This window comes from Streptomyces sp. NPDC104226, from assembly GCF_055584085.1.
Window position 1 is genome coordinate 1 of record NZ_JBVJMS010000015.1, and the last position, 57348, is coordinate 57348.

At 73.6% G+C, this 57348-nt stretch carries 48 protein-coding genes and 1 tRNA gene (1 of these 49 only partly in view); 22 read left to right on the top strand and 27 right to left on the bottom strand.

What is annotated here, in order from left to right; translation table 11 throughout:
• Nucleotides 1-127 precede the first annotated feature (127 nt).
• The 4 genes from ACZ60J_RS35610 to ACZ60J_RS35625 all read right to left on the bottom strand — a co-directional run bounded on the left by ACZ60J_RS35610 (nucleotide 128) and on the right by ACZ60J_RS35625 (nucleotide 4164).
• Entirely contained in the window at nucleotides 128-1420 is a 1293-nt protein-coding gene (locus ACZ60J_RS35610; RefSeq protein WP_469688329.1) for a hypothetical protein, read from the bottom strand.
• Nucleotides 1421-1691: 271 nt separating this feature from the next.
• Entirely contained in the window at nucleotides 1692-3050 is a 1359-nt protein-coding gene (locus tag ACZ60J_RS35615) for a S8 family peptidase (RefSeq protein ID WP_469688330.1), read from the bottom strand.
• A 381-nt stretch (nucleotides 3051-3431) separates the two neighbouring features.
• The gene (locus ACZ60J_RS35620) at nucleotides 3432-3665 is read right to left on the bottom strand and encodes a hypothetical protein (protein WP_469688331.1); all 234 of its coding nucleotides are present in this window, start codon (nucleotides 3663-3665) and stop codon (nucleotides 3432-3434) included.
• A gap of 85 nt (nucleotides 3666-3750) precedes the next feature.
• A complete protein-coding gene (locus ACZ60J_RS35625; RefSeq protein ID WP_469688332.1) occupies nucleotides 3751-4164 on the bottom strand; it encodes a GNAT family N-acetyltransferase in 414 nt (137 codons plus the stop codon).
• Nucleotides 4165-4323: 159 nt separating this feature from the next.
• On the opposite strand from ACZ60J_RS35625, the gene ACZ60J_RS35630 reads away from it, so the two are divergent.
• On the top strand, nucleotides 4324-4980 hold the full coding sequence (locus ACZ60J_RS35630; RefSeq protein WP_469688333.1) for a nucleoside deaminase: 657 nt from the start codon (nucleotides 4324-4326) through the stop codon (nucleotides 4978-4980).
• Between the two features lie 20 nt (nucleotides 4981-5000).
• Here ACZ60J_RS35630 and ACZ60J_RS35635 read toward each other — a convergent pair whose 3' ends face one another.
• Entirely contained in the window at nucleotides 5001-5552 is a 552-nt protein-coding gene (locus ACZ60J_RS35635; protein ID WP_469688334.1) for a hypothetical protein, read from the bottom strand.
• Between the two features lie 313 nt (nucleotides 5553-5865).
• Between ACZ60J_RS35635 and ACZ60J_RS35640 the strand changes: the two genes are divergently transcribed.
• Complete coding sequence (locus ACZ60J_RS35640; protein WP_469688484.1) at nucleotides 5866-6324, top strand: phospholipase; 459 nt, start codon at nucleotides 5866-5868, stop codon at nucleotides 6322-6324.
• Nucleotides 6325-6445: 121 nt separating this feature from the next.
• Here ACZ60J_RS35640 and ACZ60J_RS35645 read toward each other — a convergent pair.
• A tRNA-Arg gene (locus tag ACZ60J_RS35645) sits at nucleotides 6446-6518 on the bottom strand.
• Nucleotides 6519-6850: 332 nt separating this feature from the next.
• Between ACZ60J_RS35645 and ACZ60J_RS35650 the strand changes: the two genes are divergently transcribed.
• The 5 genes from ACZ60J_RS35650 to ACZ60J_RS35670 all read left to right on the top strand — a co-directional run bounded on the left by ACZ60J_RS35650 (nucleotide 6851) and on the right by ACZ60J_RS35670 (nucleotide 13801).
• A complete protein-coding gene (locus ACZ60J_RS35650) occupies nucleotides 6851-8479 on the top strand; it encodes a dynamin family protein (RefSeq protein WP_469688335.1) in 1629 nt (542 codons plus the stop codon).
• 4 nt (nucleotides 8480-8483) lie between these two features.
• On the top strand, nucleotides 8484-10310 hold the full coding sequence (locus ACZ60J_RS35655; protein ID WP_469688336.1) for a GTPase: 1827 nt from the start codon (nucleotides 8484-8486) through the stop codon (nucleotides 10308-10310).
• A gap of 136 nt (nucleotides 10311-10446) precedes the next feature.
• Complete coding sequence (locus ACZ60J_RS35660) at nucleotides 10447-10854, top strand: single-stranded DNA-binding protein (RefSeq protein ID WP_407839135.1); 408 nt, start codon at nucleotides 10447-10449, stop codon at nucleotides 10852-10854.
• A gap of 218 nt (nucleotides 10855-11072) precedes the next feature.
• Nucleotides 11073-12257 (top strand): thioester domain-containing protein, encoded by a 1185-nt coding sequence (locus ACZ60J_RS35665; protein ID WP_469688337.1) that lies wholly within the window; start codon nucleotides 11073-11075, stop codon nucleotides 12255-12257.
• Between the two features lie 50 nt (nucleotides 12258-12307).
• Nucleotides 12308-13801 carry a phosphatase PAP2 family protein gene (locus ACZ60J_RS35670; RefSeq protein ID WP_469688338.1) on the top strand — a complete coding sequence of 498 codons (1494 nt, stop codon included), beginning with the start codon at nucleotides 12308-12310 and terminating at the stop codon, nucleotides 13799-13801.
• Nucleotides 13802-13819: 18 nt separating this feature from the next.
• Here ACZ60J_RS35670 and ACZ60J_RS35675 read toward each other — a convergent pair whose 3' ends face one another.
• Entirely contained in the window at nucleotides 13820-14434 is a 615-nt protein-coding gene (locus ACZ60J_RS35675) for a hypothetical protein (RefSeq protein WP_469688339.1), read from the bottom strand.
• A 194-nt stretch (nucleotides 14435-14628) separates the two neighbouring features.
• On the opposite strand from ACZ60J_RS35675, the gene ettA reads away from it, so the two are divergent.
• The 3 genes from ettA to ACZ60J_RS35690 are packed head-to-tail and all read left to right on the top strand — an operon-like array spanning nucleotide 14629 to nucleotide 17501.
• The gene (gene ettA, locus ACZ60J_RS35680; protein WP_469688340.1) at nucleotides 14629-16293 is read left to right on the top strand and encodes an energy-dependent translational throttle protein EttA; all 1665 of its coding nucleotides are present in this window, start codon (nucleotides 14629-14631) and stop codon (nucleotides 16291-16293) included.
• Nucleotides 16294-16311: 18 nt separating this feature from the next.
• Entirely contained in the window at nucleotides 16312-16791 is a 480-nt protein-coding gene (locus ACZ60J_RS35685) for an acyl-CoA thioesterase (protein WP_469688341.1), read from the top strand.
• Nucleotides 16788-17501 (top strand): DUF8010 domain-containing protein, encoded by a 714-nt coding sequence (locus tag ACZ60J_RS35690; RefSeq protein ID WP_469688342.1) that lies wholly within the window; start codon nucleotides 16788-16790, stop codon nucleotides 17499-17501. The genes ACZ60J_RS35685 and ACZ60J_RS35690 overlap by 4 nt, the downstream gene beginning before the upstream one ends.
• A 22-nt stretch (nucleotides 17502-17523) precedes the next feature.
• Here ACZ60J_RS35690 and ACZ60J_RS35695 read toward each other — a convergent pair whose 3' ends face one another.
• Nucleotides 17524-17928, bottom strand: coding sequence for a globin (locus ACZ60J_RS35695; protein WP_382975836.1), 405 nt, complete (start codon nucleotides 17926-17928; stop codon nucleotides 17524-17526).
• Nucleotides 17929-18067: 139 nt separating this feature from the next.
• Between ACZ60J_RS35695 and ACZ60J_RS35700 the strand changes: the two genes are divergently transcribed.
• From ACZ60J_RS35700 to ACZ60J_RS35710, 3 genes are read left to right on the top strand one after another with little or no spacing between them, the layout of a single operon-like run.
• Complete coding sequence (locus ACZ60J_RS35700) at nucleotides 18068-19054, top strand: methyltransferase domain-containing protein (RefSeq protein WP_469688343.1); 987 nt, start codon at nucleotides 18068-18070, stop codon at nucleotides 19052-19054.
• 58 nt (nucleotides 19055-19112) lie between these two features.
• Nucleotides 19113-19490 carry a PadR family transcriptional regulator gene (locus tag ACZ60J_RS35705; protein WP_469688344.1) on the top strand — a complete coding sequence of 126 codons (378 nt, stop codon included), beginning with the start codon at nucleotides 19113-19115 and terminating at the stop codon, nucleotides 19488-19490.
• A complete protein-coding gene (locus ACZ60J_RS35710; protein ID WP_469688345.1) occupies nucleotides 19487-20353 on the top strand; it encodes a hypothetical protein in 867 nt (288 codons plus the stop codon). Before ACZ60J_RS35705 ends, ACZ60J_RS35710 begins: the two co-directional genes overlap by 4 nt.
• A gap of 70 nt (nucleotides 20354-20423) precedes the next feature.
• Here the strand turns inward: ACZ60J_RS35710 and ACZ60J_RS35715 are convergent, their stop codons facing one another.
• The 14 genes from ACZ60J_RS35715 to ACZ60J_RS35780 all read right to left on the bottom strand — a co-directional run bounded on the left by ACZ60J_RS35715 (nucleotide 20424) and on the right by ACZ60J_RS35780 (nucleotide 40001).
• Entirely contained in the window at nucleotides 20424-21557 is a 1134-nt protein-coding gene (locus tag ACZ60J_RS35715; protein WP_469688346.1) for an FHA domain-containing protein, read from the bottom strand.
• Nucleotides 21558-21681: 124 nt separating this feature from the next.
• On the bottom strand, nucleotides 21682-23010 hold the full coding sequence (locus tag ACZ60J_RS35720) for a vWA domain-containing protein (RefSeq protein WP_469688347.1): 1329 nt from the start codon (nucleotides 23008-23010) through the stop codon (nucleotides 21682-21684).
• A gap of 26 nt (nucleotides 23011-23036) precedes the next feature.
• Nucleotides 23037-24452, bottom strand: a complete 1416-nt coding sequence (locus ACZ60J_RS35725) for a PP2C family protein-serine/threonine phosphatase (RefSeq protein WP_469688485.1) — start codon at nucleotides 24450-24452, stop codon at nucleotides 23037-23039.
• A gap of 525 nt (nucleotides 24453-24977) precedes the next feature.
• The gene (locus ACZ60J_RS35730) at nucleotides 24978-27689 is read right to left on the bottom strand and encodes a serine/threonine-protein kinase (protein ID WP_469688486.1); all 2712 of its coding nucleotides are present in this window, start codon (nucleotides 27687-27689) and stop codon (nucleotides 24978-24980) included.
• 5 nt (nucleotides 27690-27694) lie between these two features.
• Nucleotides 27695-29011 (bottom strand): hypothetical protein, encoded by a 1317-nt coding sequence (locus tag ACZ60J_RS35735; RefSeq protein WP_469688348.1) that lies wholly within the window; start codon nucleotides 29009-29011, stop codon nucleotides 27695-27697.
• Nucleotides 29012-29112: 101 nt separating this feature from the next.
• Nucleotides 29113-30048, bottom strand: coding sequence for a glutamate ABC transporter substrate-binding protein (locus tag ACZ60J_RS35740; RefSeq protein ID WP_469688487.1), 936 nt, complete (start codon nucleotides 30046-30048; stop codon nucleotides 29113-29115).
• A 161-nt stretch (nucleotides 30049-30209) separates the two neighbouring features.
• Complete coding sequence (locus ACZ60J_RS35745; protein WP_469688349.1) at nucleotides 30210-31613, bottom strand: hypothetical protein; 1404 nt, start codon at nucleotides 31611-31613, stop codon at nucleotides 30210-30212.
• 196 nt (nucleotides 31614-31809) lie between these two features.
• The gene (locus ACZ60J_RS35750) at nucleotides 31810-32832 is read right to left on the bottom strand and encodes an N-acetylglucosamine kinase (protein WP_469688350.1); all 1023 of its coding nucleotides are present in this window, start codon (nucleotides 32830-32832) and stop codon (nucleotides 31810-31812) included.
• Complete coding sequence (locus tag ACZ60J_RS35755) at nucleotides 32823-34097, bottom strand: 6-phospho-beta-glucosidase (protein WP_469688351.1); 1275 nt, start codon at nucleotides 34095-34097, stop codon at nucleotides 32823-32825. The genes ACZ60J_RS35750 and ACZ60J_RS35755 overlap by 10 nt, the downstream gene beginning before the upstream one ends.
• Before the next feature lie 5 nt (nucleotides 34098-34102).
• Entirely contained in the window at nucleotides 34103-35020 is a 918-nt protein-coding gene (locus ACZ60J_RS35760) for a carbohydrate ABC transporter permease (RefSeq protein WP_469688352.1), read from the bottom strand.
• A 5-nt stretch (nucleotides 35021-35025) separates the two neighbouring features.
• Nucleotides 35026-35907, bottom strand: coding sequence for a carbohydrate ABC transporter permease (locus ACZ60J_RS35765; protein WP_469688488.1), 882 nt, complete (start codon nucleotides 35905-35907; stop codon nucleotides 35026-35028).
• Nucleotides 35908-35980: 73 nt separating this feature from the next.
• A complete protein-coding gene (locus ACZ60J_RS35770; protein WP_469688353.1) occupies nucleotides 35981-37315 on the bottom strand; it encodes an ABC transporter substrate-binding protein in 1335 nt (444 codons plus the stop codon).
• Nucleotides 37316-37462: 147 nt separating this feature from the next.
• Complete coding sequence (locus ACZ60J_RS35775; RefSeq protein WP_469688354.1) at nucleotides 37463-38710, bottom strand: ROK family transcriptional regulator; 1248 nt, start codon at nucleotides 38708-38710, stop codon at nucleotides 37463-37465.
• Nucleotides 38711-38882: 172 nt separating this feature from the next.
• The gene (locus ACZ60J_RS35780; protein ID WP_469688355.1) at nucleotides 38883-40001 is read right to left on the bottom strand and encodes a mechanosensitive ion channel family protein; all 1119 of its coding nucleotides are present in this window, start codon (nucleotides 39999-40001) and stop codon (nucleotides 38883-38885) included.
• Between the two features lie 261 nt (nucleotides 40002-40262).
• Between ACZ60J_RS35780 and ACZ60J_RS35785 the strand changes: the two genes are divergently transcribed.
• A complete protein-coding gene (locus ACZ60J_RS35785) occupies nucleotides 40263-40817 on the top strand; it encodes an HNH endonuclease (RefSeq protein ID WP_469688356.1) in 555 nt (184 codons plus the stop codon).
• 264 nt (nucleotides 40818-41081) lie between these two features.
• On the opposite strand, the gene ACZ60J_RS35790 is transcribed toward ACZ60J_RS35785, so the two are convergent.
• Entirely contained in the window at nucleotides 41082-44111 is a 3030-nt protein-coding gene (locus tag ACZ60J_RS35790; protein WP_469688357.1) for a beta-N-acetylglucosaminidase domain-containing protein, read from the bottom strand.
• A 474-nt stretch (nucleotides 44112-44585) separates the two neighbouring features.
• Between ACZ60J_RS35790 and ACZ60J_RS35795 the strand changes: the two genes are divergently transcribed.
• Genes ACZ60J_RS35795 through ACZ60J_RS35805 form a run of 3 tightly spaced genes read left to right on the top strand, consistent with a single transcriptional unit; the run spans nucleotide 44586 to nucleotide 47104 of the window.
• Complete coding sequence (locus ACZ60J_RS35795) at nucleotides 44586-44765, top strand: hypothetical protein (RefSeq protein ID WP_469688489.1); 180 nt, start codon at nucleotides 44586-44588, stop codon at nucleotides 44763-44765.
• Between the two features lie 15 nt (nucleotides 44766-44780).
• Nucleotides 44781-46844, top strand: a complete 2064-nt coding sequence (locus tag ACZ60J_RS35800; protein ID WP_469688358.1) for a 4-alpha-glucanotransferase — start codon at nucleotides 44781-44783, stop codon at nucleotides 46842-46844.
• A 20-nt stretch (nucleotides 46845-46864) separates the two neighbouring features.
• Nucleotides 46865-47104 (top strand): hypothetical protein, encoded by a 240-nt coding sequence (locus ACZ60J_RS35805; protein WP_469688359.1) that lies wholly within the window; start codon nucleotides 46865-46867, stop codon nucleotides 47102-47104.
• Between the two features lie 125 nt (nucleotides 47105-47229).
• Here ACZ60J_RS35805 and ACZ60J_RS35810 read toward each other — a convergent pair whose 3' ends face one another.
• A complete protein-coding gene (locus ACZ60J_RS35810; RefSeq protein WP_469688360.1) occupies nucleotides 47230-47730 on the bottom strand; it encodes a MarR family winged helix-turn-helix transcriptional regulator in 501 nt (166 codons plus the stop codon).
• Between the two features lie 115 nt (nucleotides 47731-47845).
• On the opposite strand from ACZ60J_RS35810, the gene ACZ60J_RS35815 reads away from it, so the two are divergent.
• The 3 genes from ACZ60J_RS35815 to ACZ60J_RS35825 are packed head-to-tail and all read left to right on the top strand — an operon-like array spanning nucleotide 47846 to nucleotide 50744.
• Nucleotides 47846-48859: an EamA family transporter gene (locus tag ACZ60J_RS35815; RefSeq protein WP_469688361.1), complete on the top strand. Its 1014-nt coding sequence runs from the start codon at nucleotides 47846-47848 to the stop codon at nucleotides 48857-48859.
• A 54-nt stretch (nucleotides 48860-48913) separates the two neighbouring features.
• Nucleotides 48914-49831 (top strand): DMT family transporter, encoded by a 918-nt coding sequence (locus tag ACZ60J_RS35820; RefSeq protein WP_469688362.1) that lies wholly within the window; start codon nucleotides 48914-48916, stop codon nucleotides 49829-49831.
• Between the two features lie 10 nt (nucleotides 49832-49841).
• Complete coding sequence (locus ACZ60J_RS35825; RefSeq protein ID WP_469688363.1) at nucleotides 49842-50744, top strand: LysR family transcriptional regulator; 903 nt, start codon at nucleotides 49842-49844, stop codon at nucleotides 50742-50744.
• A 309-nt stretch (nucleotides 50745-51053) separates the two neighbouring features.
• Here the strand turns inward: ACZ60J_RS35825 and pepN are convergent, their stop codons facing one another.
• Nucleotides 51054-53636 (bottom strand): aminopeptidase N, encoded by a 2583-nt coding sequence (gene pepN, locus ACZ60J_RS35830; protein WP_469688364.1) that lies wholly within the window; start codon nucleotides 53634-53636, stop codon nucleotides 51054-51056.
• 140 nt (nucleotides 53637-53776) lie between these two features.
• Between pepN and ACZ60J_RS35835 the strand changes: the two genes are divergently transcribed.
• Nucleotides 53777-54277 (top strand): DUF1203 domain-containing protein, encoded by a 501-nt coding sequence (locus ACZ60J_RS35835; protein ID WP_469688365.1) that lies wholly within the window; start codon nucleotides 53777-53779, stop codon nucleotides 54275-54277.
• A gap of 64 nt (nucleotides 54278-54341) precedes the next feature.
• Here ACZ60J_RS35835 and ACZ60J_RS35840 read toward each other — a convergent pair whose 3' ends face one another.
• Complete coding sequence (locus ACZ60J_RS35840; protein ID WP_469688366.1) at nucleotides 54342-55370, bottom strand: aspartate-semialdehyde dehydrogenase; 1029 nt, start codon at nucleotides 55368-55370, stop codon at nucleotides 54342-54344.
• Nucleotides 55371-55621: 251 nt separating this feature from the next.
• Here ACZ60J_RS35840 and ACZ60J_RS35845 point away from each other — a divergent pair, with 251 nt between their 5' ends.
• On the top strand, nucleotides 55622-57109 hold the full coding sequence (locus tag ACZ60J_RS35845; RefSeq protein ID WP_469688367.1) for a M28 family metallopeptidase: 1488 nt from the start codon (nucleotides 55622-55624) through the stop codon (nucleotides 57107-57109).
• A 76-nt stretch (nucleotides 57110-57185) separates the two neighbouring features.
• Here the strand turns inward: ACZ60J_RS35845 and ACZ60J_RS35850 are convergent, their stop codons facing one another.
• Nucleotides 57186-57348 carry the end of a S8 family serine peptidase gene (locus ACZ60J_RS35850; protein ID WP_469688368.1) on the bottom strand. Its footprint extends 3155 nt past the window's final position, so only the last 163 of its 3318 coding nucleotides appear in the window; its start codon lies beyond the right edge, outside the window; it ends in the stop codon at nucleotides 57186-57188.

Consider the following 57348-nt stretch of genomic DNA (forward strand, 5'->3'; position numbering starts at 1 on the left):
AGTTTTTTTTTGGGGGGGGGGGGGGGGGGGGGGGGGGGGGGGGGGGGTTTGTGGGGGGGGGGGGGGGGGGGGGGGGGGGGGGGCCCCGGCCCCCCCCCACCACCCGGGTGGAGCGGGGTCGTACGGGTCAGGCGATCGAGAAGGTGACGACCGACTGGTAGGTGTCCGCGAACATGAACGCCGGGAGCTGGATCATTCCGGCGCCGCCGATCTCGAACTCACCGCCGGTCAGTTCCTCGCCGCCCACCGCCTGGGAGGCGATCTTCATCGGGACGTCGGAGATCGCGCCCGGCGCGCCGGCGGCGCAGGTGCTCGGGCTCTCCGCGTTGGTCACCTTGCAGGTCGGCTGGATGCCGATCTGCGCCTTGGCCATGGAGTGTCCGGTGACCTCGTTCAGGAACGGCGTGCGGGTCGCCGAGACGTCCCAGCCGAGGGTCCCGCCGCGGAAGTCCTGGACGGCCATCGCGGTGAACTGGCCGACGACCGACTGGGACTTGCCGTTGATGGTGACCTTGCCGAAGTCGACCGCCGGGTTGCCCGCCTGCGGGCCGATGGCCAGCGGGCCGGGCAGCACCTCCACGTCGACCGGGTTCTTCACACCGGGCTGGTCGACGACGAAGACGAAGGCCTTGTACGGGGTGATCGAGCCGTCGATCCTGATCTCGTCGGCCGCCTGGGTGACGGTGATGTTGCAGGTCGCGGCGCCTGCCGCGGTGGCCGTACCGGCACCGGTGTCACCCGTGGCGACACCGGCCTTCAGCGCGGAACAGGTGACCGCGCCGGCCGGGAAGTTGGCGCCCGTGACGACGACCGCGGTACCGGCCTTGCCGCTGTTGGGCGTCAGCTTGGTCGTGACCGGGTCCTTGGGCAGCGCCTCCACCGCCACCGAGCCGAGCGAGGCGCTCGGGCGCGGGTTCGGGGTGCAGGTGGTGGTGAAGACCGAGCCCATGAGGCTCGCGTCGGTCACCGCCAGGTCCAGGGCCACCTGCACGGTGGTGCCCTCGCTGCCGTCCGGGATCTTGATGGTTCCGGAGAAGCCGGCGGGGTCGAGGGGCACGCCGGGCTGCACGTTGACCGTCTCGGGCGGGCTGACCACCGTCTGGAGGGTCGAGCCGACCTTCAGGGTGATCTTGGAGACGTTGGTGGTCGTCACCGCGAAGCCCGGGATCACGGGACTCGGACCCGGGTCGATGGTGATCGGGACCACGTCGCCGGCCTTGGCGCCGTCGGGCAGCGTGATCGTGTAGGGCTGGGAGCCCGAACCACCCGGCTGGGGCGCGGGTGCGACGCAGTCCATCTGGACGGGCGTCGTCTTGGTCGCGGCCTGCGCGGTGCCCGACAGGCCCACCACGGCGCCCGTCACGGCCAGGGACAGAGCGCCGGCCCCGGCCAGAACTCTTCGTCGAAACGTTGTACTCACTGGGTCGCGACTCCTTCGTCATACGAACCCTCCCCCCACCCGCTGTGTGGGGGAGGTCGAGCCGGTGCGGTGGCCGATATTGACGCGTCGCGGGATGGAGAAGTCAATGACTTGCTTTCGCCCGAAGCACACAGAAATTGATGTGCCATCAGACCGGGGCGAGCGGAGGGCCGGATACCTGTTGCCCGGTGTGCAGTGCGGGTGGGGCGGGTGGGGTCTGCGGGAGGTCCGCCGGGGCGGGGTGCCGCCGCCGGCGGAGGTCCCGTAGGGGCTACTCGGCGGGCTGCTGATCGGGTTGCGTGGCGGGCTGTTCAGCGGGCTGCTGATCGGGTTGCGCGGCGGGCTTCTCGGCGGGCTGCTTGTCGGGCTGTTCGGCCGGCTGCTTGGCGGGCTGCTTGTCGGTCGGGACGTGCAGCAACAGGTTCGGAGTCCCGGCCGGCAGGGCGGTGATCCGGTCCCGCACGGAGTCCCGTACGAGGACTTCGGCCACCTGGGCCGGCGTCTGGCGCGGGCCGCCGGCCGCCAGGCCCCGCGCGAGCACCAGCGCGGCCGCGCCCGCCACGTGCGGGGACGCCATCGAGGTGCCGGAGGCGCGGGCGAGGGCCGTGGCGGAGCCCTTCCAGGCGGAGGCGACGGCGACGCCGGGGGCGGAAAGATCGACGCAGGCGCCGTAGTTGGAGAAGGAGGCCCGCCGGTCCTGTGCGTCCGTCGCGCCCACCGTGAGCGCCTGCGGCACACCGGAGGGGGAGCCGGTGCAGGCGTTCTCGGCCGAGTTGCCCGCCGCCACGGCGAAGGTGATCCCCGACGCGATCGCCCGCGTCACCGCCCGGTTGAGCGCGAAGCTGTAGCCGCCGCCCAGGCTCATGTTGGCCACGGCCGGGGTGGCGGGTGACTTGAGGGCGTCCTTCACCAGCCAGTCGATGCCCCGCGTGATGGCCGACAGGGTCGCGTCCCCGCGGCAGTCGGCCACCTTCACGGCGACGAGCGAAACCCCCTTGGCCACCCCGTAGGTTGCTCCGCCGACGGTCCCCGCGACGTGCGTGCCGTGGCCGTTGCAGTCCGTGGCGCCTTCCATGAACACCGCGTTGGCGCCCCAGCGGGCCCGGCCGGCGAACTCCTGGTGCAGGGTGTTGATCCCGGTGTCCACGATGTACGCGGTGATCCCCTCGGCCTTGGCCGGGTACGCGTACGAGCCGTCGAGGGGCAACTCGCTCTGGTCGAGCCGGTCCAGCGACCAGGGCGCGGGGGTCTGGACGAGAGGGGCGCTGCCGGTCGGGGCGCTGCCGGTGGGGGTGTCGCTGATCCGGAAGACCGCGTCGGGCTCCACGGAGGCCACCCGGGGATCGGCGGCGAGTTCGGCGGCCCGGGCGGCGGTGGTGCGGACGGCGAAACCGCTCAGGGCGGTGTCGTAGACCTCCCCGACGGTGTCGCCGGAGGCCTCGGCCTCGGCGGCGAAGGCGCGGGTGGCGGCGGCCGCGGAGGCACGGGTGAGGCCGTCCTTGAGGACGACGACGTAGGGGGCGGTGGGGGCGTCGGAGGCGGCGGCTGCGGCGTGTGCGGAGTGCGGCGGCAGTGCGGTGGCCGCCGCCAGCAGGGCGGCGGCCGGGAGCAGCGCGGTGAATGCGGTCATGCCGCCGATGCTCGGCGAGGCACGCCCGGCCCGCGCGGAGGGTGCGCCGACTGGCCCCACGACACGCCGCCCCCGGGGGCGCCCCCACCCGGAGAGGTTTCCCCCGCCACGATCCACCCCGCCCGGCCCCCACCCGCCGGACCTGCGCCCGCAGGGTCCGCGTCCGCCTGGTCTGCACCCGTCCGATCGGTACCCGCGGGACCTGTGCCCGCCCGGTCCGTGCTCAGCCGGTCCGGGCCCTGTGGAGGACGGCACCGAACGCTGCTGTCAGACCCCGGGTGCGGTGAGAGCGTGCGCCGGGCGTCGCGCGGCCTGCGTCCGGCACATCGGGAGCGCACACCAGAGGCTCGAGGCCGCGCTTCGGGCGACGAGGTGCGGCTTCTACCGGCGGCGCAGAGATCCAGGTCCGCAACGAGTGGACCAGTCACCGGCCGGCGACAGCCGCGCTCCGCCTGCCCGCACGACAAGAAGCATGCCGTCCTCGAAGGCGATTCGGTCACCGGCGGCCAGGAAGAGCGGACTCGCCAGTTCGAAGGCGTATCCGTCATGGGTCTCGACGTCATTCACCAGCACCAACCGCGAGATCGGCGTGGCTCCGTCAGCTACCAGGCGCATGCGGACATGGTCCTACGCGACCTGCGGTCACCTCCACTCAATTCGGCTCAGCAGCTGACCAACGGCCCAGAGGCCAAAGATCAAGCTAGCGGGCCACGGGCCAGCCGAGCATCCTGAAGACGCCCTCGTCGCGGGCGCCGGCCGCCCCGTACGTGGCCAGCGCGGCTTCGTTGTCGGTGTCGACGCCCACCCACATGCCGTAGCAGCCCCGCGACTCCGCCTCGGTGGCGAGTGCCTCGGTCAGGGCCCGGCCGAGGCCGCGCCGGCGGTGGGCCTCGTCCACGGAGAGCTCGTAGAGGCACATCTCGGTGCCCTTGTCGGGGTGGACCATCTCGACGCCGGAGACCATGCCGACGGGTACGCCGTCGACGTAGGCGATCAGCATCAGGTGCCCCGGTGAGGCGAGGAACCGCTCCGACCAGTCCGCACGGGCGGGCCCGTCGAAGAGGGCTTCAGCGGCCTGGAGTTCGGCGACGGTGCGTGCGGGACGGATATCCATGGCGGCGACGATAGCGCTGCCGGGCGCGGCGCCGACCGCGGTTTCCACCGCGGTGGGGGAGCGGTGGCGAGAGCGGTGCCGGGATGGCCGAGGAGTAGTGAGGAGGGCGTGGCGGGTGGTGCCGGGGTTGGGGTTGGGGGCGGTGGTGATAATGGCTCGATGGTCAACGGGGAGCATGGCTTTGATGCGGAGTGGCGGGCTGCGCCGCGGCCGCTGCGCAGGGCGCTTGGCCTTGCCTACGAGGCGCTCGCAGCCGGGGGGTTGGCGGTCGGAGCGGTGCTGACGGACGCCGGCGGGGAGCCGGTCGCCGAAGGGCGCAACGAGGCCTACGAGGACGGCCCCGGCGTCGGGCCGCTGCGCGGCACACCCCTGGCCCACGCCGAGATGAACGCGCTGGGGGCCGCCCGCACGGGCTGGGACCTGGGCACGGCGACGCTGTGGAGCACTCAGGAGCCGTGCTCGATGTGCGCGGCCGCAGCCGAGTTCACCGGCGTGGGGCGGGTCCGGTACCTCGCGCCGGACCCGTGGGCGCTGTCGAGCGGCAACGGCGCCGGATCCGAGGCCGACCCGGGCCGGCCGCACTGGCTGCTGGTGGCCAATGCCATGTTCCTGCGGAGCGTTGCACTGGCCTCGGAGTGCTCCGGGGAACCGCAGATCCTGACACACCACCGGGCCGTCGAACCGGAGACGGCCGCCTTCCACGACAGCCTGCCGCCGGGCCTGCCCACGGCCGCCTCACCGGAGGACTGGCTTCGCCCCCACTGGGCCGGACTCACGGAACTCGCGACGGCCCGCGAGCTGCGTACACGCCGCTGAACCCGCCGGGCGGGCCCGGGTCAGGGGGCCGTGGCCGACACCTGCCGGACCGGGATGCCGTCCTGCGCCCCCGCTCCTGGAGACGGCGTGCCGTCGGTCCAGGCGTAGACCTCCTTGCCGCGCACCGTGACCTGGTACTGGAACTCGCCGCGGCACTCGGGCCGCTCCTCGGCCCTGGTGCCCGCCGGCCACCACTTGGCCTCCAGCGCCGTCCCGGCGTGCTTGCCGGGCGTGCCCGCCGAGCACTGCGGGCCGTCCAGCGGGGTCGCGCCCAGCGTGAAGCGGAGCAGCCGAGCCTTGCCGTCGGTGCGGGCCTTTATTCGCACGTCGGTCGCGTCCTTCGGTACCCAGCGCGGCAGCACCCACGTCGCCTCCCCGCGCGCCGCCGCCCCGCGCCCCTCCGCACGCGTCGGAGCGTCGGCGGCCGTAGCGAAGCGCATGCCCTTCTCCTTGAACACCCGGTCGTTGATCGTGTCGGTCAGGGGGTTGGGCGGGAGGTTGGGCAGCGCGAAGGCTGCGGTGGCGAGGACTCCCACGGTGGCGGCGGCGATGACGAGAGGGCGGCGGTTCATGTCTACGAGTATTCGCGGCGGCGTCCGTAGACCGCGTCCCTCTCGAGGCTGAACCGAATCTCTGCCGGAAGGGTGACATCGGCTCATACCTGAGTCCCGTCGGGACCACCGTCCGACACCTGCCAGTGCCTCTGTCGGCCATCGGCCGGGCCTCCAGCGGCCCCCGGATCCCCCCTGAGACGGATACCGGGCGCCCGCACCCGCCACCCCGACACCCGTGATGGCGCCCCTCGTTAGAGGACGCGTGCCCCACCCCGCCACCCCCACCGCCCCGGCCCCCGCCGCCCCCGCCCCCACCCGGACCGGAGCCCGCCTGTCCGCTCTCGTCTCCGTCGCCCTGGCCGGCGTACTGGCCCTCGCACCAACGGCGTTCGCAGCTCACCAGGCCCCGCCGGTTCCGCTGGTTCCGCTGGACAAGCCGCAGGTCCTGAGCGGCTGGACGCAGCCGAGCGCGGCCAGCCAGGACGCCTGGACCGCCGCGCGCGGCAACCGGCCCGCGTGGGAGCCGTACGGCTTCGACTGGTCCACGGACTACTGCACCACGTCCCCGGACAACCCCTTCGGGTTCCCCTTCCGGACGGCCTGCGCCCGCCACGACTTCGGCTACCGCAACTACAAGGCGGCGGGGGAGTTCCGGGCGGCCAAGCCCCGGCTGGACGAGATGTTCCACGCCGACCTGAAGCGGGTCTGCGCCCGCTACTCGGGTGCGCGCAGGGCCTCGTGCGAGGGCACCGCGTGGACCTACTACCAGGCCGTCAGGGCCTTCGAGTAGTCCGCCGGACCCGCGTCGCAGGTCCGGACCTTACGCAGCCGCTACGACGGCCGGATTAAGGTGCCGCTCACCTGCGGAAAAGCCCTCCCGGGAGGGAGGGCTGAGGGACGGATGGGAGGAGTGCCCCCGGCAGGACTCGAACCTGCGGCCAAGTGCTTAGAAGGCACCTGCTCTATCCACTGAGCTACGGGGGCCGGAAGGTGGCCGTGGTGGCCTGGAGCCCCTGGATGGGGGTGGGGCTGTGGTCCGTGCCGGGTCAAGGATAGGGCTCCGGTTGCCTTGTCCCGGTTGCTTCACTCGCGTGCCACGATGTGGAGGTTCGGTGAAGCGGTCCCGATAATCGCAGGCAGGTGCGATTCTCGCACCGCTTTTGCGCCGTGGCGCCCTGGGTGTTGTGCACTCGTTATGCCTGCGCCCCACTCGTCCGGTGTGTCCGGGATGTGCCGCTGGAGTAGCGCTCGGCGCGCAGAGGACGTATAAGCTTCAAAAATGCTCCTAAATTGGGCATTCTTCGCATGTGGTGACCTTGGATGTTCGGCCTCAGCTGCTCGATGCCCTGTCCGCCCTGCGCGACCGGGTCGCGTCCGTGCGTCTGCCGCTGCCCCTGCCCGGCGCCCCGCGCGCCCGCCAGACCAGAGCGGAGCTGCTGGCGCAGCTCGACGACTACCTCGTACCCCGGCTGAAGGCGCCGGAGGCGCCGCTGCTCGCCGTCGTCGGCGGGTCCACCGGGGCCGGTAAGTCCACGCTCGTCAACTCCCTCGTGGGGCGCCAGGTGAGTGAAGCCGGAGTGCTCCGGCCCACGACGCGCACCCCCGTTCTCGTCTGCCATCCGGATGACCACCACTGGTTCGCCGGGGTGCGGGTGCTGCCCGATCTGATGCGGGTCTGGGCCCCCCAGGACGACGAGGACACCCCCGTCCCCGCCCGCAAGTCCGCGCACCGGCCGGGCGACCGGCACGGGCGCGGGCACCCGCCCACCCCCCGCGAGGTGCGGATCGAGACGGTCTCCACCCTGCCCCGCGGCCTCGCCATCCTCGACGCCCCCGACATCGACTCCCTGGTGGTCGACAACCGCACCCTCGCCGCCCAGCTCATCTGCGCCGCGGACGTCTGGGTCATGGTCACCACCGCCTCGCGGTACGCCGACGCCGTGCCCTGGCACCTCCTGCGCACCGCCAAGCAGTACAAGGCCACCCTCGTCACCGTCCTCGACCGGGTCCCGCACCAGGTGCTCGCCGAGGTCTCCCGCCAGTACGGGGCCCTGCTCACACGCGCCGGGCTCGGCGAGGTGCCCCGCTTCACGGTGCCCGAGCTGCCCGAATCGGCCGGCGGGGGCGGGCTGCTGCCCGCCAGCGCCGTGGCCCCGCTGTTCGCCTGGCTCGCGCACCACGCGCAGGATCCGGCCGCCCGCCAGTACGCCGTCGGGCGCACCGCGCTCGGCGCGCTCGACTCCCTCGGGCGCCGCATGCCGGAGCTCGCCTCGGCCGTCGCGGCCCAGCACGCCGCCGCCGTACGGCTGACGTTCGCCGTCGAGGACGCCTACAAGCGGGAGGGCAAGCGGGTCCGCGGCCGCCTGGACCGGGGCGCCGTACTCGCCGGGGACGCGCTGACCCGCTGGCGCGGCTACCCGCTCGACACCAGCGCCGACGAACTGCTCGACTCCCTCGCGGAATCCCTCTCGGCGCTGCTCCAGTGCGCCGTCGCCGCCGCCGACGAACGCATCGCGGAGGCCTGGCGGCGCGAGCCCGCCGCCGGTGCGGTGTCCCTGCCGGCTCCCGACCGGGAGGCGGCGGAACGTATCGGCATGGCCGTACGCCGCTGGCGGCGCGTGCTGGAGGAACTCGCCGAGGAAGAGGTGGCGCAGCTCGACAAGCAGCCCGCGCCCGACCCCGACGGGGTCGCCGCCCTGCTGGTCGCGGCGCTCCTCGGCGGCAAGCGGGCCCGCCCGGCCGGGGAGAAGCTCGCCGAGCGGATCGGAGTACAGGCCGCCGTACGCCTGCGCGACCGGGGCGGCGAGCTCGTCGCCGAGCACCTCGACCAGGTGCTGCGCGCCGAACGCGACCGCCGCCTCGCCCCGATCGAAGCGCTCGAAGTGAGTCCCGAACCCCAGGCCGAGCTGATCGCCGCGCTGTCCGTACTGCAGAAGGAGAGGTGACGCGGTGACCGCCCTGACCGACCGCACCGACGACCGCTGGGACGACGGACTGATCGCCCGCTCGCGCCCCCGGACCAGCGAGGACGACTGGCCCGCGAGCGGTGACGAGGAAGGCGACGAAGCACTCGTACGGGCGGTTTCCGGCGCCGGAAGCGACGGCGGCAAGGCCCCCGCGCCCCCGCTCAGCCCCGAGGCGCAGGCCCTGCGGGTCCGCCTCGACGCGCTGCGCCAGCTCATCGGGCTGTCCCGGACCAGGATCCTCGACGGAAAGACCCTCGCCGAAGCCGGACGCGTCCTGGACGAGGCGGCCGCGCGCCGCGGCCTGTCGGCGCAGCACACGGTCGTCGCCATCGCCGGAGCCACCGGAAGCGGCAAGTCCACGCTCTTCAACTCACTCGCCGGAGTGCAGATCTCCGAGACCGGGCTGCGCAGGCCGACGACCGCCGCACCCATCGCGTGCAGCTGGTCCGACGGCGCCGCGGGCCTGCTGGACCGGCTGGAGATCCCCGGACGGCTGCGCCGCCGCCCCCGCGAGACCTCGGAGGCCGAGGTGCTGCGCGGCATGGTCCTCGTCGACCTGCCCGACCTGGACTCGGCCGTCGGCGCCCACCGCGACCACGTCGACCGGGTACTGGCGCTGGTCGACGCGGTGGTGTGGGTGGTGGACCCCGAGAAGTACGCGGACGCCGTCCTCCACGAGCGGTACCTGCGCCCGCTGGCCGGGCACGCCGAGGTGACCTTCGTCGTGCTCAACCAGGTGGACCGGCTGCCGGGAGAAGCCGCCGACCTCGTACTGGACGACCTGCGCCGGCTCCTCGACGACGACGGGATCGCACTCGGCGAGCACGGCGAGCCGGGGGCCACGGTCATCGGACTTTCCGCCCTTACGGGTGAAGGCGTCGGGGAACTGCGCGAGATGCTCGGACAGTTCACCCAGGAGAAGGGCGCCGCGACCCGCCGCATCTCCGCCGATGTCGACAAGGCCGCGGCCCGCCTGCGGCCGCTCTACGTGGCCGACGGCCACGCCGGGCCGGAGATCGGGGAGACCGCGCGCGCCGAGTTCGAGGACCGGCTCGCAGAGGCGGTCGGGGCGTACGCGGCCGGCCTCGCCGCCGAGCGGGCCTGGCGGCGCAACGCCGGGAAGGCCTGCGGCACCCCGTGGCTGCGCCTGTGGCGGTGGTACGAGAGCAGGCGCTCCCCGAGCTCGCTGGCCGGCCTCGCCGCCCTGGCGGCGATCGGGCGTTCCCCGGCGGCGTCCCAGGTGCCGGTCGAGGAGGAGGTGACGGCCCGCCAGCGGGTGGAACAGGCCGTACGGACCGTCGCCGACGAGGCGGTCCGAGGCCTTCCCGACCCCTGGGCGCAGGCCGTACGGGAGACCGCGGTCCGCGGCGCCGAAGGGCTCCCCCAGGCGCTGGACGAGATCGCGGTGACCCTCGGGCCGGCCGTCGCGGCGCCCAGCGCCCGCCCGCCGCGGCCCTCGTGGTGGCCGGCGGCCGTCCTGGCCCAGGCCGCCATGACCCTGCTCCAGATCTACGGCGGGCTGTGGCTGGTCGGGCAGATCGCCGGGGTGCTGGCGCCGAGCCTGATGCCGCCGGTCCTGCTGATGGTGGCCGGCATCATCGGCGGCCCCCTCGTGGAGTGGGCCTGTTCGATCGGGGCCAGGGGTCCGGCGCGACGCTACGGGCAGGACGCGGAGCGGCGGCTGCGCGAGGCGGCGGCCGGCTGCGGCCGGGCCCGGGTGCTGGAGCCGGTCGCGGCGGAGCTGCTGCGCTACCGGGAAGTGCGCGAGCAGTACGCGACGGTGGCGAAGTTGTCCACAAGCCGTCAGTAGTCCACAGGCACCGACGGGTTCCGGCCGTCCGGGCCAGCATGGTCGTACCCCGCGCGGATGGGCCGTGCGGGTACGGAATGCGGGTCGCAGCAGTGCGCCGTCGAGCGCGCCGCCGGACCCCGGAAGGACGGCCGGGATGAACGACACCCAGGTGACGCTCGTGGGCTACGTGGCCACGCAGATCGACTACAAGGACACCGCGAGCGGCCCGGCGGCCCGGTTCCGCTTCGCGGTCACCCCGAGGTACTACGACCGGAAGAAGGAGACCTGGGCGGACGCGCCCACCAGCTTCTACACCGTGTGGGCCCGGCGCGGCCTCGCCGTGAACCTCGCCGGGTCCGTCTCCGTCGGTGAACCGCTCGTGGTCCACGGACGGCTGAGGGTGCGGGAGGACCCGCCCGACGGGGAGGGCAACCGGTGGTTCTCGGCCGACATCGACGCGACCGCCATCGGGCACGACCTCAACCGCGGCACCGCGGCCTTCCGGCGGGTGGTCAGGACGGACGTGCCGCTGATGGCCCCTCAGAAGGCGGCGGTGGTCTGAGTGTTCGAGGAGGCTAGGATTCCCCGGTACTCACGGGCACCTGGGCCTTCGGCCCGAAGGGGAAGACTGTGTCGATTGCCGTTCCCACACCCTCCGCTCCGACCGCTGCCATGGGCATGGCTCCTGTCGGCACTCCTGGCGGCGCTCCGCTTCCCCCTGCCGGGCAGGCCGACGCGCCGACGACGCGCCCCACGTCCGCCGCGGCCATACGGGGCTCCGTGCGGCGGCCGATCGCGGTGGCCCTGCTCGCCGCCGCGCTGGCCGGGGCACCGGGTGCGATCGCGGCCGCCGACGCCGGCCCGGCCGCACCCCGGACGCCGGAGGGAGCGAGCGCCGTCCTGGACGGGCTGAAGACGTACGGACAGGCCCTCCTGCGCGGCACGGACGGGACCGCGCGGCAGATCCCGGCGGGACTGTACGAGATGCGGGTCGACGGCGGCGGCATGCTCCAGACGTACGGAGTCGGCGTCGCGGGCGATGCGCAGCCCCAGGCCCGGTTCACGGAGATCGGGTGGAGCGGCACGCCGCTCGCCGGGAACGGCGAGGCGGGCCGGATCCGCTGGGTGCTGGAGCACTCCTACCCCCAGCTGAACGATCTGGCCGGACTCGCCAAGGCGGCCGGAGCCGCCGCGCTCACCGCGGAGAGCGCGGCGGCCGGGACCCAGGTGGCCATCTGGCGCCTGGCCGAGGGCGCATGGGTGGAGGCCGTCGACCCGCAGGCGGAGAAGCTGGCCGACTACCTCCAGCGGGAGGCCCGGCGGCTGCCCGAACCGCCGGCGTCACTCGCGGTGGATCCGGGCGAGGTGTCGGGGCCGCTGGGCACCCGGATCGGGCCGGTCACCGTGCGGACGGGTGCGCAGAGCGTGAGCGTGACCCCGGACGCGGCGGCCGCGGCCATGGGGGTGCGGGTGGTGGACGCCCAGGGCCTGCCGGTCAGCTCCGCGGTCAACGGGGGGAAGCTGTTCTTCGAGGTGCCGGAGGGCACGCCGGACGGCAGCGCCGAGATCACCCTCCGCGGTTCCACCCGCGTGCCGGTCGGGCGGGTCTTCACCAGCGGGGTCCCGACGCAGGTCCAGATCGTGGCCGGCTCCAGCGAGTCCGCGGCGGTGGCCACGGCGAAGGCGACGTGGCCGCGGCTCCCCGCCGCCCAGGCTGCCGACGACGCGGCGGCGGCGTCGGGCGGGGCCGTGACCGCGATGGGCGCGCTGTCGGAATCCGTCTCGCCCGTGGACTCGGACAGCTCCGAGGAGCGGCTGGCCGCCAGCGGCAGCTCGGCGGCCACCCCGGTGATCGCCTCCCTGGCGGTGGGCCTGGTCGTCCTGGGCGGCCTGGTCGTCCTCCTCCTGCGCAAGCGCCCCCTGGAGGACGGCCCCGCCCCGGACCGGACGTCCGACCCGGAGTAGGAGCGGGCCGGGGGCTGATTCGGATTCGGGGGGCCGGGTAGAGGCAAAAGGTGGCTGATCAAGAACTGACCTGGCGGGGTGCGGTCGCACGAGGCGACCGACGACTGTTCGACGTGGTGGCCCGGCGGCACTGGCCCGGGGCCGACCGGGTGCTGCCGCGGCTCGGCCGGGCCGCGAACCACGGGCTGCTGTGGGGCGGGGCCGCCGCGGCGATCGCCGTCCTCGGCTCGGCCGGGGCCCGCAAGGCAGCCGTACGCGGGGCCGCGTCGCTGGCACTGGCCTCGGCGACCATCAACACCGTCGGCAAATGGTCCGTGCGCAGACCGCGCCCGGTGCTGGACGGGGTGCCCGCCGCGCGGCAGCTCACCACGCAGCCGCGCACCACCTCCTTCCCCTCGGGGCACGCCGCGTCGGCGTTCGCCTTCACCTCCGGAGTGGCGCTGGAGTCACCGCTCCTGGGCGCGGCCCTGGCCCCCGTCGCCGTCTCCGTCGCCTTCTCCCGCGTGTACACCGGGGTCCACTACCCCTCCGACGTGCTCGCGGGGGCGGCGCTCGGCGTGGCGGCCGGGCTCGTCGTGCGCCGCCTCACCCGGGACGCCGTGGAGGCCCGGATCACACCGGGCGACGAGCGGACCGCCGCGGGGGCGCCCGCGCTGCCCGACGGGGCCGGGCTCACGGTGGTGGTCAACACCGGGTCGGGCACGGCGACGACGACGGGCCTCGACGAACTGCTGCGCGAGCGGCTGCCGAAGGCCGAGCTCGTCCTGTGCGAGGGCCCGGAGCTCGCCGCCGAACTGGCTTCGGCCGCCGAGCGGGCCACCGTCCTCGGGGTGTGCGGCGGCGACGGCACGGTCAACGCCGCCGCCACCGCCGCGCTGCGCGCCGGGATTCCGCTGGCGGTGTTCCCCGGCGGCACGCTCAACCACTTCGCGCTCGACCTCGGCCTCGCCGGAGCCGAGGACACCTGCAGGGCCGTGGCCGCCGGTCACGCGGTCCACATCGGCGTCGGCCGCTTCACCCCGGGTCCGGGGCAGGACCCCGAGGACACCAGGGCCGGGTACTTCCTGAACAACTTCAGCATCGGGGCCTACCCGGAGCTGCTCGGCCACCGGCTCCGCTGGGCCCCCCGGATCGGCGGCGGCCCCGCCGCCCTGCTGGCGGCGTACCGGGTGCTGCGGGCGGAGCGCCCGGTCCGGCTCAAGCTCGCCGGGAAGCCGCGCAGCGTCTGGCTGCTCTTCGCGGGCAACGGCACCTACCAGGGCACGGGCCCGGCGCCCCGCTCCCGCAAGAGCCTCGGCGAGGGCCTGCTCGACGTACGCCTGGTCCACGGCGGCGGCCGCCCCGGCCCCCGCCTGCTCGCCGCCGCCTTCGCGGGCCCGCTGACCCGCTCCCCGGTCCACGTCGCCACCAGGCTGCGCAGCCTGCGCGTGAGCGACATCCCCGCCGGCACCCCGCTCGCCTACGACGGCGAGTACGCCCAGGCCCCCACCGCCCTGGTCCTGGACGACCTCCCGGACGCCCTCACGGTCTACCGGCCCCGCTGACGGGCGGAACCCCGGCCGTCAGCTCGGGCCCGCCTCCGCCCCCGGGAGGGGGCGGGGGGCGGCGCGGCCCGACTCCCCGGGACCCGCACGCCATCCCACACCCAGGTCCGCCCGCATGGTGTGCCGCATCTCCATCCAGCGCTCCGTGATCGCTATGAGCCTGGCGTGGATCTCCTCGAACGATCCGTCGGGCTCCGGGTGACCGTCCGCCAGCCGAACCGTCCGGGCGTAGGCGCTGGCCATTTTCTGGGTCATCAGGTCCAGCTCCGCCAGCACCGGGGCGGAAGCGACCATCTGCGCCTCCGCGAAGGAGACCTGGTAGCCGTTCCTCGCCTCCTCCAGGGCCGCCCGGTACTCGGGGGTGGCCTCGTTCTTGTGGACGAGCCACAGGAAGTCCATGACGGCGATCCGGTAGCGGCGGAAGGTGGCGTTCGCCGCCGTGTAGCAGTCCCGTCTGCGGGCCAGCTCGGCCAGCTCCTGCTCGCGCTGCCATCGCGTGCGGTCGACCTGCTGCTCCCGCTCGAACTGCGCAGCCTGCACCCGCGCCAGCATCCGCTGCGAGAGCACCGTCGCCAGCAGTGTCCCGGCCACACCGACCACCGCCGCGCCGAGCGCGATCAGCCCGCTGTCCATGCTGTTCCCCCTGCCGCGGCGCGGCCCCCCGGCCGTCCTGGTCGGAGCCATCCTGCCGTGCGGCGCCTGGCTCCGGGGACCGTTTCAGGACCGGGCCGAGGAGGCGCCGGGACCATACGGGTTTCCCCCGGGGGATGGACGTCAGGCAAGATGGGGTGTATCTGCCCACCCATCGATCTGCCGGACGGTTTCTCTTGGCTGAGTTCATTTACACCATGCGCAAGACGCGCAAGGCACACGGCGACAAGGTCATCCTTGACGACGTCTTCCTGAACTTCCTGCCCGGCGCGAAGATCGGTGTGGTCGGTCCGAACGGTGCCGGTAAGTCCACCGTGCTCAAGATCATGGCGGGCATCGAGCAGCCGTCCAACGGCGACGCCTACCTCTCCCCGGGCTACACGGTCGGCATCCTCATGCAGGAGCCGAAGCTCGACGAGTCCAAGACGGTCCTGGAGAACGTCGAGGACGGCGTCGGCCCGATCAAGCAGAAGCTCAACCGGTTCAACGCGATCGCCGAGGAAATGGCGACGAACTACACCGACGAGCTGATGGAGGAGATGGGCAAGCTCCAGGACGACCTGGACCACGCGAACGCGTGGGACCTCGACGCCCAGCTGGAGCAGGCCATGGACGCCCTGGGCTGCCCGCCCGGCGACTGGCCGGTCACCAACCTCTCCGGTGGTGAGAAGCGTCGCGTGGCCCTCTGCAAGCTGCTGCTCGAGGCCCCCGACCTGCTGCTCCTCGACGAGCCCACCAACCACCTCGACGCCGAGTCCGTGAACTGGCTGGAGCAGCACCTGGCCCAGTACAAGGGCGCCGTCGTGGCGGTCACCCACGACCGTTACTTCCTCGACAACGTCGCCGAGTGGATCCTCGAGCTCGACCGCGGCCGCGCGCACCCGTACGAGGGCAACTACTCCACCTACCTGGAGAAGAAGGCCGAGCGCCTCAAGGTCGAGGGCAAGAAGGACGAGAAGCGCGCCAAGCGCCTCAAGGAAGAGCTGGAGTGGGTCCGCTCCAACGCCAAGGGCCGCCAGGCCAAGTCCAAGGCCCGCCTCGCCCGCTACGAGGAGATGGCGGCCGAGGCCGACAAGATGCGCAAGCTCGACTTCGAGGAGATCCAGATCCCGCCGGGCCCGCGCCTGGGCTCGATCGTGGTCGAGGTCAACAACCTCTCGAAGGCGTTCGGCGACAAGGTCCTCATCGACGACCTGTCCTTCACGCTGCCGCGCAACGGCATCGTGGGCATCATCGGCCCCAACGGCGCCGGCAAGACCACGCTCTTCAAGATGATCCAGGGCCTGGAGAAGCCGGACTCCGGCGAGATCAAGGTCGGCGAGACCGTCAAGATCTCCTACGTCGACCAGGGCCGCGCCAACATCGACCCCAAGAAGACCCTCTGGGCGGTCGTGTCGGACGAGCTGGACTACATCAACGTCGGCCAGGTCGAGATGCCGTCCCGCGCCTACGTCAGCGCCTTCGGCTTCAAGGGCCCGGACCAGCAGAAGCCGGCCGGGGTCCTCTCCGGCGGTGAGCGCAACCGTCTGAACCTCGCGCTCACCCTCAAGCAGGGCGGCAACCTGCTGCTCCTCGACGAACCCACCAACGACCTCGACGTCGAGACCTTGGGTTCGCTGGAGAACGCACTGCTGGAGTTCCCCGGTGCGGCCGTGGTCGTCTCCCACGACCGCTGGTTCCTGGACCGAGTGGCCACGCACATCCTGGCGTACGAGGGCGACTCGAAGTGGTTCTGGTTCGAGGGCAACTTCGAGTCCTACGAGAAGAACAAGGTCGAGCGGCTCGGCCCGGACGCGACCCGTCCGCACCGTGCCACCTACAAGAAGCTCACCCGAGGCTGAGGGCCGAGGAAACGGGCCATGGCCAGACACCACTACCGATGCCCCCTCCGCTGGGCGGACATGGATGCCTTCGGGCACGTCAACAACGTCGTCTTCCTCCGCTATCTGGAGGAGGCGCGGATCGACTTCATGTTCCGCCTCGCGCCGGGGGAGGGCAGTGAGTCCTTCACGGGCGGTTCCGTCGTGGCCCGTCACGAGATCGACTACAAGCTGCCCCTCGTGCACCGCCACGAGCCGGTCCTCATCGAGTCCTGGGTGACCCGGATAGGCGCCGCGTCCCTGACCATCCGCTACGAGGTCAAGGACGAGGCGACCGAGGACGCGCCCGAGACGGTGTACGTGCGCGCCGAGACCGTGGTCGTGCCCTACAACCTCGCCGAGGGGCGGCCCCGCCGCATCACGGCCGAGGAGCGGCTCTTCCTCCAGGAGTACCTGGACGATCCGAAGGCACAGCCGAAGACCGGCGCCGGTGCTCCCGCCGGGGGCATCGCGGCATGACCGAGCAGCTGCACTTCGCCGACTCCGGGGAGGCGGCGGACCTCGCCGCCTTCCTGGGCCGGCTGGTGCACTACGACCGCGCCGCCGCCGTCCGCCTGCAGGCGCAGGCCGGCGGTGGCGCGCTCGCCGTTTTCGGGCGGCCGCCGTCCTTCGACGTCCTGGCCGTCCGTACGGTGCGGCTCGCCGCGCCCCTCTCCGCTCCGCTCGACCTGACCGTCTCGGCCGGGGAGCTGCTGGAGTCCGTCGACGAGGGCGAGTCAGCCGGCGCCGTCGTCCCCGCGGCCGTCACCGGACCGCCCTGGGCGGGCGTGCTCCCGCCCCGTGGCGGCTGGACCCCGGTGGCCGGGCTGCCCGGTCCCGAGGCGATGGCGGGGGCCCTGGCGGCCGCCGTCGCCGAGTTCCGGGCCCGCGACGAGGCCCTGCCCCCGCAGCACCGGACCCGTTCCGAGCGCGACCGCATCGGCCGCGAGATCTGGTCCCGCACGCTGGGGGACACCGAACTTCCGCTGCGCGCCGTGCACGCCGCGCAGTCCCTGGGCTTCCTGCGGCCCGTACGGTCCACCGTGCCCGCCGCGCCCGCCCGGCCCGGCGGCCCCGAGTCCGTGGCCCTGTTCACCTCGGGGGGCTGGCTGCGGCTGCGCACCCCGTACGGTTCCGTGGCCACACGCCGCCCGGGCGGCCTCGGCACCCTGCTCGTCCGCCCCGTCTAAGCCGCCTGCGGGTAGGGGCCGGCTAGCCCGCGGTGTTGATCATCGAGGCGGCGGCGTACGTCAGGTACCGCCACAGCTGCGCCTCGTGCTCCGGCGCGAGGGCGAGCTCGTCCACCGCCACCCGCATGTGCGCGAGCCACGCGTCGTGCGCGGCCGCGTCCACCTGGAACGGCGCGTGCCGCATGCGCAGGCGCGGGTGGCCGCGGTTCTCGCTGTAGGTGTTCGGGCCGCCCCAGTACTGCATCAGGAACAGCGCGAACCGCTCCTCGGCGGGACCGAGGTCCTCCTCCGGGTACATCGGGCGCAGCAGCGGGTCCTCGGCGACCCCCTGGTAGAAGCGGTGGACCAGACGGCGGAACGTGTCCTCGCCGCCCACCAGTTCGTAGAAGGTCTGCTCCTGGACCGTGCCCCGCGGAATCTCATTCACCCGACCATCGTCTCAGACGCCCGGACGGAGGACCCCGGTCCTAGGACCTCCGGAACGCTGCCCCGCACGACCCCGGAGTGACGGCGGTGCGACCCGCAGCGCGGTCGCACCCGGGCCGCGTCCGCAGGACAGTGGAGGCATGGGCGCACACGCCGAGGTACGCGACGTGCGGGAGACCGCGCACGCCGCCCAGGTGAGGGAACTGACCGCAGCCGGGGCGCTGGAGGATCCGCGCTGGCGGGCGGCCTTCGCCGCCGTGCCCCGGCACGTGTTCGTCCCGTACTACTACACCGGCCGCGGCGCCGGACACGAGCGGCTGTGGGCCGAGGACCCCGACCCCGAACGCCGGGCCCGCTGGCTGCGCGGGGTCTACACCGACGCACCCGTGGCCACCCGGCTGCGCGACGGCGAACTGGTCTCCTCCAGCAGCCAGCCCTCGCTGATGGCCAGGATGCTGGAGGCCCTGGACGTGCGCGACGGGGACCACGTGCTGGAGATCGGCGCGGGCACCGGCTACAACGCGGCCCTGCTCTGCCACCGGCTCGGCGACGACCTGGTCACCACGGTGGACCTGGACGAGGAGATCACCGAGTCGGCGCGCGCGCACCTGGACCGGCTCGGCTACCACCCGGCCGTCGTCACCGGCGACGGGGCGCGCGGCTGCCCCGCCCGGGGCCCCTTCGACCGGATCCTGGTGACCTGCACGATCCCGCTGATCCCGCCCGCCTGGCTGGGCCAGTGCCGGCCCGGGGCCCGGATCCTGGCTCCGCTGTCGACCGGGCTGATCGCGCTCACGGTGCGGGACGCCGCGTTCGCCGAAGGCCGCTTCCTGCACACCCCGGCCTACTTCGTGCCGCTGCGCGGGGCCACGGCCGCGCCGCCGGGGACGTACGGGATGCCTCAGGGGATCCCGTACGAGCTGGTGGACAACGAGCGGTTCCAGTTCATGCTCGTGCTCACCTCGGGCGCCCTGCACCCGCGGGAGGCGCTGGACCTGTGGCGGCGCGAGGACCGGCCGGCGCGCGAGCGCTTCGGGGTGACGGTCGGGGACGCCGGGCAGTGGTCCTGGCTCGACGATCCCCAGGGGCCCTACGTGTGGCCCCTGGGGGAGGCCGGCCGGGCGTAGGCGGAAGCCGTATAGGTCGGCTGTCGACATATGTCGGCTACCGAGCTATGGTGCGGGTGTGAATGATCAAGCTCTTCGCGAGCCGACCCTGCTGATCCTCACGGCGATCGCCGATGCCCCGCGGCACGGATACGCGATCGCCCAGGAGGTCGAGAAGATTTCGGAAGGCCGCACCAAAATGCGCACCGGAACGCTCTACGGAGCCCTGGAGCGGCTCCTGGAACAGGAACTCATCGCCGTCCACGAGGAAGAGGTGGTCGACGGACGCAGACGGCGCAGCTACGCGCTCGCCCCGCGCGGGCGCGAGGTCCTGGCCGCCGAGGCGGACCGGCTCGCGCGCACCGCGCAGGAGGCGACCCGGCGGCTGAGGCTCGGCGGGGCCGCGGCTTCGCTCGGCGCCGCCCTGCGCACGGGCGGGGCGGTGGTGGAGGCGTGACCGCGCTCGTGCGGCTGTACCCCGCCGCCTACCGGCGGGAGTTCGGTGAGGAGATCGCCGACGCGTACCGGGAGGCCACCCGGGAGGCCAAGGCGCCCGCCCGGGTGCGCGAGGGCGCCGACGTCCTCGGGCACGCCCTGCGCATGCGCCTGGGCCTCGGCTCCGGCGGGCGCCCCGGGCGGCTGCTGGCCGCGCTCGCGCCGTTCGCCTTGGTCGCCGTCGGGGCCAGTGCGCTCGGCTGGGCCGGGCTGACGCGCGCCGCCCTGTTCGCCGAGGCGGCCGACGGGATCGGCCCGGCCGTCGCCGCGCAGGTGGCGGCCTACCTCGTCACGGTGCTCGGCGCGTTCCTCGCGCTGGTGGGACGCTGGTCGGCCGGCAGCTGGCTCGCGCTGGCCGGAGCGGCCGCGCAGATAGCGGTGGCCGCGGCGCGGATGGGCCTGGGGACCATGGCGCTCTTCGCCGGTCCGGTGGTCCTCCTCGCCCTGGTGGCGGTGGCGTGCCCGCCCGACCTGCGGCCGGCTCCGCGCCTGCGCACGGGGGCCGGGGTGGCCGCCGCGACGGCGTGGGCGGTGGTCTTGGTGGGTGCGGTGCTGGTGGTTCCGCTGTCGTACCCGCTCACGCAGCTGCGCTTCGTCCTGCCGGTGGCCGCCGGGCTGCTGCTGGTCGGGCGGCAGGGGTTCGCCCGTCTGCGCACCGCGCCGGCCGTCCTGCTGGCGGGGCTGCCGTTCCTGTACCTCGGCGGGTGGCCCGGGGCGGTGCGGCCGCTCACGCTCGCCGGCCTGCTGGTGCTGCTGCTGGTCGCCATGGTGGTGGTGAGCGTGCGGCGCAGGCGGGACGTGCGGGACCCGCTGGTCGGCGGTTAGGCAGGCCGACGGCCCCCACACGAAGAAGGCCCCCGGTGAACCGGGGGCCTTCTTCGTGTCCGAGTCAGCCTCAGCCGCGCCGGACGGTGATCGTGGTCCAGGCGCCGACGTGGACGCGGTCACCGTCGGCGAGCGGAACCGGCACGTAGGGCTGGATCGACTCCTCGCCGCCGTTGATCGTGGTGCCGTTGGTGGAGTTCTGGTCCACCACGGCCCAGCTGCCGTCCGGCTGCTGGACGAGCACCGCGTGCTGGTGCGAGACGCCCGGGTCCTCCGGGGGTACCGAGAGGTCGATGTCGGGGGCCTCGCCCGTCGAGGCGCGATGGCGGCCGATGGTGATCTGGCCGCCGGCGAGCGGCAGGTGCTGCTCGGGGGAGTACGCGGGCAGGTCGAGCCCGGCCGCCTCGGGGCCGCTGCGCTGCATCATCGCCATGAAGTACGTGCGGTCCGGACCGATGGTCGCGGTCCAGGCCCCGCCGCCCTGGCCCTGGCCCTGGGGCTGGTAGGGCTGCTGCTGGTAGGGCGGGTGGGCCTGCGGCGCATGGTGCTGCGGCTGCTGAGGCTGCTGGTGGTGCGGGGGAGCCTGGGGCGGCTGGTACTGCCCGGTCCGGGAGGGCTGCTGCAGGTACGACGGCGGGGCCTGCTGCGCCTGCGGCTGCGGCGGCTGGTGCTGCTGAGGCTGCGGCGCATGGTGCTGCGGCGGTGCCTGGTGCGACTGCGGTGCCTGGTGCTGCTGCGGGGGCGGCGGCTGCTGCTGGTACGGGGGCTGCTGGAAGTCCTGGCGCGCCGGGGGCGGCAGCATCCAGTCGTCGTCGCGTTGCAGCGGCTCGGCCGGGCGGTTGACCCGGGAGGGCCGCGAGCCCTGGTAGTCGAAGTGGTCCTGGGAGTACGCCGGCGGGGCCGCGGGCGCGCCCGGGGAAGGGGGCTGCGGCGGCGCGGGCATCTCCGGGGAGAGCGGTGTGTACGAGGTCGCCGTACGGGTCAGGAAGTTGTACCGGCACTCCTCGCAGAACGGGGCCATGGCCTCGCGCGGGGTCCGGCACTGCGGGCAGAGCTCGGCCTGCGCCGTCGGCTCGCCGGTCGGAGGGTAGCCGTAGCCGTAGGAGGGCGCCCCGGGGGTACCCGTGGGGGCGGCCATGCGGTGGCCGCAGACCTCGCACCAGTCGTCGGAGGCGGACTGGTGCCCGTTCGGGCAGGTCGGCATCGCGGCGCTTCCTCCTTCTTCCTGCGTCAACGAGGCAGGGTCTGCTTCTGCTGCTTCTTCTGTGCGGCGGATCGGCGGCTGATCCGCGAGTGGTTCGCGTCTGATCAGAGCGTCAAGCTTTACGTCAAGATTTTCGCACTCGAACGGTTTGAGTGGAACGCGTTTCTAGTGTCATCTCGTCCGCGTCGGCGACCTTTGCCTTCAGGCGCACAGTACCCGCCGCCGCATCGACGACGTCCACCACCTTCGCGAGCAGCTTCGCGGTGTCGGCGTTGCCCGAGGAGCTCGCCAGCTGCACGGCCCGGCCGAGCTTGGCCGTGGCGCCGCCGACGTCACCCAGTTTGCGGGCTTCGAGGCCCTGCTGGATGGCCTGGGCGAGCTCCGCCTGTCCGGTGTAGTGGGCCACCTGGGGGTTGATCGCGGTGGACGCGGCGAGGTCGTCCGTCCAGACGGCTCGGACCAGGCCCTGGGCGAGAACGGCCGGTTCCGCGCCGGGAGCCCCCGGCATGACGAGAGAGGCTCGGGCGGCGAGCATCTCCTGGCCGACGGATGCGCCCGGGACCCGTACGCACACGTGGTACTCGCGGGACTCGTCGCCCCAGGAACCCGTCGGATAGTCCCCGGCCCGCGGGGACGCCTCCGTGCGGCGGGCGGTCAGGTCCTGCACGGCGGGAGCGACCTGCTTGACGTACAGGATCTCCGCGCCGACCGGGGTCCACAGGCGCAGTGAGACGTCCGCCACTTCCTTGCCCATGACCTTCTCCATCATGTGCGTGAAGTCGGCGCTCAGCCGGGCCGGATCGGCCACGATGTCGGCCGTGCCGAGCAGCGCGCTCGCGATGCCGGTGACCTCCTTGACCTCCCAATCGGTCCCCACCCCGCGGGCGTCACAGGTGAAACGGCCCGCGCAGGCGTCGAGCGTGGCCCGGAGCACGGCCGGGTCCTCGTGCTCGTTGCGGCCGTCGGTGAGCAGGATCCCGTGCCGGATCGCCGCCGTGGACCCGTGCAGCAGGCCGTCGGCGAGGCGCAGCCAGGTGCCGATGGCGGTGCCGCCGCCGGAGGTGAGGCCGCGCAGGGCCTCCTTGGCCTGGGCGCGGGTGCCCGCGTCGGCGATGGCGAGCCGGCCCCGGCGGGGGAACACCTCCCTGGCCACGTGGGTACCGGCGATCACCGCGAAGGCGGTGCCGTCGCGGAGGGTGTCGATGGCCGCGGCCGTCGCCTCGCGGGCGCCGCGCATCTTGTCGGGCGGGTACTCCATGGAACCGGAGCAGTCGACCATGATCACCACGGCGGCGCCGCCGGCCGGGGCGACGGACGTCCGGGTGGCAGTGGCCCCGCCGGTGGAGGTGACCGTGACGATGGCGTGGACGTCGCGGGAGCCCTCGGCGAGGAACTCGTTCTGGTACACCTCCACGCTGAAGCGGGGGGCGCTCGGCTTGGCGAAGTTCGCCATCGGTCGCTACTCCTCGAGGACGGGGATCAGCCCTGGGGCTGCGGGGCGGCGGGGCCTGCGGCGCCGGCGGGCGGGGCCGACGGGGCCGGCGGGGTCGCCGCGAAGGGGACGACGGCCACCGTGACGTTGTCGTGCCCGCCGCCGTCGAGGGCGTGCCCCACCAGGACCTGCGCACTGTGCAGGGGCCGGACGGCGGCGTCCTGTGGGAGGACCTGGGCCATGTCGCGCGCGGACTCGGCGTAGTTCCACAGCCCGTCGGTGCAGACCACGACCACGCCGTCGTGGTCGGGCTTGAAGGTGGCGGTGTGCGGTTCCAGCTCGTACGCGTCGGCCCCGAGCCAGCCGGTGATGGCGTGCGCGCGGACGTCGGCGTAGGCCTCCGCCTCGCCCATCAGGCCCGCCGCGACCATCTGGGCGGCCCAGGAGTCGTCCTCCGTGAGGCGGCGGGGGAGCGCGGCTCGGTCGTCCGGGACCCAGTACGCACGGCTGTCGCCGACCCAGCCGATGGTCAGCAGGCCGCGGCTGACCACGGCGCCGACCAGGGTGCAGGCGGGGGCGTTCTGGGCGCCCGGCACCTCGGGCGCGAGGGCGTTCACGGCGGCGGCGGCCGCCAGGATCGCCTCGTGCATGGCCTCCTGGGGGTGGGCGCCGCGGGGGAGGGCGTCGAGCAGCGCCTCGTTGGCGGCTCCGGCGGCCGCCGCGGAGGCCTCGTCGGGGCGGCTGGCGGAGGAGACGCCGTCGCAGACGATCGCCACGGTGGCGGCGGAGCCGTCGGGCAGCGCGGTCGCCGCGACCGCGAAGGAGTCCTCGTTGCGGTGGTGGCGCAGCCCGCGGTCGCTGACGGCGGCGACGCTCCCGAGCTCCTCCTCCAAATGGTCCCGCTCCCGGGGCTGCGCGTGGCCGCAGTGCTCGCAGTACCCGTCGGTGTCCACCCGCCCGGCCCGGCAGGCCACACAGGTCTTCCCCCCGGAATCGCCCTGCGGGGCCTCGCCCCCGGCGGTGTGGCCCTGCGGGGGGGCCGGATCGCCGTACGGAGCTTCGTGCCCGCCCGCCGGGGCGCCGTAGGAGGCGTCCCCGGCAGGCTGCGGCCCTTGCGGGGCGGGGCTGCCGTACGGGGCTTCGCCCTCGGGGTGGTGGCCCTGGGGGGCGGGGCTGTACGGGGCTTCGCCCTCGGGGTGGTGGCCCTGGGGGGTGGAGCCGTACGCGGGCGGGCCGCCGTGGCCGTAGCCCTGCGAGGTGGGGCTGCCGTAGGGGGCTTCGCCGCCCGCCGGGCTGCCGTACGTGTCGTGGCCGCCGTACGCGGGACCCGTGCCCGGAGCGCTCGCGCCGTAGGGGGTCGTGTCCGCCGGGTGCCGGCCCTGGGGCGGCATGGCGTACGGGTCCTCGGGGGCCGGAGGCGTGCCGTGACCGGGGTCGGACCAGCCCTCGGGGCCCGACACCAGGGTGGGCGCGGCGGTGGAGACGCTGCCCCAGCCCGGAGCGGCCTCGGCGGCGTACCCGGGGGCCGCCGGTTCGGCGTGGCCCCCGGAGTGCCCGGGAGCGAAGTCCTCGCCGGGCGAGGGGACTCCGCGCGTGGCGGGGATCCCGGCCGCCGGGGTGGCCGGGCCGGAGGCACCCGCCAGAGGCGCACCGGCCGGGGTCACCGGAGGCGCGGGGGCCGCGTGCGCCGGGCCCGCCGGGGTGCCGGGGGTCGGGTGCGCCGCGCCCGCCGCGTGCGGGACGGCCGGCGCAGCCGCAGGCGGACCCGCCGAAGGGGTCTGGCCGGAGGCGCCGGCCTGGGGGACCCCGGTCGGGGGCACGGCAGGCGCGGGGGCCGCGGCTCCGGGGAACGGGGGCGCCGCGGCGGGCGGGCCCGCGGACGTCGGGGGCTCCGTGAGGGCGTGGCCGCAGAGGCCGCAGAAACGGTCACCCTCCTCCAGCGGTTCCGCGCAGCTGGGGCAGCCCGACAGCCGATGCATCGACATCAATCACACCCACGTCCGGGGACGGAAACGGTTTGCCCGCTCCACCAGTTCGATCCTCTCCTCGCCCCGCTGCGCCAGCCGGGCCAGCACGCGGAACGAGCGCTCCAGGCCGAAGCGCAGCCCCCGCTCGTCCAGTTGGCAGCCGAGCAGCGGGGCAGGGCCGGGGTCGGAACCCCGGCTACCCGACAGTACCCAGTCCAGCGCCGAGCCCAGAACTTCCGCCCTGAGCCGCTCGTGGCGCACCGAGTCCAGGCCGAACCGCCCCAGGGCTTCCACCTGCGCCGCGGCCGCCGTCAGATCGGGAAGCAGCGCCTCCTGGGGAGACCGGTCGCGCAGGCGTGCCCGTACGGCCGCCACCCGCGCGGCGGTGTGGTGGATCGAGGCCTCCGGTACGGATTCCAGCGTGCGCACGGCTCCGGCCCGGTCCCCGGTGGCCAGTTGCACCCGGGCCAGCCCGAACGCAGCCCCGACGAACCCCGGGTCCGTGGTCCACACCAGCCGGTAGTACTCGGCGGCGTTGTCCAGCTGCCCCAGCACCTCCGCGCACAGCCCCAGCGCCAGCTTCGGCGCCGGCTCGCCGGGGAAGGCGTCGTAGACGGCGTCGAAGGACAGGGCCGCCGTCTCGTCCTCCCCGACGGCCAGTGAGGAGATGCCGCGGGCCCACACCACGCGCCAGTCGTCGGGGTGCTGCGCCTCCAGCCGGGCCAGCGCGTCGGCGACGAGCGGCGCGTCGGCGCCGCCCAGTTCGAGCCGGGCCCGCAGCTCCCGCAGCCGCAGCTCCGCGGACTCGGCGGGCGCCGAGCCGAGCGCGGTCAGCAGGTCGGCCGGGGCGGAGGCCATCAGGCCCGCCAGGAATCCGGCGTTGGGGTCCCCGGCGTCGACCAGCGGCACGGGCAGTGCCAGCGCGGCCTCGCGGGTGTCCAGCGTGGACGGCTCGGGCCGCCGCACGGCGGTGATCCCGACGGGCGGCAGCGGTGCGGCCGCCGGCGCCGGTCGCGGGGCCGGTACGCCGGGACCGGCGGACCGGTGCGTCGCCGTGGTGACCAGCCCGGTCGCGCCGTACCCCGTGATCGGCGCGGTCGAAGGAGGAACGGCGGGAGCCCCCGCGGACCCGGCGGGGCCGGCGGGCGCGCCGGGGGCCGGCGCGGGCGCGGGGAGGGCAGCCGGAGCCGGAGCCGGGCCCGTCCGCCGGCGCTTCACGGCCCGTTCGCCCAGCCGGGACACGTGCCCGCCGGACTTGTCGTCGGTGAACAGCCGGTCGTCCGGTACCCGCAGCTCGGGGCCGAAGAGGGTGGAGACCTGCGGCCTCGGGCGGCCGGTCTGGAGCGCGACGACCTCCCGCAGCACCCCCGTCAGCTGGTCCGCCATCTCCTGCGCGGACGCGAACCGCCGTCCCGGATCCGGGTCGGTGGCCCGTACCAGCAGCCGGTAGAAGGACTCGTACCGCCCGAACACCTCGATGTGCTGAGGGTCCGGCAGCGAGTCCACGAACACGTTCGTGTAGCCCTGGAAGTCGAAGGTCAGCACGGCCAGCGTGCGCGCCACGGTGTACAGGTCGGAGGCGACCGACGGGCCGACCTCCGCCACCTCCGGCGCCTGGTAGCCGACGGTGCCGTAGATGGCCGACTCCTCGTCGTCCATCCGCCGGACCGCGCCCATGTCGATCAGCTTCAGCTGGTCGGCCTGCTGGATGGCGTTGTCGACCTTGAAGTCGCAGTAGAGGAGGTTCCGGCTGTGCAGGTGGCCGAGCGCCTCCAGCGCCTCGATGCCGTACGCGCACGCCTGCTCCACCGGCAGCGGGTCGCGGCGGCCGTCCGGCCTGCGCCGCTCGTTGGCGATCTCCTTGAGGGATTTGCCGCCGACGTACTCCATGACGATGTACCCGTCCAGCGAACCGGTCCGCTGGTCCAGGTGTTCCACGAAGTTGTAGATCCGCACGATGTTGGAGTGCTCGATCTCCGCGAGGAAGCGCCGTTCCGAGATCGCGGCCGCCATCGCGTCCTGGTCACCGGTGTCCAGCAGGCCCTTGAGCACCACCCACCGGTCCGACACGGCCCGGTCCACCGCGAGGTAGACCCAGCCCAGCCCGCCGTGCGCGAGGCAGCCCGCGACCTCGTACTGGCCGTGCACGAGGTCGCCCGCGCGCAGCTTGGGCACGAAGGAGTACGGGTGCCCGCACTTGGTACAGAAACCTTCCGTCCGTCCCGGCCGCTCCCCGCGGGCCCGCCCCACCGGCGCCCCGCAGTCCGACCGCGAGCAGAACCGCTTGCGCTCCGGGACCTCCGGGTTCTCCAGCACCGCCGCCGAAGGATCCGGACGGGGCACCTCCGGTACGTTGACCAGCCCGGCGCCCAGGCGGCTGCGGCCCGACCCCGAGGCGGCCGAACCCGAACTGCGCACCGACACCGACCGGGTGGACGCGGCCCCGGACAGGGCGCGCGAGAGCCGTCCCGACACGGAGCGCCGGGACGAAGAGGACCGCGAGGAGCGGGAAGCCCGCGAGGAGGAGGACGAGGACCGCCCGGACCCGTGCGAGCCCTGCGACTCCCCGTGGCGGGCCGCGCTGGTCATCGCCGTCGGTACGGACACCAGCTCCTCGGCGCCCGCCGCGACGGCGCCGGTCGGCGCCAGCCCGCAGGTGCCGCAGTAGACCTCGCCGCCGCCCATGTCCTCGTACGTCCCCGGGCAGCCGGGGCGCATGCACGCCGTTCCGATCAGACTCACGCGTCCCCCTCCCTCGGCCCGTCGGGCCACTCGCGCACCGGTCGGTGCCCCTGTTGATCCTGCTGGTCCCGCTGTTCCCGCTGCTCCTGCTGCGGTGACGGCAGCGCCTCGGCCGTGGCCCACTGGTAGCGCAGCACCGCCTGTTCGGCGGCCCGCAGATCGCAGGGAGCGCTCCACAGCATCCGCCGGGCGGTGTCGTACCGCTCCATCAGCAGCGGATCCTCCGCCATGCCGAGCCGGGCCACCTTCGCCCGGTAGGCGTCGAGCCGTCCGCGCAGCTCCGCGCGCACGGCCAGCGGAGCCGTCACCGCGGTCAACGATTCGCGGGCCCGGCGCAGTTCCTCCTCGGCCCGCTCCTCCAGGGACTCCAGCAGCGGCGACAGCCGGTGCCACTGGGCCCGGCGCCGGTACTCGGCCGCCGCCGAGAGCTGCTCCTGGAGCACCGTCGGCGGTCCGCTCACCGCGGGCACCTCGGACGCCGCGATCTTCGCCAGCACCTCACCGCGGGCCGCCCGCGCCTCCGCCAGGGTCCGGTCGGCCCGCGAGAGCACGTCCCGCAGCCCGATGAGCCGCTGCTCGGCGTCCTGCCGGACGGTCAGTACCGCCTCGACCTCACGGCGTACGTCCTCCAGCGCGAGCGCGGCCCGGTCGTAGCGCCCGGTGTCCGGACGGCCGCCACCCGGAGCGGAGCTCCCGGCCACCGGGCACCAGAACGCCAGCGGGTCCTCGATCACCCGCGCCCGCAGGTCAGCCAGCTCGGCCGTGATGGCCTCCAGGTCGTCCCCCGAGGGGTGTTCCCCCGGCCGGACCCCCACCGAGTGGGCGAGGGCGCGGGTGCGGTGCAGTTCGGCGGAGAGGAGGTCGATCCGGGCGGGCAACGCCGACCAGACGGAGTCCGCGGCGACCACCACGTCCAGGGAGCTCGCGTAGAGCTCGTTCATCCGCGACACCAGCTCGGCGAGGGAGAACCGCTCCGCGAGCGGGGCACCCTCCACCGCGGCACCGGAGATCAGCACCCCGGGCCCGCGCAGCCGGTCCGTCAGCTCGACCAGGTCCTCGCGGCTCGGCCAGCGCCGCCGCTCGCGGATCTCCCGGGCGGCGTTCAGCGCCCCGCTGTAGGCGTCGAAGTACCGCCACAGCCGGGTGATGGCCGCATCGGCCCCGGCCCACCGCTCCTTGGTGACCCCGGTCAGCCCGGCGCCCTCCAGGAGCCGTCGGCCGGAGTGGTCCTGGAGCGCGAGCAGCGAGGTCTCGACGGCCTCGTGCTCGGCACCCAGCCGGGCCAGCGCACGGTCCACGCCGTCCCGGTCCATCACCCCCGGCTGCGTCCCCGAAGGCTGCGTCCCCCAAGGTTGGGCCTCCACCGATCCTGCCTCCGGTCTTGTGACATCGGGCTCGGAATCCGACACCGGCCTCAGTCCCGGTACTTGGGAGCGGGCGGGCCGCCCACGCCGGGCAGCACGGGCTCCAGGTGGTCCCTGTAGGCCTTCATCCAGAGGCTGTTGGCACCGCCCGCGCGGTAGTCCTCCAGCACCTTGTTGACCCGGCGCACCAGGTCGCCGGCGTCCTTGTTCATGGCCACCCCGTAGAACTCCTTCGTGAACGGGGAGCCCACCAGGGCGACCGACGGGTCCTGCGCGGCCTGGCCGGCGGCGAGGGCGTTGTCCGTGATGATCCCGTCCACCTCGCCCAGCTGCAGCCGGACCAGACAGTCGAGCTGGTTGGGCACGCTGACCGGGACGGCGCCGTAGGACTGGGCGGCCAGTGCCGACTCGGCCGTGGAGCCGGCCGCCGTGCAGATGCGGCGGCCCTTCAGCGAAGCGTCGTAGCCGGTGATCGCCGAACCCTTGGGGGCCAGCACCTGCTGCCCGGCCTCGAAGTACGCCGTCGAGAAGGCGACCTCCTCCAGCCGCTTGCAGTTGACGGTCATCGTGCGCACGACGATGTCGACGGTGCCGTCCTTGAGCGCGGGGATGCGCTGGCTGGTGGGGATGGCCCGGTAGATGACCTTGCCGTCCTCACCGAGGATGTCCTTCGCTATGGCCTTGACCAGGGCGATGTCGAAGCCGTCGAGCTCCCCGGCCGGGTTGCGGTAGCCCCACTTGAAGCTGTTCTGGTCCACGCCCGCGACGAGGTGGCCCGCCGCGCGGATCCGCTGGATCGCGGCGCCGTCCAGCCCGTCGGGGCGCAGGCTCGCCTCCGGGTTCTCACAGGTGTCCCCCGGTGCCAGCGGAGCGACGGCCATCCTGGCCGGCTCGCGCACCAGCGAGGAGGGACCCGAGCCGCCCGGAGCCGCCTGGGCCAGGGGCAGCAGCACGGCCGCCGCCGTCAGCGCGCAGGCCGCGGCCATCGCACCGACCCCGCCCCAGCCGCGCAGCCGGCCCGTCAGCCGCCGCAGGCCCCGTACGTCCCGGACCTCGGCGACGCCCTCGGCGCCCTCGGCGGGCTCCGGGGTGCCCCCGGACCCGTCGGAACCCTCGCCCGCGTGCTTCACCCGTCCCGGCATCGCTCTCACCTGTACTCCGAAAGCCTGCGCCCGATGCCGAGCAGGGCGGCCACCGCGCCGACGACCGCCAGGGCCGCCGTACCTGTCACCAAACCGTCGAGCGCCCCGAGCCCGTCCCGCGCCGCCCGGGTGAACTCGCGCTGCTCGTGCAGCACGGCCTCCTCCAGCGAGGCGTCCACCGTGTCGAAGGCGGTGCCCGTGGGCTTCGGGTGGTCCTTGTCGCCGATGACCTGCCCGACGGCGCCCTGGTAGTCGCCCGTCAGGTCGGTCTGCCGGGCCGCCGCGTGCAGCCCCTTCCACTGCCGCACGCCCTCCGCGGCGCGGGCCACCGGATCGCGGCCGGCCGCGTCGTCGGCCAGCTTCGCCGCCGTCGCCAGGCCCGCGTCCAGGTCCTTCATGTTGTTCGAGTAGTCCACGTCGTACTTGTCGGACTTCTTGTCCTCGGCCAGTACGGCTCCGCGCGACACCAGGGTGAGGTTCTCGTTGGCCCGCGCCTGGAGCGAGGCGATCCGCGCGTCGTTGAGCACCTTGAGGGACTCCTGCCCGTCCGTACGGGCCTCGCTCAGCCCCGACCGGGCGACCGTGTGCCCCGCGGCCAGCCACAGCAGCAGCACCAGCGCGGCGGTGGTCGCGGCGACGAGCCCGTGGTTGAAGACGCGGTTCGTCCGCAGGTAGTTGCGCCGCTGGGCCCAGAGCAGGGCGGCGAGGGCGAGCAGGCCGGCCCCGAGCGAGGCCAGGGGCAGCGCGCGGGCCTCGTCGTAGTCCGTGTAGAGCCGGCCGGTCTCGGCCTCGTACAGCCGCTGCGCGGCGGGCAGCAGCTGGGTGCTCATCTGCTCGTTCGCGTACCGGAGGTAGGCGCCGCCGAGCGGCAGGCCCTGCTTGTTGGTGGCCCGGGCCTGCTCGATCAGGCCGGCGTAGCGCGGGAGCTGCTCGCTCAGCAGGGTGATCTGCTTGCGGGAGTCGTCTCCGGCCGTGGTGCTGGCGGCCGCGTTCACCAGCAGCCGGGACGCGTTGGCTATGTCCTTCTCGTACCGGCTGCGGACCTCGCGGGGCTCGTTGCCGCCCGCGAGGAAGCCGCTGGAGGACGCGGTGTCGGCGTCCGCGAGGGAACGGTAGATGCTCGCCGCGTCGGCGCTCAGCGGCTGGCTGCGGCCCACGACGTCGTCGGCCGCGGTGACCCGGCCGGAGACCTCCCAGACGGCCACCGCGCCGAACAGCAGGACCAGCGCGGCCAGGACCGCGCCGACGATCCGCAGCCGGCCGGGCTCGGTGGTGGCGGCAGCGCGCAGCCGCTCCACGCCCTCGGCCCAGGCGGTGCCCCGCCGGGGCAGCCCGTCGGGCGGCGGCGCCGGCGGCCCGGAGGGCGCCGGGACGCCGCCGGGCGCGGGCGCGCGTGATGTGATGGCCACCCTGACCTCCCCCTCGGTCCTTCGTGCTTCGCAGCAGTATGGCCTTAGTGGCGGTCCTCCACAGCACCCGGTCCGGGATCAGGCACGATCCGCCCCGATCCGTCCCCGGTCCTGCCCCGGCCGGTCCCCCCGTCCGCTCCACCCCTTCACCGTCAGTACGCCCCGGGAGCCGTGATGGTTCCGGCGCGGGCGCGGTTCATCCGAAATGGGCGCGCAGCTTCCCGTAGGCCTCCGGCCCGGCCCCCAGCGCGTCCAGACCCAGCAGGCCCGCGCCCAGGACCGGCGCGGCCGTCACCACCGAGACCCGGGCGTGCGGGGCCCGTTCGGCCAGCAGGGCCTCCACGCGGCCGTTCAGCTGCGGGTGCCGGGCGGCCAGGACGCTGCCGCCCAGCAGGACGGGCGCCTCCTCGGTCAGCAGGTCGAGGCGCTCCAGCGCCACCGAGGCCAGGGCCACGACCTCCTCGGCCTGCCGCTCGACGAGGGCCGCGGCGACCGGATCGCCGGCCGCGGCCACATCGAACAGCACCGGCACCAACTCGTGTATCCGTACGGGCTCGACGATGCCCAGGTGCAGCGCCTCGATCAGCGCGTGCATGGAATCCCGCGCGAAGTGCCGCGGCAGGGCCGTCGCGAGCTCGGTGGGGCCGCCGCGCCCGTCCTCGGCGCGCGCCGCCCACCACATGGCCTCGGCGGCCAGTCCGCCGCCGCCGCCCCAGTCACCGGAGATCTGCCCGAGGGCCGGGAACCGGGCGGTGCGGCCGTCGGGCAGCATGCCCACGCAGTTGATGCCCGCTCCGCAGACCACCGCGACGCCGCGCGGGCCCCCGGCGTTCTCGCCGAGGCCGGCCCGCAGGATCGCGAAGGTGTCGTTGCGGACCTCGGTGGCCGTGCCCCAGCCCCGCGCACCGATGGCCTGCGCGAGCAGGGCCTCCTCCACCGGGAGGTCCGCGTTGGCCAGGCAGGCCGAAACCCGGACGGCGTACGGGGCCCCGGCCGCGGGTTCCGGCAGCCCGGCGGCCGCGGCCGCCTCGGCGACGGCCCGCCCGACGACGTCCACCGCCGCCTCGACCCCGACGTGCGGGGGCTGGAAGCCGCCCGCGCGTCCGGTGCCGAGGACGCGGCCGTCCGCGGCGATCAGCGCCACGTCCGTCTTGCTGTTGCCCGCGTCGATCGCGAGGACGGCTGCCGCCGCCGGGGGAACGGGCCGGCTCACGCCCATGCCAGGTGCTCCTTGTTGTGCGCGAGGAGCCGGTCGGTCAGCCCCTCCGCGAGGTCGAACTGGCCCACCAGGGGGTGCGCCAGCAGCGCCTTGAACACCCGCTCGCGGCCGCCCCGCAGGGCCGCGTCCAGCGCGAGGTCCTCGTACGTCGTGACGTGGGCGATGAGCCCCGAGTACAGCGGGTCCAGCCGCGGTACGGCCAGCGGCGACGGCCCCGTACCGTCTGTGCCCCGGATGCGCGCCTGCACCTCGACGACCGCGTCGTCCGGCAGGAACGGCAGGGTGCCGTTGTTCAGCGTGTTGACCACCTGTACGGCGCTCCCGCCGTCGCCCAGCAGGGCCGCGGCCAGGTCCACCGCCGCCTCCGAGTAGAAGGCGCCGCCCCGCTTCGCGAGCAGTTCGGGCTTCTCGTCCAGTGCGGGATCCCCGTACAGGCCGAGCAGTTCCTTCTCCATCGCGGCGACCTCGGCGGCCCGCGAGGGCTTGGTGCCGAGCTCCCGGACCACCTCGTCGTGGGCGTAGAAGTAGCGCAGGTAGTACGAGGGGACCACGCCGAGCCGGTCCAGCACCGCACGCGGCAGCCGCAGGTCCGCGGCGATGGCGTCGCCGTGCCGGGCGATGAGCTGCGGCAGCAGGTTCTCGCCCTCCGGGCCGCCCTTGCGCACCCCCAGCTCCCAGGTGAGGTGGTTGAGGCCCACGTGGTCGAGGTGGATGTCGGCCGGCGCCAGGTCCAGCATCGCGGCGAACCTGCGCTGGAAGCCGATGGCCACGTTGCACAGCCCGACCGCCTTGTGCCCGGCCTGCAGCAGGGCGCGGGTGACGATCCCGACCGGGTTGGTGAAGTCGATGATCCACGCGTCCGGGTTGGAGCGCCGGACCCGCTCGGCGATGTCGAGGACCACCGGGACCGTGCGCAGCGCCTTGGCGAGACCGCCGGCCCCGGTGGTCTCCTGGCCCACGCAGCCGCACTCCAGCGGCCAGGTCTCGTCCTGGAGCCGGGCGGCCTGCCCGCCGATGCGCAGCTGGATCAGGACGGCGTCCGCGTCCGCCACGCCCGCGTCGAGGTCGGAGGTGGTGGTGATCAGGCCCGGGTGCCCCTGCTTGGCGAAGATCCGCCGGGCCAGGCCGCCGATCAGCTCCAGCCGCTCGGTGGCCGGGTCGATCAGCACCAGCTCGCTGATGGGCAGGGTGTCGCGCAGTCGGGCGAACCCGTCGATCAGCTCGGGGGTATAGGTGGAACCGCCGCCCACCACTGCGAGTTTCATGGTCACTAGCCTTTCACTCCGGTCAGGGTGACGCCTTCGACGAACGCCTTCTGGGCGAAGAAGAAGAGGACGATCACCGGGGCCATGACCAGCACGGTTGCCGCCATGGTCAGGTTCCAGTTGGTGTGGTGCGCGCCCTTGAAGGACTCCAGTCCGTAGCTGAGGGTCCAGGCGGCCGGGTTGTCGGAGGCGTAGATCTGCGGGCCGAAGTAGTCGTTCCAGGCGCAGAAGAACTGGAACAGCGCCACGGCCGCGATACCGGGCTTCGCCATCGGCAGGACCACGCGCAGCATGGTGCGCAGTTCGCCGCAGCCGTCGACCCTCGCCGCGTCCAGGTACTCGTCGGGGATCGTCAGCAGGAACTGGCGCAGCAGGAAGATGGAGAAGGCGTCGCCGAAGGCCATCGGGATGATCAGCGGCCACAGGGTGCCGGAGAGGTCCAGCTGCTGGGCCCAGAAGAGGTACATCGGGATGACGACCACCTGGGGCGGCAGCATCATCATGGCGATCACCAGCAGCAGCGACAGCCGCCGGCCGCGGAAGCGGAACTTGGCGAGCGCGTAGGCGACGGGCACCGAGGAGACCACGGTCAGCAGGGTGCCGAGGCCCGCGTACAGCAGGGTGTTGCGCCACCAGGTCAGGAAGCCGGGGGTGTCCCACACCTTCGTGTAGTTGCCCCACTCCCAGGTGTTCGGCCACAGGTCGCGGGTCAGCGCCTGCTGGTCGCTCATCACCGAGGTCAGGAAGAGGAACACGAAGGGGAGGACGAAGAAGAGCGCCGCCGCGACGCCCAGGGAGTGCACGGCCACCCAGTGCAGGGCGGCCTTGCGGCGGGCGGCGCGCCCGACCCGGGCGGCGTCCGGGGTGCCGGGCGCGGCGGGACGCGGACGGGGCCGCGTGCCGCGGGTGATGGTCTGGCTCATGATCCTCAGTCACCTGCCTGGATCAGCCCGCCGCGCCGCCGCATGAGCAGCGCGGTGAAGGCCATGGAGAGGGCGAACAGCACCAGGGCGACCACGCAGGCGGCGCCGTAGTCGAAGCGCTGGAAGCCGACGTTGTAGATGACCTGGGGCAGGGTCAGGGTGGACTTGTCGGGGTACCCGGGCTCGAACTGCTGGCCCGAGCCGCCCATCACGCCGGACGCCACCTTCCCCGCCACCAGGGGCTGCGTGTAGAACTGCATCGCCTGGATGACTCCGGTGACCACCGCGAACAGGATGATCGGCGAGATGTTCGGCAGGGTGATGTGGCGGAACCGCGCCAGCGCCCCGGCCCCGTCCAGCTCGGCGGCCTCGTACTGCTCCTTCGGTACGTCGAGCAGCGCGGCCATGAAGATGACCATCAGGTCGCCGACCCCCCACACCGCGAGCGCGGTCAGGGCCGGCTTGGACCAGGCGGGGTCCGTGAACCAGCCGGGCCCGGACACTCCGACGGTGTCCAGCAGGGTGTTCACCGGCCCGGTGCCCGGGTTGAGCAGGAAGACGAAGGCGAGGGTCGCCGCCACCGGAGGGGCCAGGTAGGGCAGGTAGAACAGGGTGCGGAAGACGCCCGTGCCCAGCTTGATCTTGGTGATGAGCAGGCCGATGCCGAGGCCGAAGGCGACCCGGCAGGCGACCATGATCACGACCAGCCACAGGGTGTTGCGCATGGCCGGCCAGAACATCGGCAGGTCGGAGAAGACGTAGGTCCAGTTGTCCAGCCCGTTGAAGACGGGCGGGCGGAAGCCGTCGTACTTGGTGAAGGAGAAGTAGACGGTGGAGACGAGCGGGTAGGCGAAGAAGACGCTGAACCCGATCAGCCAGGGCGACATGAAGGCCGCTGTGCGCAGCGAGGCCCTGCGGCGCTTGGTGCGCGGTGCGGGGGAGAGCGTGCCGGCCACCGGACTACTTCGCCTTCGCGATGTCCGTGTCGACCTGCTGGTCGGTCTTGGCGAGACCGGCGGGGATGTCCGTGACCTCGCCCTTCTCGACCGCGTACGCGAAGTCCGTGAAGGTCAGCTGGTAGGTGCCGCCGTCCGCCTGCGCCGGGGTGGTGGTCGACTTCGGGTGCTTGGCGATGTCGATGAACGTCTTGAACTCCGGGCTCACCTGGAGCTTGGGGGAGTCCAGGGCGGCCAGCGTGGAGGGCACGTTGTGGATGGCGTTGGCGAACTCCACGACGGCCTCGGTGTCGGTCGTCATGTACTTCGTCAGCTCCCAGGCGGCGTTCTGCTTCTTGCTGCCCGAGGCGATGCCCATGATCGTTCCGGCGAGGTAGCCCTTGCCGTACTCGGAGACCCGGTCGTCGGGGACGGGCATCGGCGCGGTCCCGATCTCGAACTTCACCCCGGCCTCCTTGGCCATGTTCGCCCGCCACTCGCCGTCGATCTGCATGGCCACCAGGCCGAGGTGGAAGGGGTGTTCGGCGCTCCACTCGTCACCGAAGGTGGTGCGGAACTTCTCCAGCTTCTCGTACCCGCCGAGCTTGCCGACCAGGTCCTTCTGCGCCGTCAGCATCTGCGCGAAGCCGGGATCCCTGGCCAGGTTGGACTTGCCGTCGGCGTCGAAGTACGCCGGGCTCCACATCGCGGCCAGCCGCTGCGGGGCGGTCTCGTAGCCGTGGTAGGTGGGCATGATGCCGAGCTGCTTGTACGAGTCCCCCTCGGGGACCGTCAGCTTCTGCGCGGCGGCCACGAACTGGCTCCAGGTCTTGGGCGGTTCGGTGATCCCGGCCGCCTCGAAGGCGGTCTTGTTGTAGACGAGGCCGTACGCGTCGTTCAGCAGCGGCAGCGTGCACTGGTTGCCCTTGAACTGGGTGTACTCCAGCAGGGTCTTGGGGAAGACCTTCTCCTTGTCGACCCCGGACTTCTTCAGGAAGGGGTTCAGGTCGGCGAAGGCGCCGGAGTTGCAGAACTTGCCGACGCTGTCGGTGGTGAAGGAGGAGACCACGTCGGGGGCCTTCTCCCCGCCGGCGCGCAGCGCCTGGTTGATCTTGTCGTCCGTCATGTTGCCCGTGACGTTCACCTTGATGTTCGGATGGGCCTTCTGGAACCGGGCGATGTTGTCCTCGATGGCCTTGATCTCGCTGGGGGCGGACCAGCCGTGCCAGAAGTTGAGGGTGACGTCCTTGTTCGGGTCGTCGGAGGCCGTGTTGGAAGCGGAGCCCGTACACGCGGTGGCGAGTACGGATATCGCGGCGACGGCGGTTGCGGCGACGGTGAGGCGGCGGATTCCGGGCATGGCGGAGTCACTCTCTGCGCGGGGGGACTTCCTGGAGGGGTGGGGCGGGTGACTGCTCACGCGGCCGGGTGCGGTCCGGCCGCGAGGTGGTGCGCTTCGCGGGGTGGTGCGGTGTGCGCGGTGGTGCGGTGCGCGGGGTGGTGCGGTTCAGCGGCGGGAGGTGTCGAAGACCTCGTCGCGGGTGGCGGCGAGGGCGCTTTCCAGCGCCCCGCGCAGCACGGGCCGTTCCCGTACCTCCCCGGTCACCAGCTGGGGCCGGGACGGGGCGAGGTCGGCGAGCTCGGCTTCGAGGAGTTCGCGCAGCGGCTCGCCGCCCGCGATGGTCAGGGCGCCGGAGAGGATCACGACCTCCGGGTCCAGGACGGCGACCAGCGAGGCGAGTCCGGTGGCGAGGGCGGTGGCGTACTCCCGCAGGAGTTCCAGGTGGGGTCCCTCGGGTGCGGCGGCGGCCTGGGCCAGCAGTGCGGCCGCCGCTTCGACCATGGCCCCGGACTCGGCCCCGTGCACGGCGCCGTGCACCGAGCCGGCCCCGGCCGCGGCGGCAGGCGGTGCGTCGACGCCGAGCCGGGCCGCCATCGCGGGCAGTACCTGCGCGCCGGCCAGCTCCTGGTAGCCGCCGGAGTTGACCCGGGTCACCTGGCGGACCAGGGGGTGCCCGGCGACCGGCAGGAAGCCGATCTCCCCGGCGCCGCCGGTCCAGCCGCGGTGCAGCCGGCCGCCGAGCACGAGGGCGGCCCCGAGGCCCTCCTCGTTCCACAGCAGGACGAAGTCCTCGTGGCCGCGGGCGGCGCCGAGCCGCTGTTCGGCGACGGCGGCGAGGTTCACGTCGTTCTCGTACTCGACCGGCATCGGCAGGGCCGCGGCCAGCTCTTCGAGGAGCGTGGGGGACTGCCAGCCCGCCAGGTGGTCGGCGTAGCGCAGCACCCCGGTGCGGGGGTCGAAGGAGCCGGGGGTCGCGATGACCACCCGGTGGATGTCGGAGAGGTGCAGCCCGGCGTCCTTGACGGCCCCGCCGAGGGCGCGGGTGACCTGCTCGACCGGCCCGGTGGACTCCGCGTACGGGAGCTCGTGGCTGCCGATCACCTCGCCGGCGAGGTCGGCCACGGAGGCCAGGATCCGGCCCGGGGTGACGTCGAGCCCGGCGACGTACGCGGCCTGCGCGTTGACGGCGTAGAGCTGTGCGTTGGGGCCGGGGCGGCCGGTGGCGGTGCCGGTGGCGACGACGAGCCCGGCGGATTCGAGCCGGGCCAGCAGCTGGGAGGCGGTGGGCTTCGAGAGGCCGGTGAGATGCCCGATCCGGGTCCGGGACAGGGGACCGTGCGTCAGCAGGAGCTCGAGCGCGGCCCGGTCGTTCAGGGCGCGCAACAGGCTGGGCGTACCGGGGGTGGCGGGCATGGGGTGACTTCTCTCTCACCGAGGTGAACTGTTAGGTAAGTTTCCTATTGGTGGGTCGCTCGTGTCAATGGCACTGCGTACACCACTGCCCCCGCAGGTCGGACCTACGGGGGCAGCGGCGGTGATGTACGTGTGTGCGGGCCGGACGGGGCCGGACCCGGCGGGGCGGGCGCTACTTCGTGATGCGCGGACCGGAGCCCGGGCCGGCCGGATGCGGTATCTCCGCGGTGGCCAGGGACTGCGGGGACGTCGGGTTCGCGAGCGCGGACGGCGGGGCCACGGAGGCCGAGGGGTCGGCCGGTGCCTCCTCCTCCTCGGGCGCCGGCAGGCCCCCGACGATCCCGATGCCCGCGGCGTCGAAGGCGTCCTTGATCCGCCAGCGCAGCTCCCGCTCCACGGCGAACTGCTGGCCCGGCATGGTCTTCGCCGACACCGACACCGACATCGAGGCCAGCAGCACCTCGTCCAGGCCCAGCACCTCCACCGGACCCCACAGCCGCTCGTCCCACGGGGACTCCTTGGCCATGGTGTCGGCGATGTCCTTGATCACCTCACGGATGCGGGACAGGCTCTCGTTCGGCTTGACCTGCACCGCGACGCTCGCCGTGGCCCAGCCCTGGCTGAGGTTGCCGATCCGCTTGATCTCGCCGTTGCGGACGTACCAGATCTCGCCGTTGTCGCCGCGCAGCTTGGTGACGCGCAGCCCCACCTCGACGACCTCGCCCGAGGCCACCCCGGCGTCGATCTTGTCGCCGACGCCGTACTGGTCCTCGAGGATCATGAACACGCCGGACAGGAAGTCCGTGACCAGGTTCCGGGCACCGAAACCGATGGCCACACCGGCCACACCGGCGCTCGCCAGCAGCGGCCCCAGGTTGATGTCGAGCGCGCCGAGCACCATCAGGGCCGCCGTGCCGAGGATCAGGAACGAGGCCACCGAGCGCAGCACGGAACCTATCGCCTCGGACCGCTGCCTGCGCCGCTCGGCATTGACCAGCAGCCCGCTCAGCGCCGTGCCCTCGACGGCGTCGGCGCCGCGGTTCATCCGGGTGATCAGCTTGGTCAGCGACTTGCGGACCACCGAGCGCAGGGCGAAGGCGATGACCAGGATGAGGAGGATCCGCAGGCCCAGGTAAAGCCATCCGGCCCAGTTCTCCTCGATGAAACTGGCGGCGTTCGTGACGCTCTCGTGCGTCTCTCTGATCGTTTCGGACGCGTCGGCGTTGTTGTCGTTGCCGGCGATGGCGGCGTTGGCGGCTGCGAGAGGGAGCAGAGCAGCAGTCCAGGGCACGGCAGGAACCTCCAGATGTGGCGTCCTGCCCGCAGTAGGGGTGGGGCGGGCAGACCATCCACCCTAACGGGGCATTAGGCCGTACTTGTTGCCGTGTTCGAGGGAGAGACCAGACTCACGCGGGGAGGAAGCCGGTGTGGTCGAAAACACCTCGGACCCGTTACGGGCGCGTGGTGGCGCTTCGACCAGCCGTAAGGGGAGACTGGAAAACAGATCGTCCCGGCGCGAGCCACGCGCCGCCGGCGTTATAGGAGGCAGTCCGTGCCGCACGTCCTGGTCCTCAACGCGTCGTACGAGCCCCTCGGCGTCGTACCGCTCCGTCGCGCGCTCGTCCTCGTCCTGGAGAACAAAGCCGTCTCCCTGGAAGAATCCGGCGCCTTTCTGCACAGCGCGACAAGGGCCGTCCCCGCTCCCAGCGTGGTTCGGCTCAAGCGCTTCGTGCGGGTCCCCTACCGGGGGCCCGTTCCACTCACCCGCCGCGCGCTGTTCGCCCGGGACGGCGGCCGCTGCATGTACTGCGGGGCCGTCGCCACCAGTGTCGACCACGTCATCCCGCGCAGCCGGGGCGGGCAGCACGCCTGGGACAACGTCGTCGCCGCGTGCCGTCGCTGCAACCACGTCAAGGCCGACCGGCACCTCGTCGATCTCGGCTGGCGGCTGCGGCACCAGCCGGCTCCGCCGTCGGGGCTGGCCTGGCGGATCATCGGGACGGGGCACCGGGATCCGTGCTGGATGCCGTACCTCCAGCCGTACGGGGCGGAGGACGCCCTGGACCGCATCGGGGTCCCGGTCGCCACGGCGGCGGTCGCTTCGTAGGCCCCGGACCGGGCCCCGGCCGAGGTTGCCGCTGCGCGGGGCGGAGCTCCCCGCTGCGGCCCTTGCCCGCTGCGCGGGGCGGAGTTCCCCTACCCGTCCTTCCCCCGTTCCCCGGGGCTCCGCCCCAGACCCCGCGCCTCAAACGCCGGCGAGGCTGGATTTTCCAGCCCGTCCGGCGTTTGAGGACCGGGTCCGGGCAGAGCCCGGGGAACGGGCGAAGGGCGGGGAACGGGCGAAGGGCGGGTAGGGGACAGTCCCACAGGGTTACGGGGCGACCGCGTAGGCCTCGGCTCCGAGCAGGCTGCAGCCGTAGCGGGTGGCCCGGGTCTCGCAGGTGACCCGGACGAAGCGGGCCGGACCCCCCGCCGGGTCCAAGTGGACGGAGTCCACCCCGCCGCGGGATTCGACCGTCGCCGACGGGTGCCAGGCGACGCCGTCCGCCGAGGTCTCCACCCGGAACCGGGACGGGTACGCCTCCTGCCACCGCAGCCTCAGCAGCCCGATCCGCGCCGGAGCCGGCAGTTCCGCCTGCCACCAGGCCCCGTCGGCCGCGGGCGAGGACCAGCGGGTGGCCGGGGAATCGTCCAGCGCCCCCGACGCGGGGAACGCCGGGGTCTCGTCGCCCGAGGAGGAGGCCACCGCGGAGCGCAGCAGGTTCGGGCCGGCCGTCCGCGGACGGGCCCGGACCTTCAGGGTGTGCGTCTCGGAGCCGAAGGTGACCGGGACCTCGTAGGTGCCCGGCGCCGTGCCCGCGGCCACCGCGACCTCGACCGGGACGGTCGCCGTCGTCCCGCGCGCGGCCGCGGCCGTCTCCGGCAGCCGTACCGAGATCCCCGGCGGCGCGGTCGCCGACAGGGGCCCGCGGACCTCGCCGGGACGCAGCGCGGACAGCTGGGCCGGGATCCGCTGCGCGGCCCCGCCGATCTCGGCGTCCACGCTCTGCGCCAGCTCGAAGCGGGCCTCCGGCCCGTCCGCCGTCCACGGGACCACGCCGTGCACGGCCGGAGCCGGGCCCGACCAGACGAGCCGGACCGCGTCGGCCCGCAGGCCGCCCACGTCCGCCTGGGTCCAGCCCGACGCCGCCGCCTCCGCGACCTTGCGCCAGCCCTCTCCCGGTACGTGGGCCTCGATCACGGCGCCCCGGCTGCCCGGCGGCAGCGGGTCGGTCATCACGGTCACCACCGACACCGGCCGGGCGTCCGACAGCTGGACCGTCCACGCGTCGGCCTGCCGGGTCACCGTGCCCGGCGCGCGGGCCGCGCCGGTCCACGCGTCGGCCTCGGCCGCCGCCCGTGCCAGGAAGGGGTCCAGCACCGCCTTGTCGACCCGGGCGGCCTCCGCCCCGGACAGCGCCGTACGGGCGGCGGTGAAGGCCTGCGAGGCCTGCCAGGCCGCCGCCCCGTCCCCGCGGCCCTGCGCCTGGAGGACGTCGAGGGCCAGCTCCCCGGCCGCCCCGTAGCGCGCGAGCCGCGACAGCCAGGGCCCCGCCTCCTCCGCGAGCGCGGGCAGCCGGTCCGGGGCCTCGCGCAGCACCCGGAAGGCGGCGCGCAGCCGGTCCCCGGCCGCCGGGTCGCCGGAGCTGCGGGCCCGCCAGAACTCCTCCATCAGCGGGACCAGGTAGGCGGACTCCGGCTGGCCGAGGCCGGAGGAGGCGTTGTTCCCGGCGAGCGCGGCCAGGGCCTCGCGGGCCTTGGGTTCGTCGCCGGCGAGCGAGGCCACGGCCGCCGCCCAGGAGTCGGCGGCCCGGTAGCCGCGCGGGTTCCACGTGAAGTCCGCCGCGGTGAACAGCGGGATGCGCGACAGGGTGCCCTGGGGCATGGCGTTGGCCAGCAGGGCCGCCGAACCGCCCGCGACCACCGGGTCGCGTCCCGCGTACGGGCCGAGGAAGATCCGGCCCGGATCCCAGTCGTTGACCGGGTAGTTGTCCATGGTGACCAGCGGGTGCCGGCCGAGCGCCGAGCGGGCCCCGTTCATCTCCTGCCCGGTGATCGTGCGCGGCAGCACGCCGACGCCCGTCCAGGCCACCTCCACCCGGTCGTCCAGGGCCTCGGCCAGCGCGGTCCGGTAGGGCGTCGCGCCCTCCTGGTAGTACTCCGTCGGCAGCAGCGACAGTGCGGGCGCCCCCGGGTAGCGCCGGGCCAGGTGCGCGGCCAGCTCGCCCGCCACCTCCGCGTGCGCCCTCGCGGCCGCCGCGGGGCCCTTGCCGTACCGCTCCCGGTCGGCCCGGCAGCCCCACTCGGTGTAGCTGACGTCCTGGAACTGGACCTGGAACGCCCGGAACCCGAGGTCCCACATGGCGTCCAGCTTGCGGGCGAGCGCCGCCCGGTCGGCCGAGGAGGCCAGGCACATCGACTGTCCGGGCGCCACCGCCCAGGCGAGCACCACCTTGTTGGCGCGCGCCCGCCCGGCCAGCTCCCGCAGCTCCGCCGCCCGAGGCGCCGGGTAGTCGCGGCGCCATTCCGTGGTCCGGTAGGGGTCGTCACCGGGCGCCAGCAGCAGCCGGTTCAGCTTGGTGCGGCCCATGAACTCCACCTGCGCGAGCCGCTGGGCGGCCGTCCACGGAGTCCCGTAGAACCCCTCCGTGATCCCGCGCACGGGCGCGGTCGGCCAGTCCCGTACGAGGACCCCCGGCACCTTCCCGCCGCCCTGGGCCAGCAGCTGACGCAGCGTCTGCGCCGCGTGGAAGAGGCCGTCGTCGCCGGTGCCGGCCAGCGCGACCGTGTCCCGCCCCTCGACGCGGCCCACCGCCAGCCGGTAGCCGCCGGCCGGGAGGTCGCCGGTCGCGCCCGAGCCCAGGGCGTGCAGCGCCCGCTCGGCATCGGGCCCCTGGAGCCGTACGACGGGGACGGCATCGGGCAGCGGTTCCCCGTCGGCCCGCTCGTGCAGGGTCCGTACGCCCGCCCCGTGCAGGGCGTCGCGGACCACCTGGGCGGCGTACGCGTCCACGCCCTCGGGCAGCACCAGCACGGCCTCGGCGCCCAGCGGCACCGCGCGCGCCGGGTCGGCGGCCATCGACTGCGGCCGCGGCCACACCGCGGGCCCCCCGTCGGCGGCGCGCGCCGGATCGGAGCCGGGGTCGAGCGCGGGGGCGGGCACGGGAACGGGCGCCGGGTCGCGCAGTGCCGCGGGTGCTGCGGGCGCCGCGCCCGCGTCCGGCGCGGCGGGTCCGTCGGGCACGGTCGGCGAGGCGAAGGCGCCGGGGGAGCCCACCACCGCCGAACCGCTCAGCAGCGCGCCGATGACGGCGACCGCCGCAGCCGTGGCCGTGGCCCGCTTGCTTCCCCTGGTCTGCACGGAGCCACCCCGTCCCGAGTCGTCCCCCGCTCGTACGAACGAGCCAGAGCCCACCATCCGTACGCCCGGAGTGTCAACGCCGGCGGGTGATCTGACCGGGATCGGCCAGGAATGCGGCGCGGCCGACTGGGTATGGCTGGGATGTTCTCCGGACCGCGCGCCGGAGGGTGTTCCCGACGTTCCCGCACGCCAGGGCCGATGGCTCCGCACGCGTGGTGACCGCCGGGGAGCTCCGCAACACCTCTCGTGCGCGGAGCGAACACAGGCACGTCTGTACGGATTCACGTCCCGCACAGGAGAATTTCCGCTGTCGGTGGTGCGCAGACGGTGCGCGCACCGACACAGTGGGAGCCATCCACGGGTCCTGACCGATCCTCACGCACGAAGGAGTGCCTGCCGGTGAACACCAAGGCTGCAACCACCAAGGCCGCGAACACCAACAGCGCCACCACCGCGATATCCGTCCCGAAACGGATTCCGCCGCTCGCCCACCTCCCTGCGCAGGCGGGACCCGACGAGCGGCCCCTGACCAGTGAGCCGCCGCTCGCCGACGCCGCGCACGCGCCGTTGACCAGTGAGCCCCCGCTCGCCTGCGAGGCCCCGCTGACCAGCGAGCCGACCACCCATGCCGCGGCGGCCGCCGCGGGTGACTAGACGACAAGGAACCTGATGGACGACCTCGCCCGGCTCGCGGCCCTGCACGGAGTCGCCACCACCTACCAGCCCGCCGAGGACGTCACCCTCCGGGTCCCGGAAGCCACCATCGCCGCCGTACTGCGGCAGTTGGGTGTGGACGCGGACACCCCGGAGGCCGTACGGGTGCACCTGGCCACCGCCGAACACGACGCGGCGCACCGGCTGCTGCCGCGGGTGCTGGTCTGGTGGGCGGGATCCCGGCCGCCCGTGGAGCTGGGCGCGCTGCCGCCGGGGACCCGGACGGTGCTGGAGGCGGAGGCCGAGGGGGCCGGGCCGTCGGAGGCGGCGGGCCGTGCGGTCCCCCAGGAGCCGCCGGCGGCCTGGAGCGCGGCCGAAGCGGGGGAGCCGCCCCTCGGCGTCCACCGGATCCACGCCGAGGCCCCTGACGGCCGCACCGCGACCGCCACCCTGATCGTGGCCCCCGACCGGGCGCCGGCGGCGCCGGAACGCACCCACGGGCTGCTCGTCCAGCTCTACTCGGTGCTCTCCGAGCGGTCCTGGGGCATGGGCGACCTGGGCGACCTCGCGGAGCTGGCGCGCTGGGCGGGACGCGTCCACGGAGCCGGCTTCGTCCAGGTCAACCCCCTGCACGCGGCCGTGCCCGGCACCCCGACCGACCCCTCCCCGTACCGGCCGTCCTCACGCCGCTTCCCCGACCCGGTGCACCTGAGGATCGAGGACGTCCCCGAGTACGCCGACTGCCCCGACCGGGCCGCCCTCGCGGAACTGGCCGCCCGGGGGGCGGAGTTGCGGCGCGAGGTGCTGGAGAAGGGGGCGCTCATCGACCGGGACGCCGTCTGGTCCCTCAAGCGGGCCGCCCTGGAGCTGCTCTACGCCGTCCCGCGGAGCCCCGAACGCGAAGCGGCCTACGGGGAGTTCCGCGCCGAGCAGGGCGCCGAGCTGGACCGGCACGCCGTCTGGTGCGCCGGGCACGCCGGGGAGGACCCCGAGGCCGGGGCCGACTTCCACCGCTGGCTGGTCTGGCTGACGGACGCCCAGCTCGCCGCCGCCCAGCGCGCGGCCAAGGAGGCCGGGATGGCGGTCGGGATCGTGCACGACCTGGCCGTCGGGGTGCACCCCGAGGGGTCGGACGCCACCGGCGCCCCCTTCGGAGCCGTGCCCCACTACGCCCGGGCCGTCTCCGTCGGGGCCCCGCCGGACGCCTTCAACGCGCGCGGCCAGGACTGGGGGCTGCCCCCGTGGCGGCCCGACCGGCTGGCCGCCACCGGGTACGCGCCCCTGCGGGCCCTGCTGCGGGGGGTGTTCCGGTACGCGGGCGCGCTGCGCATCGACCACGTCATGGGACTCTTCCGGCTCTGGTGGATCCCGGAAGGGGCCCCGCCCGCCGAAGGCGCGTACGTCGCGTACGACGGGGAGGCGATGCTCGCCCTGCTGGTCCTGGAGGCGCACCGGGCCGGGGCCCTGGTCATCGGCGAGGACCTCGGCACCGTGCAGCCGGGGGTCCGGCAGGCGCTGGCCCGGCGCGGAGTGCTGGGTACCTCGGTGCTGTGGTTCGAGCGGGACTGGGGCGGCGACGGCGAGCCGCTGGAGCCGGAGCGCTGGCGGGCCGACTGCCTGGCCACCGTGACCACCCACGATCTGCCGCCCACGGCCGCCAAACTGGCCGGCTCCCACGTGGAACTGCGCGACCGGCTCGGCCTGCTGACCCGCCCCGTGGAGCGGGAGCGGGCCGAGGACACGGCCGACACCGTGCGCTGGCTGGACGTACTGGAGGACCTCGGGCTGGACGCCAAGGGCGAGGAGGCCGCCGTGCGGTCCCTGTACGGGTTCCTGCTGCGCACTCCGGCCCGGCTGGTCGGGGTCTGGCTGCCCGACGCGGTGGGGGACAGGCGGCCGCAGAACCTGCCCGGGACGTGGGACCAGTACCCCAACTGGCGGCTCCCGGTCGCCGACGCGGACGGCCGGCCGCTGACCCTGGAGGCTCTGACCGCCTCGCCGCGGGCGAACGCCCTGCTGGGGGCGGTGCGGGGGGTGGTGGGAACCCGTACGGCACCCCCGGGCGCGCGCGGCGTTTAGGTGTTCGCTACGTTTGCACCGTGGACAAGAAGAACGCTCTGCGCGCCGGCGCCGTCACGGCCGGATCGACGCTGATGATGCTGCTGATGACGTCTCCCGCCCTCGCGGTCACCCGTGACGACGGCGACGACCCGGGTCCGGGCCTGAGCGTCGGCGAGACGCTCGGCCTCTACGTGGCCGCGCCGATCGTGCTGTTCCTGGTCATCGCCGGTCTGGTGATGGTCCTGGACAAGTCGCGCAAGGCGCAGAACGAAGGCTGACCGAAAACCGAACGAAGGCGCCGGGGGTCCCTGAGGACCCCCGGCGCTTCGTCGTACCCGGGCCCGGTGGGCAGGGCCCGGTTCCGCGGGGCCGTCTCCGCTGAGGAGCCCCTTGTGGAGTCTCCTTAGGGAGTCCCTGCCATCACCTTGCGCAGCAGACCGGTGAGCGTCGCGACCTCCGCCTCGTCCAGCCCGGTGAGTGCCTCGTGCTGCACTTCCAGACCCGCCTCGACCGCTTCGTCGATGAGCGCGAGCCCCCGGTCGGTGATGGTCACCCGGAGTCCGCGCCGGTCGTCCGGATCCGGGCTGCGGCGCAGCAGCCCGGCCTTCTCCAGCTTGTCCAGCCGTCCCGTCATCCCGCCCGTGGTGAGCATCAGCGTGGCCGAGAGCTGGCGGGGCGAGAGGGTGTACGGGCTTCCGCTCCGGCGCAGCGTGGCCACGACGTCGAACTCCCCGCGCGAGATCCCGTAGCGCGCGTAGGCCTTCTCCATCGCGTCGCCCATGGCTTTGGAGATCCGGTAGATCCGGCCGAAGACGGCCATGGGCGCGGTGTCCAGATCGGGTCGCACCGCGAACCACTGGTCCGCGATCGCGTCGACCGCGTCGACGGGGGCTTTGTCGGTCATAGGCGCAGTATCCGGCTTCCGCTCGTTCCTTCGCAAGAAAGTTGCTTGCGGGAAAGTAGCTTAGTGCTAAGCTACTTCCAAGTGAGCTACTCGCCCCTGCCGGAGGAGCACCGCCGTGAAGCGCATCGCCACCGTCGCCCTGACCGCCCTCGCCCCCATCTCCTGGGGCTCCACCTACTTCGTCGCCTCCGAACTGCTGCCGCCCGACCGCCCGCTGTTCACCGCGGCGATGCGGGCCCTGCCCGCCGGGCTGCTGCTCACCGCCCTCGCGCGGAAGCTGCCCACGGGGCAGTGGTGGTGGAAGGCGGCGGTCCTGGGCGGGCTCAACATCGGCGCCTTCTTCCCTCTCCTGTTCCTCTCCGCCTACCGCCTGCCGGGCGGCGTCGCGGCCGTCCTGGGCTCCCTGGGGCCGCTGTTCGTCGTGGGGCTCGCCGCCCTCCTCCTGGGCGAGCGGGCCCGGCTGCGGACCGTGGTCGCCGCGGTCGTGGGGGCCTTCGGTGTGGGCATGGTGGTGCTGACCGCGCAGGCGAGGCTCGACCTGGTCGGCTTGGCGGCCGGTGTCGCCTCCTCCGCCCTGATGGGCGCCGGCATCGTCATGACCAAGCGGTGGGGGCGCCCGGAAGGTGTCGGCGCACTGGCCATGACCGGCTGGCAGCTCACCGCGGGCGGCCTGATGATCGTCCCGGTCGCCGCCCTGCTGGAAGGGGCGCCGCCGGCCCTCGACGGCAAGGCCTTCCTCGGCTACGGCTACATGATCCTGATCAACACCGGAATCGCCTACTGGCTCTGGGTCCGCGGCATCGGGCAGCTCAGCGCCACCTCGGTCACCCTCCTCGGCCCGCTCTCGCCGCTCACCGCCGCCGTCATCGGCTGGGCCGCCCTGGGGCAGGCGCTGTCGCCGGTGCAGGTGCTGGGCATGGTGATCGCCTTCGGCGCCACCATCGCGGGGCAGCTCGCGGCGGGCCGGGCGGACGCAGCGAGCAAGGCGGACGCGGCGAGCAAGGCGGACACGGCGGGCAAGGCGGCCACGGTGGCCGCGGCGCGACCGAAGGCCGGATCGTTCAGTTCTGCTGAAGAAACCAATCGAAATGTTTCGATGGACCTGACGGGTGCTGCGGTGCGACGGTAGTCCGACGAACCGATACTCCGAACCACCCCGAGGGGGAGACACACCGTGGCCGTCATGGACCGAGTCCGCACCGTCCCGCAGGAAGCAGCACCCGGCAAGGCGAAGAAGGGGGCCGCCGGCCTCGGCGTCCTCCTCGCCCTGCTCGCGACGGTCGTCTGGTCCGGCAGCTTCGTCGCCACCCGCGGCATGGCCGACAGCATCCCGCCCGTCCAGGCCGTCTTCTGGCGCTGGGTGATCGCCACCGTCGCCGTCGCCCCCTTCGCCGCCCGGCAGGCCTGGCAGCAGCGGGCCCTGATCCGGGGCCACTTCGGCTACATCGCCCTGGCCACCCTCTTCGGCGTCACCCTCTACAACACGCTCGTCCACCAGGCCGGACTGACCACCTCCGCCTCCAACATGGGCATGATCATGGCCGCCTCGCCGGTCATCATGGCCCTCTACGCCCGGCTCGGCGGTGAGAAGCTCGGTGCCCGGCGCACCTTCGGCCTGACCCTCGCAGCCCTCGGCGTGCTCCTCCTGGTCGGCAAGGGATCGATCCGCTTCGACTTCGCCGCCGGCGACCTGTGGATGTTCGGCGCCGCCCTGTCCTTCGCCACGTACAGTGCGCTCCTCAAGCGCAAGCCCGCCGAACTGGGCGGACTCGCCTTCCTGCTCACCACCTTCGTCCTCGGCGCCCTGATGCTCGCCCCCGCCTACGCCGTCTCCGTCGGAGTCCAGGGCGGCTTCCAGGTCACCCCCTCCACCGCCGGAATGCTCCTGTACGTCGGCGTGTTCTCCTCCGCCGTCGCCTTCTTCGCCTGGAACAAGGCCGTCACGATCATCGGCGCCGCCCGCGCCGGAGTCGTCTACTACCTCCAGCCGGTCTGCGTCGCGGGCCTCGGCCTGCTGCTCCTCGGCGAGACGACCGGCCCCACGCAACTCCTCTGCATGGCGCTGATCCTGGGCGGCGTGGGTCTGGGTGCCCGGCGGTAAGTTCGGTCCCATGATCGAGTGGGACATCAAGAAGCTGCGGATCCTGCGGACCCTCGCCGAACAGGGGACCGTGACCGCGACGGCCGAGGCGCTGCACATGACGCCCTCGGCCGTTTCGCAGCAACTGACCAACCTGGCCAAGGCGCTGGGCGTCCCGCTGCTGGAGGCCCAGGGCCGCCGGGTCCGGCTCACCGACGCCGCACACCTCGTCCTACGGCACGCGGAAGCCGTGTTCGCGCAGCTGGAGCGGGCCGATGCGGAACTGACCGGATACCTCGCGGGGGAGGCGGGGGAGGTGCGGATCGGCGCCTTCTCCACCGCCGTACCGGCCCTCGTGGTCCCGGCGGTCGCCGCCCTGAGGCGCTCGCACCCCGGCGTGGAGGTCCGCGTACGGGAGACCGAGGCGGCCGAGTCCTACGAGCTGCTGTCCGCCGGGGTCGTCGACCTCGCGCTCTCCCTCGCCGCGCACGCCCCGACCGCCCGCGATCCCCGCTTCACCCGGCGGACCCTGCTGGAGGACCCCCTCGACGTGGCCCTGCCCCCGGACCACGCGCTGGCCTCGGCCGCGGAGCTGCGGCTCGCCGACCTGTCCGGGGATCCGTGGATCTACGGCGGCTCCGGGCCCTGGTCGGAGATCACCCGCACCGCGTGCGAGGCGGCGGGCTTCGTCCCCGAACAGGCCCACTCGGCCTCCGGCTGGACGGCGATCCTCGCCATGGTCGAGGCGGGCATGGGCGTTGCCCTGGTCCCGCGCATGGTGGCGAGCCGTGCCGCGGGGGTCGCCGTCCGGGACCTCCCCCACGACCGCCCCACCCGGCACGTCATCGCGGCCCTGCGCCGCGGCTCGGAATCGGCCCCCGCGGTGGCACACGTCCTGGCGGCGCTGCGTTCCGTCGCCGCCACCCGTCCGTAGCCGTCGCCGGGGGCGGGCGTGCCCTGCGGGGCGAAGTCCCCTACCCGCCCTTCCACCGTTCCCCGGGGCTCCGCCCCGGACCCCGCGCCTCAAACGCCGGCGAGGCTGGATGTATCCAGCCCCTCCGGCGTTTGAGGAGCGGGGGTCCGGGGGCCGGCCCCCGGGAACGGCGCCGCACGCGGCAACGGGGTCCGGGCGGAGCCCGGGGAACGGTGGAAGGGCGGGTAGGGGACAGCCCCGCAGGGACGGGCCGGGGCCGGGCGGGGCCGGAACATCCGGCACCGCCCGGCCCCGCGGAGCGGGCTCCGGTCAGCCCTGGGCTGCGGCAGCCGCGTCGGCCGCCTGAGCGCGCAGCGCACGCTCGACCCCGGAGCGCGACTCCGAGACCAGCCGGCGCAGCGCAGCGTTGGGCTCGGCCGAGCCCAGCCACGCGTCCGTCGCCGCGAGGGTCTCCGCGGAGACCTGGAGGGACGGGTAGAGCCCCACCGCGATCTGCTGGGCGATCTCGTGGCTGCGGGTCTCCCAGACCTCCTTGACCACGGCGAAGTACTTCGCCGTGTACGCCGCGAGGAGCTCGCGCTGGTCGGTCTGGACGAAGCCCCCGATCACCGCCTCCTGCACCGCGTTCGGCAGCGAGTCGCCCTCGACGACGGAGGCCCACGCCTCCGCCTTGGCCTCCGCCGTCGGACGCGCCGCACGGGCGGTCGCCGCGTGCCGCTCACCCGCCGCGGTCTTGTCCCGCTCCAGCTCGGCCGCGACGGCCGCCTCGTCGGCGACGCCCGTGGCGACCAGCCGCTCCAGGAACGCCCAGCGCAGCTCGGTGTCCACGGCCAGACCCTTGACCTCGGCCGAGCCGTCCAGCAGCGCCGCCAGGTAGGTCAGCTGCTCCTCGGTGCGGGCCGTCGCCGCGAAGGCGCGGGCCCACGCCAGCTGATGGTCGCTGCCCGGCTCGGCCGCCCGCAGGTGCTCCAGCGAGGCCTCAGTCCAGCGGGCCAGGCCCTGCTCGCGCCACGCCGGGTCGGCGTACAGGTCCACGGCCAGCTTGACCTGGCGGTGCAGCGACTGGACGACGCCGATGTCCGACTCCTTGCCGATGCCCGACAGGACGAGGGCGAGGTAGTCGCGGGTGGCCAGTTCGCCGTCGCGGGTCATGTCCCAGGCCGAGGCCCAGCACAGCGCGCGCGGCAGCGACTCGGTGAAGTCGCCGAGGTGCGCGGTGACGTTGGCGAGCGACACCTCGTCGAGGCGGACCTTGGCGTACGACAGGTCGTCGTCGTTGAGCAGGACCACGGCCGGACGGGTCCGGCCGATCAGCTCCGGCACCGCGGTCAGGTCGCCGTCGATGTCCAGCTCGATCCGGTCGCCGCGCACCAGCTTGCCGTCGGTCAGCTCGTACAGGCCGACCGCGATGCGGTGCGGGCGCAGGACGGGCTCGCCCTTGGCGCCGGCGGGCAGCGCGGGAGCCTCCTGGCGGATGGCGAAGGAGGTGATGGCGCCGTTCTCGTCCGTCTCGATCTCCGGGCGCAGGATGTTGATGCCGGCCGTCTCCAGCCACGCCTTCGACCAGGCGGTCAGATCGCGGCCGGAGGTCTCCTCCAGCGCGCCCAGCAGGTCCGACAGGCGCGTGTTCCCGAAGGCGTGCGCCTTGAAGTACGCCTGCACGCCCTTGAAGAAGGCGTCCTGGCCGACGTAGGCCACGAGCTGCTTGAGCACCGAGGCGCCCTTGGCGTACGTGATGCCGTCGAAGTTGACCAGGACGTCGTCCAGGTCACGGATGTCGGCCATGATCGGGTGCGTGGAGGGCAGCTGGTCCTGCCGGTACGCCCAGGTCTTCATGGAGTTGGCGAAGGAGGTCCAGGCGTGCGGCCACTTCGATCCCTCCGCGTACGCCTGGCAGGCGATGGAGGTGTAGGTAGCGAACGACTCGTTCAGCCACAGGTCGTTCCACCACTCCATGGTGACGAGGTCGCCGAACCACATGTGGGCGAGCTCGTGCAGGATGGTCTCGGCGCGGGTCTCGTACGCCGCGTCCGTCACCTTCGAGCGGAAGACGTACTGGTCGCGGATGGTGACCGCGCCCGCGTTCTCCATCGCGCCCGCGTTGAACTCCGGCACGAAGAGCTGGTCGTACTTCGCGAAGGGGTAGTCGTACGCGAACTTCTCCTGGAACCAGGTGAAGCCCTGCCGGGTCACGTCGAAGATCTCGTCGGCGTCGAGGAACTCGGCGAGCGAGGGACGGCAGTAGATGCCGAGCGGGACGGACTGCCCGTCCGCGCCCTCGTAGGAGCTGTGCACCGCGTGGTACGGGCCGACGATCAGGGCCGTGATGTACGTGGAGATGCGCGGGGTGGGCTCGAAGCGCCAGACGTTGTCGGCGGGCACCTCGGGCGTCGGGGAGTTCGAGATGACCGTCCAGCCCGCGGGAGCCGTCACGGTGAACCGGAACGTCGCCTTCAGGTCGGGCTGCTCGAAGCTCGCGAACACCCGGCGCGCGTCCGGGACCTCGAACTGGGTGTACAGGTACGCCTGCTCGTCGACCGGGTCGACGAAGCGGTGCAGACCCTCACCGGTGTTGGTGTAGGCGCAGTCGGCGACGACGCGCAGCTCGTTGTCCCCGGCGGCGAGGTGCGCGAGCGCGATCCGGGAATCCCGGAAGACGGCGGCCACGTCGAGCGACTTGCCGTTGAGGACGACCTCGTGCACGGCCGGCGCGACCAGGTCGATGAAGGTCTCGGCGCCTGCCTCGGCGGACTGGAAGCGCACGGTGGTCACGGAGGGGTACGTGCCGCCCTCCTGCGCGCCGCTGAGATCGAGTTCGATCTCGTACGAGTCGACACTGAGCAGCTTTGCCCGCTGCTGAGCCTCTTCACGGGTCAGATTCGTGCCTGGCACGCGGTCATCTCCTTCGATGGTGACGTTCCGGCCCATCCTTCCACGCGGGCCGCGCCACCGGGCCGGAGTCATCCACGGGCGAAACGCGACGTCCGATTTCCGCCAGCTCCGACCGGTCCGCCGGGCCCACTCTGGACCTCATGACCACCCACCACACCGTGCTCCCCATCGCCCCTCCCGTCCTCGACCGCCTGCGCAGCCTCGACGATGCCGGGCGGCCCTGCACCCCGTACGAGGACCCGGAGGGCGGCGCCCCGCTGCGCTGCTGCCTGCGCCGCAGCGTCCCCGGAGAGCGGATCGCCCTCGTCTCGTACGCCCCGCTGCGCCGCTGGGCCGCCGCGACCGGCGCCGACCCCGGGGCCTACGACGAGCAGGGCCCGGTCTTCGTCCACGCCGCCGACTGCGGCGGACCGGACCCGGAGTCCGGCCTCCCCTTCGCCCACCCGGGCGCCCTGCGCACGGCCCGCCGCTACGACGCGGCGGGCCACATCCTCGGCGGGCGGGTGCTCGACCTCGCCGAGGACCCGGACGCGGTGGTCGGGCAGGCGCTGGCGGAGGCCTTCGAGGACCCCCGGACCGCGCTCGTCCACGTCCGCTCGGCCGAATTCGGCTGCTACCTCTACGAGGTCCGCCGGCCCTGAGCCCCCTGGGGAACGCCGGAGGGCGGCACCGTCACGGTGCCGCCCTCCGTCCGTGCGGGCGGGATCAGCCGCGCAGCTCCTCCGCGACCAGCTCCGCGATCTGGACCGCGTTCAGCGCGGCGCCCTTGCGGAGGTTGTCGTTGGAGAGGAACAGCGCCAGGCCGTTCTCGGCGGTCTCGTCGACGCGGATGCGGCCCACGTACGAGGCGTCCTTGCCGGCGGCCTGCAGCGGGGTCGGGATCTCCGAGAGCTCGACGCCCGGGGCGTCCTTCAGCAGCTCGTAGGCGCGCTCGACGCTCAGCGGACGGTCGAAGCGGACGTTGACCTGGAGGGAGTGGCCCGCGAAGACCGGCACGCGCACGCAGGTGCCCGAGACCTTGAGCTCCGGGATCTCCAGGATCTTGCGGGACTCGTTGCGGAGCTTCTGCTCCTCGTCGGTCTCGAAGGAGCCGTCGTCGACGATGGAGCCCGCGAGCGGGACCACGTTGTAGGCGATCGGGCGCTTGTAGACCTGCGGCTCGGGGAACTCCACGGCGTCGCCGTCGAAGGTCAGCTGGTCGGCGGCCTCGGAGACGGCGCAGGCCTGGCCCTTGAGCTCGGCGACGCCCGCCAGGCCCGAGCCGGACACGGCCTGGTAGGTGGTGGCGACCAGCGCGGTCAGACCGGCCTCGTCGTGCAGGGGGCGCAGCACCGGCATCGCGGCCATCGTGGTGCAGTTCGGGTTCGCGATGATGCCCTTGGGGCGGTTCTTGATCGCGTGCGGGTTGACCTCGGAGACGACGAGGGGGACCTCGGGGTCGCGGCGCCAGGCGGAGGAGTTGTCGATCACGACGGCACCCTGCGAGGCGACCTTCTCGGCGAGGGCCTTGGAGGTGGCGCCGCCCGCGGAGAAGAGCACGATGTCCAGGCCGGAGTAGTCGGCCGTGGAGGCGTCCTCGATGGTGATCTCCCGGCCCTCCCACTCGAGGGTGGAGCCGGCCGAACGGGCCGAGGCGAACAGCCGCAGCTCGTCCACCGGGAACTTGCGCTCGGCCAGGATGCCGCGCATGACTCCGCCGACCTGTCCGGTGGCTCCGACGATTCCGACCCTCACGGTGACTCCTCTTGTTGCGTACGACGCGGGCGCGCGTGAAGCCATCATGCGTTCGACCCCACGAGCCTTGTCCAATCCATTGTCCGAGGAGCGGACGGTGTTCTTCCTGTGAACCCGCGTGACAACTCCGTGGCGGGCGTGTTGCACCGCCGCCCGATGGGCGTTTCGCCTGGTCGAAGCCGGATACGGTCCGATCTGTCGCGTCCGTAATCCGGACGGGCGTTCCGTACTTCGAACTCGGGGAGAACACCGTGCGCGCCATCCGCCACCGCCGCCGGTCCATACCGGCGCTCGCCGCCCTCGCGGCCGCCGCCGTAGCCGCACCCGTCCTGCTCGCCGCCACGCCGGCCGCCGCCCACCCGCGCGAGGGCCGACTGGCCAAGGAGCTGGTGGAGGAGGTCACCGTCCGCGGCGCCTACCGCCACCTGGCGAAGTTCCAGCAGATCGCCGACGCCAACGGCGGCAACCGCGCCGCCGGCACGCCCGGCCACGCGGCCTCCGCCGCCTACGTCCACGACACCCTGAAGAAGGCCGGGTACCAGGTCTCGTACCAGGACTTCGACATCTACGACGCACACACGAGGACGGAGAGGACCACGGTCCTCGGCGTGGAGCCCCGGGAGCTGGCCACGGCCGCCTTCACCTTCACCCGGTCGACCCCGGCAGGCGGCCTGACCGCCGCGCTCGCCCTCGCCCGGGTCGACGAGAGCCCCGGCTGCGACGCCGACGACTACGCGGCGGGCGCCTTCGCCGGGAAGATCGCCCTGGTCAAGCGCGGCACCTGCACCTTCGTGGAGAAGCAGCGGGCCGCCGCCGCGGCGGGCGCGATCGGCGTGATCGTCTACAACCACAGCGGGACCGCCCCGGTCCACGGCAGCTTCTCCTCGCCCGCCGAGGGGATCATCCCCAGCGCAGGCATCACCCTCGCCGACGGGGAGGCGCTGACCGCGGCCGCGGCGAAGGGCGAGGTGAGCGTGCGGCTGGAGCTGGACCAGGAGCACGTGAAGAAGACCACGCGCAATGTGATCGCCGAGACCCGGGGCGGGCGCGCCGACCGCGTGGTCACCGTCGGATCCCACCTGGACTCGGTCCCCGAGGGTCCGGGCATCAACGACAACGGCTCCGGCTCGGCCGGCCTGCTGGAGGTGGCCCTGAGGCTCGCCGACGAGGGCGCCAACAAGAAGGGCAAGGGCAAGCAGACCGCCAACAAGGTCCGCTTCGCCTGGTGGTCGGCGGAGGAGCTCGGCCTGCTGGGCTCCGAGCACTACGTGGCGCAGCTGTCGGAGCGGCAGAAGAAGGACATCGCGCTCTACCTGAACTTCGACATGATCGCCTCGCCGAACCCGGCACAGTTCGTCTACGACGGCGACGACTCGGACCGGACGGGCGAGGGCGCCGGACCGGCAGGCTCGGCGCAGATCGAGGCGCTGATCAACGGCTTCCTCGACAGGAAGGGCAAGCCGCACGAGGGCAGCGACTTCGACGGCCGCTCCGACTACGGCCCCTTCATCGCGAACGGCATCCCGGCCGGCGGCACCTTCACCGGAGCCGAGGGCCTCAAGACGCCGGAGCAGGCCGCGCGGTACGGCGGCACGGCAGGGGCCCCGTACGACCCGAACTACCACGGGGCGGGCGACACCCTGAAGAACATCGACCTCAAGGCCTTCGACACCAACCTGGACGTGATCGCCCACGCGGTGGGCACGTACGCCCAGGACCTGGGCTCGCTGGGGAAGTAGCCCGCGCCCGAGGGGGAAACAGGAGGGGCGGTGCTCGTCAGAGCACCGCCCCCGCTGTGTTCAGGCTCCTACCGGGTTACGGCAGGACCTTCTCGATCTGGACGCTGCCGGTGCCGGCGGCGGTGCCGCGGGCGTTGAGCAGCTTGACCTCGCCGAAGAACTGGCGGCCTTCCGGAGCGGCGCTGTTGACCAGCACGTTCGCGGAGACGGTCGCCGAGGCGCCGTTGGCGAGGTTGACC

What these genes read in the sequence shown, in the direction of transcription:
- ACZ60J_RS35630 (WP_469688333.1), top strand. Translation starts at nt 4,324, where the DNA reads ATGGTCAACGGGGAGCATGGCTTTGATGCGGAGTGGCGGGCTGCGCCG.
- ACZ60J_RS35700 (WP_469688343.1), top strand. Translation starts at nt 18,068, where the DNA reads ATGGGCGCACACGCCGAGGTACGCGACGTGCGGGAGACCGCGCACGCC.
- ACZ60J_RS35720 (WP_469688347.1), bottom strand. Translation starts at nt 23,010, where the DNA reads ATGGCGAACTTCGCCAAGCCGAGCGCCCCCCGCTTCAGCGTGGAGGTG.
- ACZ60J_RS35760 (WP_469688352.1), bottom strand. Translation starts at nt 35,020, where the DNA reads ATGAGCCAGACCATCACCCGCGGCACGCGGCCCCGTCCGCGTCCCGCC.
- ACZ60J_RS35820 (WP_469688362.1), top strand. Translation starts at nt 48,914, where the DNA reads ATGGACCGAGTCCGCACCGTCCCGCAGGAAGCAGCACCCGGCAAGGCG.
- ACZ60J_RS35775 (WP_469688354.1), bottom strand. Translation starts at nt 38,710, where the DNA reads ATGCCCGCCACCCCCGGTACGCCCAGCCTGTTGCGCGCCCTGAACGAC.
- ACZ60J_RS35675 (WP_469688339.1), bottom strand. Translation starts at nt 14,434, where the DNA reads ATGGACAGCGGGCTGATCGCGCTCGGCGCGGCGGTGGTCGGTGTGGCC.
- ACZ60J_RS35800 (WP_469688358.1), top strand. Translation starts at nt 44,781, where the DNA reads ATGGACGACCTCGCCCGGCTCGCGGCCCTGCACGGAGTCGCCACCACC.
- ACZ60J_RS35810 (WP_469688360.1), bottom strand. Translation starts at nt 47,730, where the DNA reads ATGACCGACAAAGCCCCCGTCGACGCGGTCGACGCGATCGCGGACCAG.
- ACZ60J_RS35660 (WP_407839135.1), top strand. Translation starts at nt 10,447, where the DNA reads ATGAACGACACCCAGGTGACGCTCGTGGGCTACGTGGCCACGCAGATC.
- ACZ60J_RS35615 (WP_469688330.1), bottom strand. Translation starts at nt 3,050, where the DNA reads ATGACCGCATTCACCGCGCTGCTCCCGGCCGCCGCCCTGCTGGCGGCG.
- ACZ60J_RS35625 (WP_469688332.1), bottom strand. Translation starts at nt 4,164, where the DNA reads ATGGATATCCGTCCCGCACGCACCGTCGCCGAACTCCAGGCCGCTGAA.
- ACZ60J_RS35755 (WP_469688351.1), bottom strand. Translation starts at nt 34,097, where the DNA reads ATGAAACTCGCAGTGGTGGGCGGCGGTTCCACCTATACCCCCGAGCTG.
- ACZ60J_RS35715 (WP_469688346.1), bottom strand. Translation starts at nt 21,557, where the DNA reads ATGCCGACCTGCCCGAACGGGCACCAGTCCGCCTCCGACGACTGGTGC.
- ACZ60J_RS35765 (WP_469688488.1), bottom strand. Translation starts at nt 35,907, where the DNA reads ATGTCGCCCTGGCTGATCGGGTTCAGCGTCTTCTTCGCCTACCCGCTC.
- ACZ60J_RS35835 (WP_469688365.1), top strand. Translation starts at nt 53,777, where the DNA reads ATGACCACCCACCACACCGTGCTCCCCATCGCCCCTCCCGTCCTCGAC.
- ACZ60J_RS35685 (WP_469688341.1), top strand. Translation starts at nt 16,312, where the DNA reads ATGGCCAGACACCACTACCGATGCCCCCTCCGCTGGGCGGACATGGAT.
- ACZ60J_RS35690 (WP_469688342.1), top strand. Translation starts at nt 16,788, where the DNA reads ATGACCGAGCAGCTGCACTTCGCCGACTCCGGGGAGGCGGCGGACCTC.
- ACZ60J_RS35735 (WP_469688348.1), bottom strand. Translation starts at nt 29,011, where the DNA reads ATGGACCGGGACGGCGTGGACCGTGCGCTGGCCCGGCTGGGTGCCGAG.
- ACZ60J_RS35620 (WP_469688331.1), bottom strand. Translation starts at nt 3,665, where the DNA reads ATGCGCCTGGTAGCTGACGGAGCCACGCCGATCTCGCGGTTGGTGCTG.
- ACZ60J_RS35740 (WP_469688487.1), bottom strand. Translation starts at nt 30,048, where the DNA reads ATGGCCGCGGCCTGCGCGCTGACGGCGGCGGCCGTGCTGCTGCCCCTG.
- ACZ60J_RS35750 (WP_469688350.1), bottom strand. Translation starts at nt 32,832, where the DNA reads ATGGGCGTGAGCCGGCCCGTTCCCCCGGCGGCGGCAGCCGTCCTCGCG.
- ACZ60J_RS35770 (WP_469688353.1), bottom strand. Translation starts at nt 37,315, where the DNA reads ATGCCCGGAATCCGCCGCCTCACCGTCGCCGCAACCGCCGTCGCCGCG.
- ACZ60J_RS35635 (WP_469688334.1), bottom strand. Translation starts at nt 5,552, where the DNA reads ATGAACCGCCGCCCTCTCGTCATCGCCGCCGCCACCGTGGGAGTCCTC.
- ACZ60J_RS35825 (WP_469688363.1), top strand. Translation starts at nt 49,842, where the DNA reads ATGATCGAGTGGGACATCAAGAAGCTGCGGATCCTGCGGACCCTCGCC.